Genomic DNA, 53,552 nt, shown 5'->3' on the forward strand with positions numbered 1-53,552 from the left:
AACCTTCGACACGCTCTCAAACGCCCTCGGGTCCATCTGCAACCTCTTCAACAGAACCGAGTGCTGGAACTATCTCAAGGCGGCAGGGTAGGCGTCTGATTAAACGTACGATGCTTTAAAGGAGCCGAACTCCACGCGCACCGCAATTGTCGGTTCTCAATGACCTTGCCATCCCCTATATGAAGGCTGGAAGCCCGGACGCCGGATCGGCAAAGGGCATGGATAAGGATGAACCACGTTCGCAGCATGACCTGGCGGGCGTATAATCTCCTGACAACTGGACCGGACCATGACGACGCTTGACCAGATCATCGACGACTTCGCCTTCCTCGAGGAGTGGGAGGATCGCTATCGCTATGTGATCGAACTCGGCAAGGCGCTGCCAGACATGCCCGAAGCCAAGCGCACCCAGGAAAACAAGGTTCAGGGCTGCGCCAGCCAGGTCTGGCTCGTCACCGATGCGGCCGGCAATCCCGAGGACCCTGTCCTCACCTTCGAAGGCGAGTCGGACGCCCATATCGTGCGCGGCCTCGTCGCCATCGTGCTGGCCATCTATTCCGGCAAACATGCCTCCGAAATTGCCAGGATTGACGCGATCGACACCTTCGGGCGGATCGGCCTGATCGAGCACCTGTCGACCCAGCGCGCCAACGGCCTGCGCTCGATGATCCGCCGCATCAAGACCGAAGCGGAGCTTCGCCTCGCGGCCTGAGAGTGGCGGCGTCTGCGGGCACTTTCCTTTCCAATAGCACCAAACACAAAGGCCGGACGCTCCGGCCCGGCCCTTGTGAATTGTTCACGCCCCTCAACGCGCGAGACCAGCTGGCTCCTGCGCGGGACGCGTCAGGCGCTTACTTGCCGCGACGCTTGCGGCGCTGACCAAGGCCCATTTCCTTGGCAAGGCGCGAGCGGGCCTCCGCATAGGCGGGCGCGACCATCGGGTAGTCGGTCGGCAGGTCCCACTTCTCGCGGTATTCCTCCGGCGAAAGATTGTGGTGGGTCATCAGGTGACGCTTCAGCGACTTGAAGGTGCCGCCGCATTCGAGGCAGGTGATCTGATCGTCCTGAACGGACTTGCGAACCGACACGGCCGGCTTCGGCTTTTCGACGGGAACAACGACCGGCGCCGGGGCTGCCGTGTTGTTGAGCGCCGAATGCACGTCTGCGATCAGCGTGGAAAGCTCGGCGACCGGAACCACATGATTGCTGACATAGGCGGCAACGATTTCCGCCGTCAGCTCAACCAGAAGTTCATGGCTCGCGCCAAGCGCTGTTTCAGTCATTTCTTTCTCCTATCGGACTTCAGCACAACCCGAAACGACGCTTCGGGGGAGGAACGCTTGCAATAGTCGTGAGGAAGCCTTCTCTGCCTTGGGATAGACCATCAAACGCGGCAAGGAGAAACACCGGCCGCGACATCAAGAGTTGGAATTTTGATTACGAACCTGCTGCCGAGTCACCGGTGACGACCGAACACTCAAAGCAACAACCAACACTCACAACTCAAGCTGGAATTTCAGATCAAAGTATTTTCCACGACGACACTTTACATTTACTCGATTAACATCGATGCGCAAAAAGTCCAAACATAAATTTATCGACGCTTAGCAACTTTATCTCCAAATTGCTAAAATGGCCACACTGCATCGCAAAGTTCTGAAATACAGAGTCAGAAATGCGGTCGATCAGCCACGACGTGGCTCTTCCTTTTGCGGAAGCTGATCTATGACAGATAGCTTTGCCAGTCTGTAACCTGCCTGATGAGCGGCTTTTGCCAAGAGATGAGCCGCGATTGGAGCAGTCAGAACGAAGAAGAAAAAGCCCGCAAGCGCCCGCATCAAAATCGCCGCGTCCAGGGAATGTACACCCGCCCCCAAAAGCAACAGGCCCGAACCAATCGTACCGGCCTTGGACGCTGCATGCATGCGCGTATAGAGATCGGGAAAACGCAGGATGCCGATCGCCGCCAGCAGCGAGAACATCGCGCCGACGACCAGCAGAACGGCGACCAGCACAGCGATGGCCAAATCGACTGCAGGGCTCATCGGCGGCCTCCCTTTCGCTTGCGATGCGCGGTGCTGGCCCGAGCTGCCGGCGCCCGCTTCGCCTGTGTCGCGCCGTCATCGGCGCTCGCCTTCTCCGGCGAAAGGCCGCGCGCGAGAATGAAGCGCGCAAAGGCAACCGTGGCCAGGAAGCCGACAAGACCGAGCGCAATGGCGATGTCGATGTAAAGGTTGAAACCCGTACGGATAGCGACGACGGCGATCAGACCGATGGCGATCGCCACCAGCATATCAAGGCCAAGCACCCGATCCGGCAGTGTCGGACCACGGATGATGCGCCAAACTGTTATCAGCAGCGCCGCGGAGAGCGCGACAAGCGCGAAACCTGTGGCAAGGGCTTCTATCTGATCAGGCAGGTTCATTCGAACGCCTCCTTGATCCGGCGTTCAAAGCCATTGGCGATGTCGCGCCTGAGGCCGCCCGGGTCGGCGCAGTCGAGCGCATGGACATAGAGCGTCCGGCGGTCATCGGACACGTCGACCGACAGGGTTCCCGGCGTCAGCGTGATGAGGTTTGCGAGCAGCGCGATCTCGAAATCGCTCTTGACCGTCAGGGGATAGGCAAAGATGCCAGGCTTCAGCGTCATCTTCGGTTTGATCACCATCAAGGCGACCTTGGTCGCCGAGATCGCCAGCTCCTTGAAGAACAGCGCCGTCAGCAGAAAGAGCCTGAGCGGGCGCACCGGGTAGGCGACCGGCTGAAGCTCGCGCCGGATCAGCCAGAGCGACAGCGCGCCGACGGCAAAACCAAGGACCAGGTTGGCTGGCGAAAAGCTGGCGCTGATTGCGCCCCAGATCGCCGTGAACACCAGGTTGATGGTCAGAAACTTGGTCACGGGGCACCTCCCGGAAAGACCGAGTTCAGGTAGGCCGAAGGCTCGCCAAGCCCGGCCGCTGCACTCTGAATGGTCGACAGCAGCAGCTCCGGATAAAGGCCGATCGCCAGGACCAGCATCGTCAGTGCCGTGAGTGGCAGCAGAGCGGCGGGCGAAATCGTCACGGAATGCGGCGTGTCCGTGGTGTCAGCCCGATCGCGCCAATAGGCAAGCAAAAAGAAACGCCCTGTGACCACAGTCGTCAGGAAGCCGGTCACAAGCAACGCCGCTGCCAGCCACCAGGCACCGATGTCGAGCGCGGCCTTGACGAGCATGACCTTCGGCCAGAATCCCGAAAATGGCGGCAGGCCCGAAACCGCAAAGCAGAGCATCAGCGTCAACGCCGCGAAGCCGGCGTGGCGACGATAGAGACCAGCGAGCGACGCGAGCGAAAAGCTGCCGCCGAGCTTGGCCGCAACGCCGGATGCGAAGTAGAGCGCGGTCATAACGAGCATCGAATGCAAAGCGTAGAAGATCGCGCCACCGATGCCGCCCGGCCCGCCAACGGCAACACCGGCGAGGATCGAGCCAATGCCGGAGACCACGAGATAGCCCAGCATGCGGCGGAAATCCGACTGCGCCAGAGCGCCGAAAGCGCCGACAAGCATGGTCAACGCGCCGGCCACGGCAATCACGAAGCTCAATTGCTCGCGTTCGAGCGGCAACAGCATGACGGTGATGCGGATCAAGGCGTAGATCCCGACCTTGGTCAGCAGCCCGGCAAAGAGCGCCGACACCACGACGCGCGGCGTGTGGTAGGACGCCGGCAACCAGAAATTCACCGGGAAGGCCGCCGCCTTCATGCCGAAGGCAAGCACGAAGAGCGCCGTCAGCGTCATCAACGGCGCTGTGCCTGAAAGCCCCTCCGCCTTGCGGGCGATATCAGCCATGTTCAGCGTGCCGAAGCTCGCATAGAGATAGCCGGTCGTGATCAGGAACAGGGTTGTGGCGACAAGGTTGAGGAAGCCGTACTTCACCGCGCCATCGATCTGCTCACGCTCGGAACCGAGTACGATCAGGCCGAAAGACGAGATCAACAGCACCTCGAACCAGACGTAAAGATTGAAGACGTCGCCCGTCAGGAACGCGCCGGAGACGCCCGCCATCAGCAACATCAGGAACGGATAGAAGCCGTAGCGCCGGCCGCTGTCATTGATGTCGGCGAGCGAATAGATAGCACCGGCAAGCGCCACCACCGAAGCGGTCAGCGCAAAGAGCGCGCCCGTCAGATCGACGGTGAAGGCGATGCCGAAGGGCGGCAGCCAGCGCCCCATGACCATTGTCACCGGACCGCTCGCAAGCACGTGCCGAAGCAGGAGAACGTCTATCAAGACGAGACCGGCAAGGCCAAGGACCGCAATGTAAGGGTGCCAGTCGATCTGTCGGCGCAGCATGACAAGCAGTGCGCCGATCGCCAGGCACCAGGCGACCGGCAGGATCACCAGCCAATCGGCAGAGGCGACCGGCTCGAGCACCAGTGCGGCGGAAAGATCTGCGGGGGAAGGAGTCGAAGCGGCCATGGGTCAGTCAGTATCCAAGCGGCGGGGCCGGCTCGTCTTTCGGCTCGGCGACGCGCATCTCGTCGGTATTGTCGGTTTGCAGGTCCTCGTAGGCTCGCCAGGCGAGAACCAGCAGGAAGGCGAAGAAGGAGAAGGAGATGACGATTGCCGTCAGGATCAGCGCTTGCGGCAGGGCATTGGCAGCCAGACCGGTGAGCGCGTCCTGGTGACCGGGAATGACGGGCGGCACGCCCCGGGTCAGCCGGCCACCGGTGAAGATCAAGAGATTGACCGCATTGCCGAGGATCGCCACGCCAAGCAGCACACGGATGATGTATTTCGACAGCAGCAGATAGATGGCGACCGTAAAGAAGATGCCGACGAGCAAGGCAAACCAGGCTTCCATCACTCGCCTCCCCGCTCTTCGAGCGACAGCGCAATCGAACTGATCGCGCCGACGACCACGAGATAGACGCCGCAATCGAACAGCGTCACCGTCGACAGCGGTATCTCTACGCCGAGAACTGACGGGTAGATCCAGAGGCCGGTCATGAAAGGGACGCGGGCCGCAATCGATATCAGCCCCGCAATCGTCGCTGCGAAAAGCCCCGCACCAGAGATCGCCATCGGGTGGATGTAGATGGCGCGGCGCACGGTCTCGACGCCGCAGGCGATGCCGTAAATCGCGAGCGCCGAAACCGCAATCAATCCGCCGATAAAGCCGCCGCCGGGTTCATTGTGGCCGCGCAGCAGGACGAAGATCGAAAACAGCACCATCAGGCTGGTGAGAAACGGCGCGACGGCACGGAAGATCACCGACGTCATGCGCGCTCCTCCGCATCCGGATCGTTATCGGCGATGCGGCGGAGCGAACCGGCCCGCAAGCGAACCAGCGACAGGATAGCGAGACCGGTGACCATCACCACGGCGATCTCGCCCAACGTGTCCGTGCCACGGAAGTCGACAATGATGACGTTCACCACGTTGGCGCCGTGGGCGATCGTCTTCGAATAGAGATTGAAGAAATCGGTGAGCGTCGCATCGAAGGGAACGCCTGTCACCTTCAGGAGCATCAGGCCGAAGCCGAGACCGCAGGCGAGCGCAATGGCTAGATCCGGGATTTTCTGGGCGAGCGGACGATGGTCGGAGGGCGAGAGCCTGAGGCGGGTCATCACCAGCGCCAGGACGACGACCGACAGCGTCTCGATCATGAACTGAGTAAAGGCGAGATCCGGCGCGCCATAGAGCAGGAAGATGACGGCGACGGCAAAGCCCTGGATGCCGAGCGAGACGATCGCTGTCAGCCGGTCGGCCGCGACCATCACGGCAACCAGACCGATGACGGCGATCGCCATGATCGCGAGTTCGTGCAGCGGCACATCGGCCGCAAAGTATGGCGCGCGCGGAAACTCACCATAGGAAAGCGGCACGATCAACAGCACGAAGGCAACCAGGACGAAGGTCGCTGTCATGTACACCTCAAGGCGGCCTGATTGCAGTCGGCGCGTCAAGGCGACGGAGAAACGGACGAGCCCGCGGATGAACTGATCAAAGCCGCGGTCCGGGCCCCAGCCGATGTCAGCAAGCACGGTGGCGATGAAGGCGCGAAGGCGGTCGAGCTTCAGATAGAAGACAACGCCGATCACCGCGGTCGCGACCGACATGGCCAGGGGAAGGCCGATATGCGGTACGACAGACATCGTGACCGCGCGGGGGGCGCCTGATATCGCCGAGGCCATCGGCGTCGACACCAGTTCGTGTGTCAGCCCCGAGAGCAACGCGGCGGAAAGCCCCTTGGCCGCCAGCAGTGCGGGGCCAAGCCAAAGCAGGACAGGCGCTTCGTGCGCCGCCTTCGGTGTATCGACATGCGGGCCGATGAAGGGCCGCAAGGCGACGGCGAAAGCCACGGCAAACATCAGCGCGTTGCCGAAAATGGTAAGCGCCGCAAAGACCATGGTGCGGCGGTCAAAACCGGACAGCGCATAGTAAATCTCCTCCTTGGCAATAAAGCCGAAGAAGGGAACCAGCCCGCCCATTGAGAATGCGGCAGTGAGCGCGATCACGAAAGTGAGCGGCATGGCGGAGCGCAAACCGCCAAGCCTGGTCACGTCGCGCGTGCCGGTCTCATGGTCGATGATGCCGGCGACCATGAACAAGGCGCCCTTAAACAGGGAGTGCGCAACGAGATAGACCGTCGCCGCTTCGATTGCATGTGGGACGCCAAGACCGGTGAGCATGACAAGCAGACCGAGCGACGCCATCGTCGTATAGGCGAGCATCAGCTTCAGATCGGTCTGGCGACAGGCAAGCACGGCGCCGATGACAAGCGTGGCACCGCCGAAGAGCGGCAGCAGGATCTGCCATTCGGGCGTGCCGCCGAACACCGGATTGAGCCGCATCAACAGATAGACGCCGGCCTTCACCATCGTTGCCGAATGCAGGTAGGCCGAGACCGGCGTGGGTGCCTCCATCGCGTTTGGCAGCCAGAAATGGAACGGAAACTGCGCCGACTTGGTGAAGGCACCACCGAGAACGAGAAGGAGTGCAGCGAGATAGAACGGGCTTTCGCGCATCTCCGGCCCGAACGCCGATAGCAGCGAGAGCTGGGTGACGCCGCTGACGTTCCAGATAATCAACAGTCCGGCGAGCAGGAACAACCCGCCGCCCCCGGTCACGACCAGCGCCTGAAGGGCGGCGCGTCTTGCGGCTTCACGCGAATGATCAAAGCCGATCAAGAGGAACGAGGTGATCGAGGTCAGTTCCCAGAAGACGAAGAGCATCAGGAAGCTGTCGGAAACGACGATCCCGAGCATCGACCCCATGAACATCAGGATGAACGAAAAAAACCGCCCCTGCTGCGGATGCCCTTTCAGGTAGCCGCCCGAGTAAAGCACGATCAACGTGCCAATACCGGCGATCAAGAGGACAAAGGTCAACGACAGGCCGTCGATCAACCAGGAGAAGCTGACGTTGAACGACGGAATCCAGGCATAGCCGCCGGTTACAACCTCACCTTTCTCGATTTCCGGCCAGAAGCGGGTGAAATGCAAGACGATCGCCGCGGGAAAGAGCGCCAGCACCCAAGCCGCATTGTGCCCGAGAACACGGGTGAGAAGCGGCGCGACCAATGCCGCGACGAAAGGGAGTGCGAGAGCCAGCAATGTCAGGGCCGCAACGTCCATCGTTCTGGCCTGCTCCTTTTTTTCAACGTACAATCGAACGAACACCCGACATAGAAGAAGGGTATTGGTGTCTCAAGCCTTATCCAGATAACATCGGCGTTATGTGCCCGTCAGATCAGCCAGACGAACCGAAGCGGCAGCCTCTGCATTACCAGATTCGCGGGCCCTATGTTGCGGCGACCCACAACAATTAAAAATGCTGTTAGTAAAATATTCATGCCGTCGCTGCGCATAGATCGAACGTCCTGGAAACGGCACAGCAAGGCGTGATAGTTGTATTTGCAGAGTTTCTCAATTCAGAATCAACAAGAACAGCCGCCGCTGGCGGCGGAAACGTGTAACAGCTCGAAAGCACCTGCCACGACGACATCGATGACTGCATGGCGCCGGTTGACCTGCCACCCTTCCTGCCGCAAGCAGCACAAAACTGAAGATCACCATCTCGAATGGGCGAGGCCTGATTGGAACGATCTCGGATAGTCGTCATCGCCAGTATCCTGGCTGCGTTCGGCGCTATCTTGCCGATGCTGGCAGCCTATTACCTATCCTGGTCGATTGCGGTACGCAGCGAACAGACGCGGCTGGCGCGCCTTGCAGACTACGCCATCATGCGCGCCGACGCGGCCCTCGAAGAGGCCGCCCGTGCACTTAAAACCGCGGACCGGTTCGATGTACCGCCCTGTATGACGGCGCACATCGCGGCGATGCGATCCCTCGTCGTCAACACGACCTCGATCGAGGATATCGGCTACTTCGAGAATGGGCTGCTCAGATGCACCTCGTGGGGCTATCCACCCCGTCGCCTCACCCGCTCCCAGCCCGCGGACTTTTTTGCGGACAACGGCATAGAAGTCATTCCGCGGATGTATCCCACCATCAGCACCGGCACCGCCATGACGGCGTTTCGCTACCGGTCCTACACCGTGCTGACGAACCCGGCTCGCTTTGTCGACGTGATTGCGGAGCCTGGCACCCGGCTCGCCGTGGCGACAAAAAATGGTGTCGTGGTCAGCACCTTGAACGACCCTGATACTTCGCTTACGGCACGGCTCGCCGAACTTCCCAGGACCGGAAGCGATGCCGCCGATCTGTTCGCGACCGCCCGGGGAACAAACTGGATCGCCGTTGCGAGTGCACCCGATATCGCCATGCTCAAGGACATGGACCGTGAACGCCTGCTGCTCCTGCCGGTTGGCGCCCTGGTGGCGGCACTCATGGTTGGTCTGGTCGTCTGGCTGTCCCGACGCCGGCTCTCGCCACTCGGCGAGCTTTCGATCGCCGTCCAACGGCACGAGTTCGTCGTGCACTATCAGCCACTCATCGAGCTGAAGACCGGTATCTGCGTGGGTGCGGAAGCGCTCGTGCGCTGGCGTCGGCCGGATGGGCAATTCGTCCGCCCTGATCTCTTCATCCCGCTGGCGGAGGAAAACGGCCTGATCGAGGAAATCACGGATCAGGTCATTCGTGCCGCAATCGCAGAGCTGAAAGCGGTACTCGTCGCCGACCGCTCGCTGCATATCGCCGTCAACCTCGCCGCCAACGATATCAAGTCGGGACGCATCCTGCCCGTCATCCAGGCCGCGCTCGAAAACACCGAGATACGCACCCAACAGATCTGGCTGGAGGCGACCGAGCGGGGATTCATGGATGTGAAATCGGCCAGGGCGACGATCGAGGAGGCGCGCCGACGCGGTCATTCGGTGGCGATCGACGATTTCGGCACCGGCTACTCGAGCCTGCAATACTTGCAGGAGCTACCGCTCGACGCGCTGAAGATCGACAAATCTTTCATTGATACTGTCGGCACGGATTCGGCCACCAGTTCGATCACGCCGCATATCATCGACATCGCCAAATCGCTCGATCTCTACATCGTCGCGGAAGGCATCGAACGCCAGGAGCAGGCCGACTATCTCCTCGAGCGCGGTGTGCACTACGGCCAGGGCTGGCTGTTTTCCAAGCCGTTGCCGGCGGCGGAGTTCATCGCCTTCTACAACGACAGCAAACGCAGGCGTGGCGCCGGACCCAAGGTTATCCGCCGCGAGATTGCGTGACAGACCTGGGACAGGCTTTGTTCAGGTCAGAAGACTGTCGAGATAGGTCGATGCCTCGTTGTTGGCTATGCGCACTGGTCGCTGTCTCCTTGGCAGGCACTTCCGCATCGAGCTGGGCGCGAAGCCGTTTGAGGTTGTCCACGACACGCCCGCGCCGGTCGAGTTCCCGAAACGACAGCCCAGAAGCACATGGACAGGCTGCGCCCACTGGTTTGCGCCGACCCGACCGCATCCCTATATAATCGCCGTAGCGGCAGGAGACTTCAATGACGACCGTCAAGACGCCCAAGGTGGTGAAGACCGATGCGGAGTGGCGCGCGCAACTCTCACCGGAGCAATACCGCATCACCCGACGACAGGGCACCGAGCGTCCGTTCACCGGCCCCTTCCTCAACAACAAGCAGACCGGCACTTATGAATGCGTCTGTTGCGGCCGGGCCCTGTTTCGCTCCGACACGAAGTTCGATTCCGGTTGCGGCTGGCCGAGCTACTTCGCGGCGATCGACGACCAGGCGATCCGGGAGATCGAGGACCGCTCGTATTTCATGGTCCGCACCGAAATCCGGTGCGCCGATTGCGATGCTCATCTCGGCCATGTCTTTCCCGATGGCCCGCCGCCGACGGGCATGCGCTATTGCCTCAACGGCCATGCAATGACGTTTACCGAGGATTGACACTGGCGCGCGGAAGGAGTGGCATAGGGTTTGCTGTTCCATTGGGAACAGGCCCTGTGCCGGTAGTCGCGTTATCGAAAGAATAAAGGGTAGAGCGAGCCGAGAGGAGGTCCGCATGCTACGCATCCTGACTGCACTCGTGCTTTGCTTCCCGTCCGCCATCATCGCGATGGCCGCCGAAGACTGGCAGCCCTATTCCAATGCGCGGTTCGGCTATGTGCTCGACATTCCGCCCGGCTTCGAATTGCAAAGCGAAGGCGACAACGCTGACGGTGCGAGCTTCCACGCCAACGACAATGGCGCGACGCTCTCGGTCTTCGGCAGCACACTGCTCGATGGCGACTTTGAGACCGACGTCAACGACCGCATCGGTTTCGAGCGCGAGGGCGAATGGCGAATCGTCTATTCCCGCGTGACGGCAGCCTGGGCAAGCTTTTCTGGCTCGCGCGGCGAGGAAGTGTTCTATACCCGTGCCGTCGCGCTCTGCGACGGCAGCGCCGCCTATTTCCGCCTGCAATACCGCAAGAGCCGGCTCACCAGTTTCGACGGCGTGATTTCGCGCATGGCGGAAGCGTTGAGGCCATCAGAAGGCTGTCAGCACGCCCCCGTCGCGGCTGCGGCGGGCGAAGCTCCGAACTGACCACGCGATCGCCGTCTCTCGTCGCGCTCGGCTCATGACGCCGTCGCGTTGCTGAAGCAGGTCAGAACCGCCGAATAGTGCACCGCTGCACCGGTGACCACGAAGCCGTGCCAGATCGCATTCTGAAAGCGCAACTTTTCCCACACGTGAAAGATCACACCCGCGGAATAGATGATCCCGCCCACCAGGATCAGCACCAGCGTCGTTGCCGTCAGGGCCGACAGAAGCGGGCCAACGGCAAGCACACCGCTCCATCCCATGGCGAGGTAGAGTAGGATCGCCAGCCGGTCGAAGCGGCCGGGAAAAAGGCACTTGATCGCAACCCCGAGCGCGGCGATCGCCCAGATGCCGATCAGCATCACAAACAGGAACGGGTCATCCAGGCCGCGCTGCAGGAACGGCGTGTAGGTGGCGGCGATCAGAACGAAGATCGAGGAATGGTCAAAGCGGCGCAGAAACCACTTGGTCCGCGAGACCGGATAGAGATTGTAAAGGAACGAGATCGACAGCGTCGCCAGCAACCCTGCGCCATAGACGGCGGCAGCCGCGAGCTGGCCGGTTGTGCTCCAGAGCGTCGCGTAGAAGATCAGCGCGGTGACGCCGACCAGCGCGGCGGCCAGGCCGATGCCATGCACGATGCCGTCGGCAATCAGCTCCGAGCGGTCATAGTTCCACTTGACGCCAGCAAACTCCACGCGATCCCTCTCCCCGCTCCTGTCTTTTCCGTGGCGCGCTCTTGCGTGTCGCACCATCGCATCAAAAGTATCCTGCCACAGCGCCACGTTATGGCAAAGACACATTGGCGCGGCAAAAGCATCAACTTTTGCAACGCATTACAATAATCGCATGAGATGATTGCGAAGTCCGGCTTGGCTTGTCCGCGGGTTCGGCAGTGACCAAATGAGGGGACTACGAGACGACGATTGGGAGGACAACCATGACAATCCTGCGTGCCCCTCACCCGCAACAGGCGGCCGCACTCAGCGATCTCTGCTTGCGATCGAAAGCCGTGTGGGGATACGACGCCGCCTTCCTTGAGGCGTGCCGTCCGGCCCTGACACTAACGGATGAGGACTGGGCGGATTCGGATCTGCAGATTGCCGTCGATGGCGACCGGATCCTTGGCATGGCGCAGGTCCGCACGAACGAGCGGATTGCCGAGCTCGACAAGCTCTTCATTGAGCCCGCAGCACGGGCGGGCGGCCTCGGCAGGAAGCTCTTCGGCTGGTGCGTACAGGCCGCCCGCGCTCGTGGCGCCACGGTCATGACGATCGATGCGGATCCCTGGGCGGCCGATTTCTATCGCCGTATGGGCGCAGTCGATGACGGCATGATCGTCTCTACTGTGATCCCGGGCCGCTTTCTGCCCAGATTGAAGCTGGAACTGAATGGCGGTTCGATGGCAAACCGCTGACCAAAGTGCTGCCGTAGGCGGGCAGTCACCGGCCGCCTCGAGCAACCTCAGCTGCGCATTCCTGGCAGAGTGGCGCATGGGGTACCGCGTGCAGGCGCGCAGACGAAATCGGCATACCACAGCGAACACAGGTGCCAAAACTGCCTGCCCCGATCCGGTCGAGGGCGGCGTCGATCGCACGGATCTCCTCCTGCCCGGCAAGACCGAGGCCTTCCAGGACCTCGTCACCTTCCCGCTCGGTCACGCGATCCGGCACGTCCGCGTTCATAGGCTCATCGAGATCGTGCTCGATCTTGACCAGGCGCCCCTGAAGCTCCTCCTTGCGGCGGGTGAGGCGATCGCGAAAGTCGTCAAGCGCATGTTTGTCCATCTGAACACTCCTTGGCGGTGGCGGCGCGAAAGTTGCGCGCCGCAGGCGCTCTTTTTGTTGGTGGCTTACCGGTCGACGAGAACGGCGCAAGCGCAATGGCTGACGACCCGGCTTGCGGTTGATCCGATGAAGTAATCGATCAGACCCGGCCGGTGCGAAGCGATGATCACCAGATCGGCATTCTCTTCACTGGCGAAGGCGTTGATGGTGCCGGCGGCGCCGCCGGTGCGGATTTCGACGCGACCATTGATCCCGTGTTTGCTCTTCAGCGCGTCGAGCGTTTTTTGGGCCTGCTTGCGCGATTCCTCGACCATTTCCAGCGGGAAATCGACGATCATGTAGCCCTGTGCATAGGCATTCAGATCCTCGACGACGTTGAGCAGGATAATCTCGCCCCCTTCATCGATCAGCTTCTCGGCGATGCCCAGGACGGATTCGCCGTGCTCGAGCTGATCCATCGCGATCGGGACGATGATCTTCTTGTACATGCTGCACTCCTTCTGTTGCCCCACGGATCGCCGGCGCCCGATGCGACAGACCAATCCCTCGCCTGGAGATTGCATGCGGCCCGCCAGATCGTCATTGACTGAAATCAAATCGAAAGCGCTGCGCTCGCGTGGCCTCACTCAAAATGAGGTAGGGCGACGACAATCACTGTCAACGCTCATCGAACACAACATCAAGTGACTGACGGTCTTCCGTGAACGGACGAGGCGGCCCATATTCCCGCTAACAGTTTCAGCGAAACTGGACCGCGCAAGCCGGTCGCAGCTTCGATGCCTAGGAGCCAGACATGACGCTATACCAGACGTCCGATATCCCAACCGACCACGCGCTTGCCATGCCTGCCCATGTCGATCGCGCACACCTGGTCGTCCAGGATCTGCCGGTCGTTTCCGCCTGGTATCAGAAGATCATGGGCCTCAAGCCGCTTGAGACCAGCACGAGCGGCGAGACGCTCGGCGCCGGTGGCCGGCCGCTCCTGACCCTGACGACCCAAGGCAACGCGGCGCGCGCGCCACGCAATGCGCCAGGTCTCTTCCACAACGCCTTTCTCGTGCCGAACCGCGAGGAGCTCGGGCGCTGGCTGGCGCATGCGGCACACCACAACATCAGACTGCAGGGCGCTTCCGATCACCTGGTGAGCGAAGCGATCTACCTCGCCGACCCGGAAGGCAACGGCATCGAAGTCTATCGCGACCGGCCGCGCGCCGAGTGGACGTTCATGGCGGATGGGTCCGTCGGCATGGACACCTTGCCGCTCAATCTCCAGGCGCTGTACGACGAAGCCCCCAAGGACAATTGGGACGGCATGGCGGATGGCACCGCTATCGGCCACATCCATCTGCAGGTCTCCAACATCCCCGAGGCCGATGCCTTCTTCCGCGATGTGCTGGGGCTAGGGCTGATGGCGCGCTATCCCGGCGCCAGTTTCTTTGGCTCCGGCAAGTACCATCACCACGTCGCCGCCAATATCTGGAACTCGCGGGGGGCGCCAAAGCGCGAAAGCCGCATGACCGGGCTTTCGGACTATACGATCCACTTCAGGGAACCGGCGGAACTCGACGCGGCACTCGCCAAGCTCGACGCTCTGGAAATTCCGGTCAATCGCGACGGCAATGCCCACAGCCTGATCGACCCCTGGGGCATCGGCCTCAAGCTGGTCGCCTGAGCCTTCTCCCGACTGCAGAGCATCTGCAGATACTTACCGGCCGCAGCTGCCTCAGGCGCTGCGGTCGTATTTTTGCTGCGCCTTAAGGACGGCCTCGATGTTTTCCTCCGCCCAGCGGGTCAGGGCCGTGACGGTCAACGCCAGGGTGCGACCGAGCGGCGTGATGGCATATTCGACGGTCACCGGCACCGTGGCGAAAACGCTGCGGCTGACGAGGCCATCGCGCTCGAGCTTCTTTAGAACCTGCGACAACACCTTCTGTGAAATGCCGTCGATCTCGCGCTTCAGCTGATTGAAGCGCACCGGCTTGTCATCAAGTTTGCCGAGCACCAGAACCGCCCACTTGTCGGCGAGCCGATCAAGCACCAGGCGGGTCGGGCAGGTCTGGACATAGACGTCGTATTCCATCAGCCGCAGGCTCCAAACGTGGTTTCCATGGGGAAACCATGTGACCAAAAACTGCCTGCTTTACAGCATTTTTCGTCGGCTATATCCAGTACCCATAGGAAATATGGTATCCAATGGAAACTTAGGAGACGCGCTATGTCGGGAAAGGTATTGGTTCTGGCGGCGAATGGAACCGTCGGCAGCAAGGTGGTCCGCGCCCTGATCGAAAAAGGTGAAGCGGTCAAGGCTGCAACACGCAAGGCGACGCCTGTCGATGGCGCCGAAGTCGTCGCCTTCGATTTTCAGGACGCATCAACCTTCGGCCCCGCCCTTGATGGCGCCGATCGCCTGTTCGTCCTTGCGCCGTCAGGGCACCTCGACCCGGTCGGACTGCTGTCGCCAATCATCACTGCTGCGGCCGCACGCGGTCTCAAGATCGTGCTGATGAGCGTCATCGGCGTCGACGCCGACGATAGTATCCCCTACCGCCAGGTCGAACTGCTGCTCGAAAGGACCGGTGCGCGCTTCGTCATTCTCCGACCGAACTGGTTCTCCGACAATTTCCAGACCTACTGGATCGAGGGCATCCGCCATGGCGCGATCGCCGTACCGGCCGCCGAGGGCAAGACGAGCTTCATCGATGCCCGCGACATCGCCGAATGCGCGGCGGCCGCGCTGACGAGCGATGCGTTCAACGGCCGCGCCTACAATCTGACCGGCCCGGAAGCGCTAGGCTATGACGAGGCCGCCGCCATCCTGTCACGCGTCACCGGCAGGCCGATCGCTTATGCGCCGGTCGACGACGAGACCTTCGTCGGCATTCTGACAGGCGCCGGCGTGCCTTCGGACCACGCACGCTTCCTCGCCTCGATCTTCTATCCGGTGCGCCAGGGCTGGGTGGCGAAACCGACCGGCGACGTGAAGACGCTGACGGGCCATGAGCCGCGCAGCGTGGAGGTCTATGCGAGGGACAACATCGACGCACTCAAAGCTTGAAGCCGCCTTCCTAAAGTTGCAGGCAATCGCCGCCACCCGCCTGCGTCAACACGCCGCTGGATAGTCACCATTTTGTCGATCAATAAACTTGAGTATGATACTCACATATCTTAACCGCATGCCCAAGCGGCCTCGCCCAAGGCTGCATACATGCGGAGTTAATGATATGAAAAATAAGAACATTTTCTTGGCTTCCCTGGCAAGCAGCACCTTGCTATCGAGCGCCGCGCTGGCGGTCGATCTTCGTGCACAGGCGGAAATCGAGGGCGGTTTCTTCAGCGGCGGCTCGGATGTGAGCGGCGGTTTCTTCCTGCCTTTCGTGCTCGATTCGGGCAATGCGATTTTCATCGATACACACGGCACGATTGCCAATGGCTCCGTGCGCCAGGGCTCAATCGGTGCCGGCTATCGCTTCCGCGCCAATGAGCAATGGGTCGTCGGTGCCTATGGCTACTACGACTATCTGAAGAGCGACTACGGCAACTCCTTCAGCCAACTGTCCTTCGGTGTCGAGGCGCTGAACGGCGACCTCGAAATGCGCAGCAACTTCTACCTGCCGCTGACCGGCGCCAAGGCACTCAGCGCCTTCAACGCCGCCTATGTGCGCGATCATGTGCTCGTCTTCCAGGAAGGCAAGGAACGTGCCCGGCGCGGCCTTGACGCTGAAATCGGCGGCCGCCTTCCTGTCTTCGATGAAGGCTCCAACGTACAGCTCAAGGTCTTCGGCGGCAGCTACTGGTATGGCGGGCGCAACCTCGGTGACATGTTCGGCGCCAAACTGCGCGCGGAACTGACGTTTGCCGATCTGCCCGGTCTGTCGGAGGGTTCAACAGTTTCGCTCGGCGTCACCGGAACCTATGACAACCAGGACAAACTGAAGGGCGCCGTCATGGCGCGACTGCGCATCCCGTTCGGCGCGACCGGCTCGACCAGCGACGCGTTCGACCCGATGACCCAGCGCGTCGAACGTGCGACCAGGATCCGCACCCAGGCTGGCACAACCGGAGACATCGAGGCGGCACAGCTCGCCGCCAGCGGCCGTGACGCCGGGCGGGTCGTCACCGTTTCGTCCGCTTCCGGCAACGCGTCTGATATCAACGCCTTGATCGGCTCGGCCGGCGCCGACGCGCTGATCCTTGCCGACGGAGACCTCGGCCTCGACCGCACGCTCGCACTCGGAAACGGCCAGACGTTTCTCGGCGGCGGCGGCGTTATCGCGGTGCGCGGCGCAAGAAGCGGCGCGACCGCGAGCTTCGTCAACCAGGGCGCCGCCACGACGATCACCGGCTACAACCCTGCCCAGGACGTGATCGCCATGGCGTCGGCAAGCACTGTCTCGTCGCTCTCGATCCGTGGGGGCCTCGCCGGCATTTCGGCCACCAATGCCGCAAATGTCATCGTCGATAACGTCGACATTTCTGCCACCAACCACGACGGCATCCGCTTCACCCGGGTCAATGGCGCGCTGGTTCAAAACAGCCGCATCCACGACCTCTTCATCTGCGAAAACAACACGAGTTGCGAGTTCTCGATCTCCAATCCGAACAAGGCGCCCTATGCGGCCATCAGCTCGGTCGGTGGCCGCAACATCACGGTTCGAGACACGACGATCGACAGGGTTACCTACGGTGTGTTCGCCAGCGGCGAGTTCAGGAAGATCAGCCGGACCGAACATGAACTCGTCAGCAGCACGGAGAATGTGACGCTCGACAATGTCAACGTCGGCAACTCGCGGCGCGAAGGCGTGCTGCTGGTCGCCGGCAACGGCGTCAGGCTCGACCGGGTGACAGTCGACAATTCCAAGCAGGATCGCGACATGGACTTGGTCGTGCTCCAGGGCACCTCGAATGTCGCCATCAATGACATGCGGCTATCAGGCGGCATCAACGGACTGATGCTGGTTGCAAGCCCCAATCTCAACGTGCAGACCACGAACGTTAACGTAAAGCGCCTAGAGGTCGACCGCACGCTCAAGGCCGGCATCTTCTTCAACCCGGTCTCCGGCATTTCGCTGGAGGACGTTACGGTCACCAATGCCGGTACCTATGGAGCCCACATCTATGGCGATCCTTATGGATTCCTGGGCGGGCCGGTAAGCAACGTCGTGCTGAAGAACATGTCAGTCGACAAGGCCGGCATCGCGGGCCTGCACTTCTCGGGCCCGGCTGAAGACATCAATGGTAGTGTCACCGTCACCAACACGCCCACGGATTGCGTGCTCGATACCGGTTGGTCGCCCGGGACAATCACCCAGTCGGCGGGTTCGGTGTTGACCGTCAACGGCACCCCGCTTGACCAGGGCAACGCCGCAGCCCGTTGCCGCTAAAGGCTCTCAGCCACGCCCGGGTAACCGGGCGTGGCGCTCTTACGCGAGCGCGTCGAACGTTGTTCTGGGCGGCGGCACTCGAAGGTGACGGCGTGATCGCCATCGCGCGGCGTACGGCCACAGGCATAGTTACCGGACACGACAAGATCGGTGAAACCGGCCGCTACCAGGGTCAGCGCCATTTCCTGAACGCCCCACCAGCATGGTGAAGAATTCCAGTTCGCTCGACGCCAGCCGTCCCTCATCGGCTCAAATGGGCTGCATCTCAGAAGCGCGCCGGGCGGATAAACTTGCCGTAGACCCAGCCTTCCTGCCAGTTACCGCTACGTTGCGGGTCGTGCCAGATCTGACACCAGGTCGCGCGCACCGCCCGGCTCTGCGCCAAGGCTGACCAGCGGGCGATGCGCCTGAGGTCGACGCCATTCATGCAGCGGCCGGTCATCTGCAGCCGCGTACCATTGGGATAGCCGGCGCGAACGGCCGAGGACGAGGATGGCCAGGCCCGCGCATTGAGCACATCGTTCCACTCCACTCCCGCGACTTCCCAAGCGACGAAGGTGCTTGCGCTCGCGGGCATCGCCGCGGTGAGAGCCGAGGCCAGAACGGCGGCCGATACCAGTTTTTTCAGCATGCCCATCGCGAAACCCCTTGCTTGGAGCCGCCGATCATCGACGGCAAGGAAGAAGATGCGACTGCAAGGCTGAATTGCAAGTGAACGTGCCGAGAGCGTCCCATCGCGATCGTTGAAAGGCACGCGTCAGGCTGCCCGTCCCGGACGTCCGGGACGGTGCTTTCTCAGCCAGGCAGGCGGCAAACGGTGCCGACGAGCTTGGCGACGAAGGGGCGAACAAGGAGTACGCAGACAAAGGCGACGGGCATGGCGAGCCCGTAGGCACTGAGCACGCGCAAGGGATAGCCGCCGTTGATGCCGGTATTGGCGCCGACGATGACGCAGCACATCAGGAACGCCATGATCGCCGACATGAAGAAGGCAAAGGCTATGGGTGCGGCGCGCGGTGGCAGCTTGCGGCTGCGGGCGAGCCGCGGAGCGGATAACGTGTCTTCCATGAGCAAATCTCCAGCAAATGACCGAGGGGAAAATCCCCTCGCTTCGGATTGCACTATACGGATCACGCACACGCGAAGTAGACCCTTGCAGCCTCCTTCAGAAGTAGGCAAAACTATCGAATAGACACAAGCATTCGATGGATGACATTATGGACACCCTGCGCGGAGTCGAGAGTTTCGTAAGGAGTGTCGAAGAGGGCAGCATTGCCGCGGCGGCACGAAAGCTGGGCATCACGCCGGCCTCTGCGAGCCAGAACATTGCACGGCTCGAACGCACGCTCGGCAGCCGGCTCCTCAGCCGGACAACGCGCCAGCTTGGCCTCACCGAGAGCGGCCGGATCTATTACGAACGGGTGCGTGGTGTCGTGCATGAACTGGAACTCGCGGCCGCGGCCGTCTCAGCGCTTAGCGCCGAGCCGCGCGGGCCGCTCAAGATCGCCTCATCCGTCGCCTTCGGCCGCCATGTCGTGGCGCCGCTCGTGCCGTCGTTTGCGGCCAGGTACCCTGATGTCTCGATCGAACTCGTCGTCACCGACCGCGAGATCGACCATATCGGCGAAGGCATCGACATCAGCGTGCGCTTCGGCCTGCAGCTCGAGCCGGGATTGATCGCGCGCAAGCTCGCTTCGGTGCCGATGATCATCTGCGCCGCCCCGTCCTATCTGGAGCGCCGCGGCCGCCCGCAACGGCCCGAGGATCTCGTCCACCACGATTGCCTCGTCTATCGTTACGCCGGGCACGGCCGCATCTTCCGCTGGGCCTTTACCCGCGACGGCCTGCGCTTCGAGCCGGAACTGAAGGCGACGATCGTCAGCAACGACATCGACACGCTCGCGGAAATGGCGATCGCCGGCGCCGGCATCACCCGGCTCGGCGCCTTCATCGCGGCACCGCTGATCGAACGGGGACTGGTGGTGCCGCTGTTCGGCGGACTGCCGCGCGAGGGGGTCGCCAGTACCGACCACGAGCCCTTCGACTTCTATGCCTGCTTTGCCGACCGCCAGGCGGAAACGCCGAAGGTCCGGGCTTTCATCGAACACGCCGTGCAGACACTGAAGGGGCGCTGGTAAGCCTCACCCGTCGCCGGCCACGGCATCAACGGCAGCCTTTTCGCTGCGCACGACCTCGACGCCTCGCCTCTGCTTCAGCCGATAGCCCACCTCGACGATGGCGTGTATGGCCGGGATGAATTCCTCGCCGAGATCGCTCAGACTATACTCGACTGAAGGCGGCGACGTCGGCATGATCCGCCGTTCGATCGCTCCCTTTTCCTCAAGCTCCTTGAGCCGCGTGCTCAGCACCTTGGCCGAGATGCCGGGAACATCGATCCTGAGTTCGCTGAAGCGGCGCGGGCCTGCGCTCAAGGACCAGAGAATGTTCGGTGTCCAGGCGCCGCCGAGCAGCACCATGCATTCGCCGACCGGGCACGTGGGCGGCAAGGCAGCCGCCCGATTTTTTCGGATTTTCAAGCTCATCGGCAGAATTTTCCAGTTACCGTCGGGAAACTGCAATAGGAAGTAACATATGGTTATCTGATATACAAAGGTTATCGCTTCCGCTTAGGTTCCGCCGTCCCCGACAAGGGACAGTCATTTCAGAAGGAGCCTGATCATGAAGCTTTATTACGCCCCCGGCGCCTGCTCGCTTTCCCCCCATATCAGCCTGCATGAGGCCGGCGCCGATTTCGAGATCGTCCGGGTCGATACGCAGACGCATCGCACCGAGGACGGCGCCGATTTCAAGGCGATCAATCCCAAGGGCTATGTGCCGGCGCTGATGCTGGAAAGCGGCGACGTCGTCACCGAAGGTGCAGCCGTGGTGCAGTATATCGCCGACCGCTTTCCGGTGGCGAAGCTCGCGCCGGCAAACGGCACGCTCGCGCGCACCCGCCTGCAGGAACAGTTGAACTTCATTTCATCCGAACTGCACAAGGCCTTCTCGCCGCTGTTCAACAAGACGGCGAGCGCAGAGGCGAAGGAAGCGGCCGCAGCTCAAGTGGCGAAACGCTTCGGCAACGTAGAAAGTCTGCTTGCGGACGGACGCCCCTATCTGCTCGGAGAGGCGTTCTCGGTCGCCGACGCCTATCTCTTCACGGTCGTCAACTGGAGCGGCGTCACCGGCGTCTCGCTCGCCCCCTGGCCGCACCTGACCGCCTATATGCAACGGATCGGCGCACGACCCGCCGTCCGCGCCGCGATGCAGGCCGAAGGGCTGATCGCAGCATGAGCGCGTCAACGAGCGATCCGCGCTTCGCTGCCGTCATCGAGGTGCTGCAGCTCTATTTCGACGGGCTCCATCGGAGCGATACCAGCATCCTCAGGCAAGTCTTCCACCCGAAGGCACTTTACGCCACCGCAACGGACGGTACCCTGCTTGAACTCGACATGGAGCGATACTTCCCGATCGTCGACAAGCGCCCCTCGCCTGCAAGCCGCGGCGAGGGACTTGCCGAGAAGATCGTCTCCATCGAGTTCGCGGGGCCGGTGACGGCGCTCGCGAAGGTTCAATGCGCCATCGGCGAGAAGGCCTTTACCGACCTGCTGTCGCTCGTCTTCGTCGACGGGCGCTGGCAGGTGATCGCCAAGGTCTTCCACTACGACATCCAACCTTCGAACTGAGGAGCGACGTATGCCCTATGTGAACATCAAGATCACCCGGGAGGGAGCAACCGCCGAACAGAAGGCCGCGTTGATCAAAGGCGTCACCGATCTGCTTGTCACCGTGCTCGACAAGAACCCGGCCACCACCGTTGTCGTCATCGACGAAGTGGCGCTCGAGGACTGGGGCGTCGGCGGACTGCCGGTCGACGAATATCGACGGAAGGCCAGGGAGAAATCCTAGCGGCACGAAGCCCCTTCCCCACCATGGAGGAAGGGGCAACTCGGCCGCCCGAATGCGAACCCCACCCGTCGGGCGGCTCCTTTGCGCTTGATCCCCATCACCAGGCTCTCTATCTCATGGTCTCCCACCGCATCGATCCCGGAGACGCATCTTGTCCGTATTCAAAAACCTTCCCGAAGCTCCCGTTGCCGCAAGGAAGCCGGTGAGCGACACGCGCCACGGCATCACCCGCACCGACGAGTACGCCTGGCTGCGCGCGGACAATTGGCAGGCCATGTTCCGTGATCCCTCGATCCTCGACCCGGGTATCCGCCTGCATCTGGAAGCCGAAAACGCTTACATGAACGCGGCGATGGATGACACGAAGGCGCTGCAGAAGACGCTGTTTTCCGAGATGCGCGGCCGGATCAAGGAGGACGACAGCTCGATCCCGGTCAAGGACGGTCGCTTCGCCTATGGCCATGCCTATGTCACCGGTGGCGAGCAGCCGCGCTATTTCCGAATCCCGCGCGATGGCGACCACAAGGACGAGACGATCCGGCAACTGCTGCTCGATGGCGACAGGGAAGCGGAAGGCAAAGCCTACTTCCGCCTCGCCGGCCTCGACCATTCGACCGACCATGGCCTTGGCATCTGGGGCTACGACGACAAGGGTTCGGAGTACTTCACGCTCAGGGTCCGCGACCTCGCCACCGGGGAGGACCTGGCCGACGTGATCGAGAACACCGGCGGCGGCGGTGCCTGGGCGCCCGACGGCAAGAGTTTCTTCTATACCGTGCTCGACGACAATCATCGCCCGTCGAAGATCTTCCATCATGTCCTCGGCACGGCACAGGCGGACGACAGGCTGGTGTTCGAGGAGACGGATCCGGGCTTCTTCATGTCGGTCGGCGGTTCACTGCTCGACGACTTCATCTATATCGACATCCACGATCACGAGACGAGCGAATACCGGCTGCTCTCGACCAAGGACCTGATGGCAGAACCGCAGCTCGTCGCCGAGCGCGTGACCGGGCTGGAGTACTCGATGACGGAAGGCGGCGACGTCTTCTACATTCTGACCAACGCCGATGGCGCCAAGGATTTCAAGATCGTCGAAGCACCCGTTGATGCGCCAGCCAAGGAAAACTGGCGTGAGGTGGTGCCGCACAAGCCGGGCACGCTGATCCTCAGCCATATGGCCTATGCCCGTCATCTCATTTGGCTGCAGCGACGCGAGGGTTTGCCGGAGATCGTCATCCGTGACCGCAAGACCGGCGAGGAACATGCGATCGCCTTTGCCGAGGAAGCCTATTCGCTCGGCCTTTCCGGCGCTGCCGAATACGATACCGACGTCATCCGCTTCTCCTATTCATCGATGACGACGCCGTCGCAGCTTTTCGACTACAATATGGCCACGCGCGAACGCACGCTGCTGAAGACCCAGGAAGTGCCCTCCGGCCACAATCCCGATGACTACGTCACCCGACGTGTTTTCGCCCCCTCCTGGGATGGCACCGAAATTCCCGTGACCCTGCTTTATCGCAAGGACACGCCGCTCGACGGTTCGGCGCCGTGCCTGCTCTATGGCTATGGCGCCTACGGCATTACCATTCCCGCCGGCTTCAACACCAATTGCCTGTCGCTCGCCGACCGGGGCTTCGTCTATGCCATCGCCCATATCCGCGGCGGCAAGGATCGCGGTTTTGCCTGGTACGAAGACGGCAAGATGGCCAAGAAGACCAATACCTTCAAGGATTTCATCGCTGCCGCTGACTATCTGAATCAACAGAAGTTCACGTCCTACGCAAAGATCGTCGCCGAGGGCGGCTCGGCCGGTGGCATGCTGATGGGCGCAATTGCCAACATGGCCCCGGAAAAATTCGCAGGCATCATCGCAGCCGTTCCCTTCGTCGACGTGCTGAACACCATGCTCGACGACACGCTGCCGCTGACCCCGCCGGAATGGCCGGAATGGGGCAATCCGATCGAGAGCCGCGAATTCTACGACATCATCGCCGGCTACTCGCCCTATGACAATGTCGGCGCAAAGCCTTACCCGGCGATCCTGGCGCTTGGCGGCCTGACCGATCCGCGCGTCACCTACTGGGAACCGGCAAAATGGGTCGCAAGGCTGCGTGAAAAGACCACCGGCAGCGAACCGATCCTGATGAAGACCAACATGGATGCCGGCCATGGCGGCGCTTCCGGGCGCTTCCAGCGGCTCGAAGAGATCGCCTTCGAATATGCCTTCGCGATCAAGGTCGCCGGCAAGATGTAATCAGAGCGGGATGAGGAAACGTGTATGCGGCTTTCCGCCCGCATCCCGCTCCAGCTTTTTAGAATCGATCACGCTCGTGATTTTGGGTCGACCCGACCCAAGATCATCGTGATCTGGGAGGTCTCGTGATGCCCGTCCATGTCGCCCTGCTCCGCGCTGTCAATGTCGGCGGGACGACGCCGCTCGCCATGGCCGACCTCAAGGCGATCTGCGAGGGGCTCGGCTTTGCCGACGTCAAGACCTACATCCAGAGCGGCAATGTGCTGTTCCGGTCGGATCTGCCCTCGGCGGAAGTAGCAGCGATGCTGGACGGCGCCCTTGAGAAGAAAATCGGGAAGGCGCCGGGCGTGATGATCCGGACCGGCGCCGAACTTCAGGCGATCGCCGATCGCGCGCCCTTCCCCGAAGCCAAGCCCAACCTCCTGCATGTCGTCTTCCTGAGCGCGCCCGCGCCGGCCGATGCGCTCGAAAAGCTCGTGGCGCCTGACGGGGAAGAAGTGCAACTGGCCGGGAGCGAGATCTACATCCACTTCCCGAGCGGCTCCGGCCGGTCGAAGTTCAAGCTACCGGCGGCGAAGCCGGGCACCGCCCGCAATCTCAACACGGTGCGCAAGCTCGCCAGTTTAGCGCTTGAAATGGAAGGCTGACGCAACTGCGGACGGGAAAACCGCTTCGCCCTTTTCCTGGAATTGCACTAGGCAGCTGCCGGCTGAAACAGCAGGCGGACGAAGGACCGGAGCACCAGCAGTTGCTGCGGCAGGCTTTCCGGCTGCTTCAGCGCCTTCGACAGGATGATGCCACCTTCGAGCACCGTCGAAACCATATCGGCGAGTTGGTCGATGTCGAGCGGCTCACGCGGCCGATAGACACGCATGATCTCCGCAAACATCGCTCCGAAACGCCGGCGCCACATCAGTGCCGCCTGCCGGTTGATCTCCTGGATCTCGCGATCAAACGCGCGCTCCTGGGTGCACATGACAGCAACCAGACAGCCGGGGTGGCCGTTCGGCAGGTCGCCCAGAACTTCCGACAGCAGCTTGAGGCCGAGCAAGAAGGCCTGCAGCGGGTCATCGGCCAATTGATGCGCACGGCCGAAGATCTCGTCGTAGATGCGCTCGTCGTTCTCGATGTAGCGTTCAAGCAAGGCCCGCGCGAGCTCGTTCTTGTCCCTAAAATGGTAGAAGAATCCGCTCTTGGTAATACCGGTCTCGGCGATCAGCTCATCGATCGAGGTCGCACCGAAACCCTTCGCCAACACCGCCGCCTCCGCAGCGTCGAGGATCCTCGCTCGCGTTTCCTCACCCTTTCGCATTAGCCGCTTCCCTACCATTGGTGCGGTTTCCAGGAGCAACGTGACAGTCAGCCTGCAGCGCCGTGACGGAAGCCAAACAGTAAGTCACTGATTTTACGGCAGTAATTTGGTGTATTAGCAATAGTATACCGCAAGTCGCCTAGTTTAGAAGATGTTAATAAGGCAGAAATTTACTTGGTTCTGCGGGAAAGGAGGCGTCCCCGGGCCCCATCAGCAAGACTGAACCGGGTGGAGACCGATATGGCCAAATACAGACGCAACCTGCCGCTCTTGAAGGGTGGACTGTTCCTGAGTGACGGTGGCATCGAAACGACGCTGATTTTTCATGAGGGCATCGCTCTTCCGCATTTCGCCGCCTTCGTGTTGCTTGCGACGGCGGACGGACGGCGGCGCTTGCTCGACTACTACAGGCGCTACCTGGCGATCGCGCAGCAACACGCCACCGGCTTCGTGCTCGACACGCCCACTTGGCGCGCCAGCGCCGACTGGGGCGTGAAGCTCGGCTATGATAGTGCCGCCCTCACCGAGGCCAACCAGAACGCCATCTACATGCTCGCGGAACTGCGCGCCGAATACGAACGTCCGCAAGCGCCGATCATCCTCAGTGGCGCCATCGGACCGCGCGGCGACGGCTACCGCCTGGGCCGCATGAGTGCCGAGGAGGCCGAGGATTATCATGCGCCGCAGATTTCCTCCTTTGCCGCCAGCGACGCCGATATCGTCGGCGCCTACACACTGACCAGCATCGACGAGGCGACCGGGATTGTCCGGGCGGCCCAGAGCCATGGCATGCCCTGCTCGATTGCCTTCACGGTGGAAACCAACGGCCGGCTCCCAGACGGCCGGACACTTCAGGTCGCGATCGAGACTGTCGATGCGGCGACCGGCGGCTATCCGCACTACTACATGATCAACTGCGCCCATCCTGATCATTTCGAGACGAGCCTGGACGCCGGCAGCGCCTGGGCCCAACGCATCGCCGGTATCCGGGCCAATGCCTCGAGGATGAGCCATGCCGAGCTTGATGACAGCGAAACGCTCGACGCCGGTGATCCCGCCGACCTCGGGCAGCGCTATCGAACCCTGACGACGCATTTGCCACGATTGCGCATCCTTGGCGGCTGCTGCGGCACCGACCATCGGCATATCGCGGCAATCTGCGAGGCCTGCCTTCCACCGACGGCGCTAAGCGCCTGAGGCACGCGGCCTCGCCCTCCCGGCCCTCTCGCGAGCAATCGCGGGAGGGCGCCGCACGTCTTGACGCCCTCGCGAAAGCTGCCGCGCTCGTGTAGACTTGGGCCGAAAGGACGGCCGCCGGATCATCCAGGCAAAGGCCGTTGACCGCTCTGCCATGAACTACGTCCCCCCCTCATCGACCGGAAATGTCGAGGTCTTCAGCTTCGACAACAGTTATGCACGACTGCCGCAGCAGTTCTTCGCGCGCGTCGCGCCGACCCCGGTCGCCGAACCCTGGCTGATCAAGCTCAACGGGCCATTGGCCGAGGAACTCGGGCTCGACCTCGCCGCGCTCGAGCGCGAGGGCGCGCAGATCTTCTCCGGGAACCGCGTTCCTGAAGGCGCCGATCCACTCGCCATGGCCTATGCCGGCCACCAGTTCGGCACCTTCGTGCCACAGCTCGGCGACGGCCGGGCGATCCTGCTTGGCGAAGTCGTCGATCGCAACGGGCGGCGTCGAGACATACAGTTGAAGGGGCCCGGCCAGACGCCATTCTCGCGGCGCGGCGACGGGCGTGCAGCGCTGGGGCCGGTGCTGCGCGAGTACATCGTCAGTGAGGCGATGTTCGCGCTCGGCATCCCAACGACGCGGGCGCTTGCAGCCGTCGTCACCGGCCAACCCGTCTACCGCGAGCAGATCCTGCCCGGCGCCATCGTTACCCGCGTTGCGGCAAGCCATATCCGTGTCGGCACCTTCCAGTTCTTCGCCGCGCGCGGTGACATGGCCTCGGTGAAGGTGCTCGCCGACTATGCGATCGACCGTCACTACCCGGAGATCAAGGGCGATGAACGACCTTATCTCGCCTTCTACAAGGCGGTGACGGCGCGCCAGGCGGAACTGATTGCACGCTGGCTCCATGTCGGCTTCATCCATGGCGTGATGAACACCGACAACATGACAATCTCTGGCGAGACGATCGACTTCGGACCTTGCGCCTTCATGGACGCCTATGATCCCAGGAAGGTCTTTTCCTCGATCGACCAGGTCGGCCGCTACGCCTATGCAAGCCAGCCGGCCATCGGCCAATGGAACCTTGCGCGCCTGGCAGAAACGCTGGTGCCGCTGTTCGACGACGATGAGGGCACCGCGGTCGAACTCGCAAACGATGCACTCGGCGAGTATGGCGCGATTTTCCAACGCCATTGGCTCGACGGCATGCGGGCCAAGATCGGACTTTCGACAAGCGAGGACGGCGATCTCGATCTGGTGCAAGCGCTGTTGACGGCGATGCACAAAGGCGAAGCCGACTTCACCCTCACCTTCCGTCGGCTGTGCGACAGTGCGCGTGATCCGGCCGAGGATGCCGTGTTCAGCTCGTCGTTTACCGGGTCCGAGGCGATCGGGCCATGGCTTCACGACTGGCGCCAACGGCTCGCCCGCGAAAAGAGGGATCCCGAAGAGCGGGCGACGGCCATGAAGGCCGTCAATCCCGCCTATATCCCACGCAACCACCGGATCGAACAGGCCATCGCCGCTGCGACCGATGACGCGGATTTCTCGCTGTTTGAGGCGTTGCTCGACGTCACGGCAAAACCCTTTGACGACCAGCTCCAGTTTTCCGCTTACCAAGCCCCACCAAAACCGCAAGAAGAAGTCCAGCGAACCTTCTGCGGAACGTGAAGAGCCCAGCATGTTGCCGTCAGGCGCATGCGGAATTCTGTTGCCAGGCAGATTCACCGGATCGCTCCATCTCTTTGTTTTTGCGTGTCTGGGCGCAGGGTTCGCCCTGCCCGGATATCTCGGGCGCGGCCCGCGCAAGAGCGCGAAGCAAGTTTCCCGCCACCGCTTGAGCACAAACTCATTGCGGCCTTCTAAAATTTCCGCATTGCGGAATTGTGGCTATTGAAAGGCAGGCGCCGCGCGTTAGGTGCAAGCAGGACAGGCGCTATGCGCCTCCCTGACCGGGTAGCCGCGGCACGGCTCGCGACCACCAAACCAGAATTCCACCTGTCTCACGCGGCCCTGGCCCAAGGGCCGCCGCAATGAAAAAACCGTGCCGCGGCACCGTTCTTGCGGGAGTTTCCAGCATGCTCATTCTGACGGCTATCGCCTTTGCTCTCATCGGCCTGGTGCTTGGCGGCGGTGGCGCCAAGCTCGTGATGCTTGGTGGCAGCCCCTACTATCTGGTCACCGGCATCGGCTTCCTGCTGACGGCCGCACTTCTGTTCATGCGGAAATCGGTCGCGATCTGGCTCTATGTGCTGATCATTGTCGGCTCGCTTGGCTGGGCGATCTCGGAGGTCGGGTTCGACTGGTGGCAACTCGGCCCGCGCGGCGGCATCATCGTGCTGCTGGGGCTCTGGCTGCTGTTGCCGGCCGTCCGCCGGCCGCTCGGCTTCGAAAGCCCGACGGGCGAGCGCTATGCTGCGAGCGCCTGGCCGCTGGCGTTTGCAGTTCTGGTTTCGGTCGGCGTCGCCGGCTACGCGATGACGCAGGATCCGCACGATATCCGCGGCGACCTGCCAAACGGTATCGTTGCCGCCAAGCCTCCCCTTGGCGGCTCGGTACCACCAGGTGAATGGCACCAATACGGGCGCACGCCCTTTGGTCAGCGCTATTCGCCCCTCGACCAGATCACTCCTGACAACGTCGCCAATCTGAGGGTTGCCTGGCAGTATCAGACCGGCGACGTCAAGCGGCCGGACGACGTTGGCGAAACGACCTACCAGGTAACGCCGCTCAAGATCAAAGACACGCTCTATGCCTGCACGCCGCACAACTGGGCGATCGCGCTGGATGCGGCGACCGGCGAGGAGAAATGGAAGTATGATTCCAATTCGGGCATGAACCCCGACCGGCAGCACCAGACCTGCCGGGGCGTTACCTATTGGGCCGACCCGGCAGCCGCTGCGGGCAGCCCCTGCGCCGAGCGGGTTTACCTGCCGACATCGGATGCGCGGCTGATCGCGCTGGATGCGGCAACAGGCTCCGTCTGCACCGGCTTTGCCGACAACGGCGTGCTGCATCTCGAAGCGGGTATGAAGTACAACCCGGCCGGCTACTACTATTCGACATCACCGCCGGTGGCCGCCGCCGGCAAGCTCATCATCGGCGGTGCGGTCAACGACAACTACTCCACCCAGGAACAGTCGGGCGTCATCCGCGCCTTCGACGTCAATAGCGGCGCGCTGATCTGGAACTGGGACAGCGGCAATCCTGACGTGACGACGCCGCTCCCCCAGGGCCAGACCTACACCACCAACTCGCCGAACAGCTGGTCGGTGTTCAGCTATGACGAGGGCCTTGGCCTCGTCTACATACCCATGGGCAACCAGGTTCCCGACCAGCTGGGCATGGGCCGCAGCGAACACGTCGAGAAGTATTCGTCCTCGATCGTCGCGCTCGACATCAACTCAGGCGCGGTGCGCTGGGTCCAGCAGACCGTGCACCACGATCTCTGGGACATGGACGTGCCGGCACAGCCCGCACTTCTCGACATCACCAGGGAGGACGGCACTGTCGTGCCAGCGCTCGTCGGGCCGACGAAGCAGGGCGACATCTATGTGCTTGATCGGCGCAGTGGCGAACCACTCATCCCGATCGAGGAAGTCAAGGCGCCGGGTGGAGCGATCCCGGAGGATTTCACCGCGCCGACGCAACCGGTTTCGGACCTTACCTTCATGCCTGCACCGCTGCAGGAGAAGAACATGTGGGGCATCACGCTTTTTGACCAGCTTGCCTGCCGCATCGCCTTTCGCTCGCTGAAGTACGAGGGCCGCTATACGCCGCCGTCGCTCGAAGGCACGCTCGTCTATCCCGGCAATTTCGGCACGTTCAACTGGGGCTCGGTCGCGATCGATCCGGAAAGGCAGGTCATGTTCGGCATGCCGACCTACCTTGCCTTCACCTCGCGTCTCGTACCTCGCGACCAGATCCCGCCGAAGGGGCAGGACGAAAAAGGCTCCGAGCAGGGTCTCAACCGCAATGACGGTGCGCCCTATGGTGTCTTTATGGGTCCCTTCCTCGGACCACTCGGCATCCCTTGCCAGGCGCCGCCCTGGGGTTACGTTGCCGGCGCCGATCTTCGAACCGGCAAGATCGCGTACAAGCACAAGAATGGAACGGTCGAGGACATGACGCCGCTGCCGCTGCCATTCAAGGTAGGCGTACCTGGGATCGGTGGGCCGATGATCACAAAGGGAGGCGTCGCCTTCCTTGGAGCCGCGGTCGACGATTATCTGCGCGCCTATGATCTGACGACCGGCCGCCAACTCTGGGAAGCACGCCTGCCCGCCGGCGGTCAGTCGACCCCGATGAGCTACGCGGTCGGCGACAAGCAACATGTGCTGATCGTCGCCGGCGGCCACGGCTCGGTCGGAACCAGACCCGGCGACTACATCATCGCCTACACCCTGCCCTGAAGCGCGAGAGGCATCCCTAATTCTCGCTAGAAGGTTGCAAAAGCAAGCTCCACGCAAGCCCACGAAAGCAGCCTCCCCCGGACGAAAGATTCCGGGGGATTCCCATGAAGATCGACAACAGCATCTCGAGCTACTATTTCTCGCAGCGCCGCGCCCAGGCCGGGACGGTTGCCCCGATCGAGGAAAGCGGCAGCGACGCGCGCCCACGCCTTGCTCCCACCATCGCACCACCTTCAACGTCCAATGCACTCTCCAACGCCTTGTGGGCCACGGCGACCCGTGAAGAAACAGGCACCGCCTCGATCACCGACAAGGAGGGAGCGGCCCCATCCGGCAATTCGGTCAGTGACGAGTTCCTGAAACGCGCGAAGATGAGCCTGGCGGAGCAGATCCGAGCCCAGATCCTCGAATCGCTCGGCCTCAGCGAAGAGGACCTGAAGGCGATGGATCCCGAACAGCGGAAGGCCGTCGAGGAGGAAATCCGCAAGGCGATCGAGCGGGCGATGGGCGTTGAGAAGCAGCGCGATGATGCCGCCGCCGACATCGCCAATAGCGACAGCGATATCGCCTGATATCGCGCGGATTTCGCGGATCTAACTGTGAGTATCTTCGACAAGAGCGTACACACGCCGCAACTGGAGGAAAGTGACCTCTTCGGCGAGGTGCTGCTTTCCTTTCCAGGCCCCGTCGATGGGCGCGCGTAGAAAAAGCAGGAATTGAAGCGGAGCGTCATTCGCGTGCACTTGGGAAAGGCGATCGGGCCTTCCCCTCTTCGCCACCATTGACACCCGGCAGCAAGCCATTACCTATTGCTCCAGAAGCTATAGGTTTGAGGCATACATGTATTCCATCGGTGATCTCTCCCGCCGCACCGGCGTGAAAATACCGACGATCCGCTACTACGAGCAGATGGGGCTGATCGCAGCGCCCGAGCGCTCTGAAGGCAATCAGCGGCGATACGAGAAACGCGAACTTGAGCGGCTGACTTTCATCCGCCATGCACGCGACCTCGGCCTGTCGATCGAATCGATCCGCGACCTGCTCGCGCTCAGCCAGCATCCGGAGCGCCCCTGCGGCGAGGCGGACCGGATTGCCAGTGAGCATCTGACGACCGTGCGCGAGAAGATTGCCAGGCTGAGGAAACTGGAACAGGAACTCGAACGGATCGTTGCCTGCGACGGCAATCACACCGTCGGCGACTGTTATGTCATCCGGGCGCTGGCCGATCACTCGATGTGCGACAGCGAGCACTGAGGCGGCCGGCTTCGACCACGCGCGCAAAATTCCCCGTTGACAAAATGGCGAAAACGAACAATCTAGCGCCCATGATCAAGAACGCACCCATTTGCCGCGCGTATTTTTGGCTGTTCCGATAGGAGCGGCCTGCTGATCGTATTCAACAAGGCCGCCATCAGGCGGCTTTTGTTTTTCCGGCTCCTGATGGCGAGAAAACCCGAGGAGCCCAGACATGCTACAGACCGCCATCCCGACCCTTCATTCGACACCGGCAACCCGACCGCCGATGGTCACCATCCGCTGCGCCAAACCGCGTGACCTGCCGGAACTGCGCGACATGATCGCCGAGCTGTCCGCTCATCACGGCGACGCCGCAGCGATCACGCCGGAACAGCTTGAGCGCGACCTCTTCGGCCGCACGCCCTGGATCACCGCGCTCGTCGCCGAGGCCGGAAACCGGCTGATCGGCTACGCGATCCTGGTACCGATCTACAGGGCTGCCGAAGGTGCGCGCGGCATGGAACTGCATCATCTCTTCGTGCGTACGGAGAGCCGCGGCACCGGCATTGGCCGCCATCTCGTCGCCAAGGCGCGCGAGCAGGCGAAGATGGCCGGCTGCGACTATCTTTCCGTGAGTGCCGCCACGGGCAACTTCCAGGCGCATCATTTCTACGAATCCGAGCGCTTCGTACCTCGTCCGGTCACCGGCATGCGCTATATGCAGAAACTTGGGTGAGGATGAAACGATGCGCCTTGCGATCGTGCTTTACGAAGGTTTCGCCGATTGGGAATGCGCGCTGTTGATGGCGGCGGCGCGCACCCATCTCGGCGTCGAGATCGACGTCGCGACCGCCGATGGCGCACGGGTGACGTCGATGGGCGGCCTCGACGTTTCGGCGCATCTGTCGATCGACGCGCTCGATCCTGCGGGTTTCGACGGGCTGGTGATCTCAGGCGGCTCGATCTGGGAGACGGATGAGGCTCCCGATCTCTCCGCCACGATCCGCGCCTTCGACCGCGACAGGCGGCTCGTTGCAGCCATTTGCGGCGGGGTCAGTGCGCTGGCCGCAAGCGGTGTTCTCGATCGCATCGACCACACCGGCAATGGCGCCGACAGCCTTGCGCCGCTCCGCGGCTATCGTGGGCAAACTCACTATTGCAACCAACCGCAGGCGCTGCGCAGCGGCCATGTCGTGACGGCCGCCGGCACTGCGCCGATCAGTTTCGCCGGCGAGATCCTGCGCGGCCTTGGCCTCGGCTCACCGGAACTCGACGGCTTTCTCGCCCTCTACGGACGAGAGCATGAAGCCGCGGCGAGCGCCGGATAAGAAGGCCCGCCGAACTGCCGGCTGGCGATCCTCTCACATTTCCCGAAACGGCTTCAGAGCCAGCTCGAAATCTGATCGAGCGGCTTCTTGACCTTGCCCGCCACAGGCACAGTCGCATCCGGCGCAGGATAACCAACCACCAGGATCAGGAACGGCTTTTCGCTATCAGGCCGGCCGCAGATCTCGTTGAGGAAGTTCATCGGTGCTGGCGTATGGGTAAGCGTCGCAAGCCCGGCGTGATGCAGCGCGGTGATCAGGATACCGGTGGCGATGCCGACGCTTTCGTTGATGTAGTAGTTCTTCTTCAGGTCGCCCGGATTGGGGCCACCGCGCTTTTGCGAGAAGACGACGATGAGATAGGGCGCGGTCTCAAGGAAGGGCTTGTCCTCGTCGGTGCCGAGCGGCGCCAGCGCATCGAGCCACTCCTGCGGTGCCTTCTCCCGGTAGAAGACGCGCTCTTCTTCCTCCGCCGCGCGCCGCACCTCGGCCTTGATCTGAGCGCTCTCGATGACGGCGAAATGCCAAGGCTGATGGTTGGCCCCGCTGGGTGCGGTTCCAGCCGCCATCAGGCATGCCTCGATCACTTCACGCGGCACTGCCCGGTCGCTGAAATAGCGCGTTGTACGACGTCGGTTGACCTCTTCATAAAACGCGTTGGCGCGCGCAGCCATCTCCTCGGGGCTGCGTTCGATCCACTGGTCATAGGGTGCGGTTTGATGTGGGCGCATTCAGTCTCCTCCTCGTTGCGGGAGCGAGTTTGACCGCGCCTTGCAGCGAAGATCAAGCGTCAGAGCGCCGGGATCGCCTTCAGATAGGCGGCGATCGCCTCGCGGTCGGCGGGCGTCAGTTTCGCCATGTTTTTCTGCACTTCGACCATGGAGCCGCCGACGGAATCAAATTCCGGCGTGAAGCCGGTTTCCAGATAAGAAGCGATATCAGACGCGCTCCAACCGCTGATGCTCTTGGAGCCAGGGGTAATATCAGGGATGCGGCCCTCGCCCTCCGGGTTCGGCGCGCCGGCAAGCCATTGATCCGGTTCGAAGCCGCCGATCGCATTTCTGGGCGTGTGGCATTCGCCGCAGTGCCCTGGTCCCTCGACGAGATACTGACCGCGCGCAAGCTTCGGATCGTTGACGTCCACGGCAACACGAGGCTTGTCCGTGAGAAACAGCAGTTTCCAGCCGCCGAGCGCCATGCGGATGTTGTAGGGGAACGGCAGTTCATGCGGGGGCGCCACGTCGGCGCTCTTCGGCAGGGTCTTCATGTAACCCCAGAGATCGTTGACGTCCTTCGCGGTCAGCCGGGAATAGGAACCGTAGGGAAAGGACGGATAGAGGTGTTCGCCATTGCGCCCCACGCCGCGGGTCATCGCGTTGCCGAACTCGGCAAGCGTCCAGCCGCCAATACCAGCGGTCTCGTCAGGTGAGATGTTCGGAGCATGGAAGGTGCCGAAGGGGCTCTTCAGCGGTGCGCCGCCGGATAGCACGAGGCGAGCATCGCCTTCGGCGCCCTTCTTCGAATGACAGCTGACGCAGCCACCGGCCCAGAACACCTGTTCACCGTTGGCAAGGTCGGGCGCCCCGAGCCCTTCCCAGTGCGACGCACTCCAGGGCGCCGGCTTCGTCAGCCACCAGAACGCCGCGCCACCGACGACACCCAGCACCAGAAGACCCGAAATGAACTTTCTCGTCCGACGACCCATTGTTTCCCCTGCCGCGTCTTGGCCTTCAATGCGGATAGGGCACGCGGCTGACGTCGCGTGCCCCCTCAATTCATCAGGAAGCGCTATCCCCGCCCGTCAATTTTTCTTCAGGCGATAGCTCTCATGACAGCTACCGCAATCCTTGCCGATGCCACCAAGCGCAGCGCCGACAGCGGCCTGGTCAGCGGGAAGCTGCGCGAGGACCGTCGCGGCATCGGTGCCAAGCTTGGCCGCCTTGGCCTTGAAGTCGTCCATGTTCTCCCAGATCTTCGGGCTCGCTTCGGTCTCATGTCCCGTTTCCGAGCCGGTCGGGAAGTGGTCGGGGAAGGTCTTCATCGCATCGCTGATCGTGGTCAGTGATGCTTTGACCACCTCTGCGTCATAGGGTTTCTCGCCCTTGGCGATACCGGCGAGAGCGCCAGTCGCTCCACCCACCTTCTTCATCGTCTGCTGGCGAACCACCTGCGGCTCGTCGGCTGCCGTCACGGCAGTAACACCCAGGCCCGCAAGAGCGGCAGCCAACATGAGTGCGCGTATTTTCATCAGGATCTCCCGGTCAATGAAATCTATTTGGCGAATCCGCCTGGCTGGCCTTCATGTCCAATGCGCCGGCATGATGTCATCTTGAGTATTCGACGGAAGTAACATTTTTTTGATGTGCTTGTTACGACAGAGGAATTTCCGTTGATCGCCGCAATTCCTGGATTTCAGCTGATCGACTTAATAATATGACTATTTAACTCATGTTTATACTTTAAACAACTGCCCGGCGGCATCACGTCATTGCCCAGCCCTGCCAAACTGTGAAGGCCGCGACGAGAACGAGCACGACCCCGGCGGCGCGACCGATCCACACCGTCGCCCCGGGACTGCCCACCAGAAAATCACGACCGCGGCCGGCGGCAAGTGCCAGGCCGCCATAGACGGCGAGTTGCGTCGTCGCGATCATCGCAGCCATGACCAGCGCCTGGGACCAGATCGGCCCGAACTGCGGCTTGAGGAACTGCGGATAGACCGCCAGCATGAAGAGATAGGCCTTGGGATTCATCAGGCTCGTCAGCGCCCCTTGCCGGAAGCTTGCCCAGCGCGAGAGCCGCCCTGAGCCTTCGATGCCGCCAATGGTGATGGAGCTCCTGACGAGCGAAAAGCCGATCCAGGCGATATAGGCGGCACCGGCGACGAGCAGCACATTGAAGAGACCAGGCACCAGATGCAGGATGACACTGACGCCGAGCGCGGCGTAGAGCGTGTGCAGCACACCGCCCGCCATGATGCCGGCCGTCGCCGACAGACCGGAGGCGCGACCGCCGGTCAGCGAGTTCGCCAGGACGAATACCATATCCATGCCGGGCACGATGATGATGCCGAAAAGCAGCGTGAAGAAGAGCCAGAGATTTTCCGTATAGGTCATGTCAGTTGTCCGTCGTTCGATTTCATGGGTTCCTGGACGAATTGCTGTTTTTTCAATTCGTTGGCTGATGGTATAAATCCGCGCAACTGACAAGGTATTGTCAGGAGCGTTGGCGACAGGTGGAGTTTTCGATGCGCAAGGCGTCGCGACTTTTCGAGATCATCCAGATCCTCAGGCTTGCCAGGAAGCCGGTGACAGCGGCCCAAATGGGCGAGACGCTGGAGGTAACCGTGCGCTCGATCTACCGCGATATCGCAGCACTTCAGGCGATGCGGGTGCCGATCGAGGGCGGCCGCGGCATCGGCTATATCCTCAGGCCCGGTTTCGACCTGCCGCCGCTGATGTTTTCGATCGAAGAGACGGAGGCGATCGCCGTGGCGCTGGCGCTGCTGTCGCGCACCGGCGACGAGGAGCTGAAGGCGGCAGCCGGCCGCGTCAACAAGAAGATCACTGCCGCGGTGCCCGAGCCGCTCAGGCTCGCCTTTCGTTCCCAGGCGCTGCATGTCTGGGGCACTGTTGCCCCCTCGCCCGCCGGCATCGACCTTGCACTGGTGCGCCGTGCCATCCGAGACGAACAGAAACTTGCGCTCGACTATCGCGACGAACTTGGCCGGGCGACGGAAAGGATGATCCGGCCGGTGGCGCTGATCTACTATTCGGAAACCGCCAACATCGTCGCCTGGTGCGAATTGCGCCAGGCGATCCGCAACTTCCGCGCCGATCGCGTCGAACATTGCGAAGCGGCCGACGCGTACTTCCCGGGCGAAGGGAACCGCCTCCGCGAACTCTGGGTCAGTGGCTGGCAGACGCCGCCGACGCCCACCTGACGCGCCACGCAAAGACCGACGAACGAAAAGACCCGGCGCAAGCGCCGGGTCTGATAACGTGCACTGTCGAAGGCGACTTACTTGGAAGCCGCTTCGTACATTTCGAGCACGTAGTCCCAGTTGATCAGGCTGTCGACGAAGGCCTCGAGGTACTTCGGGCGGGCATTGCGGTAGTCGATGTAATAGGAGTGTTCCCACACATCGACGCCGAGGATCGGCGAAGCACCGTGAACGAGCGGGTTTTCGCCGTTCGGGGTCTTGGAGATTTCAAGCTTGCCGTTCTTGACCGAGAGCCAGGCCCAACCCGAGCCGAACTGGCCGGTGCCGGCGGCGATGAAGTCGGCGCGGAACTTGTCGTAGCCGCCGAGATCGGACTTGATGGCCGCGTCAAGCTTGGCCGGCAGGCTGGTGCCGCCGCCGCCCTTCTTCATCCACTTCCAGAAGTGGATGTGGTTGTAGTGCTGGCCGGCATTGTTGAACAGCGGCTGGTTGGTGCCGTAGGACTTCTTGACGACTTCTTCGAGCGACAGGTCGGAGAGGCCGGCTTCTTCGGCAAGCTTGTTGCCGTTGGTCACGTAAGCCAGGTGATGCTTGTCGTGGTGGTATTCGAGCGTCTCGCGCGACATGTAGGGCGCCAGTGCATCGTAGTCATAGGGAAGGTTCGGCAATTCGAAAGCCATGTGGGCATCTCCTCTTGGCATGGAATTTCGTCAGGAAATCCGTGAGCGGGAACATAGGCACCGGCCCCCATGGAGGCAACCGATGCAATGCCAATTTTTCCTCAACCCACGGAATATACTTTCAACATCATTTTGAAAGCATGACACTTTCGAGCACATTCATGCCGCGGTTTGCTTGCAGCCTGCCGACCGCTGCAACCATGCATAAAGGACTGTCCATGCCATCGCGCCTGATCCCCGCCTTAGCCCTCTCCGCCGCAGCCGCGCTCGCTGCCTCCAGTGCCGCCGCCTCCTCCGGCGACGCATGGGAGAGCTTCCGGGCGGAGGTTTCGCAAAAGTGCCTTGCGGCGGCCACCTCGCTCGAAAAGGCAAGCGCCGTCGTCGATCCATTCGGCTCCGAAAGCTTCGGCCTCGCGCTCGTGACTGGCACCCCCAAGGGAGCCGACACCGCCGTTACCCAGATCTGCGTCTTCGACAAGCAGAAGAAGACCGTCGAGCTCGGCGGCGAATTGACCGTGGAGACGGTGACCGTCACGGCGCCAGCAAAGGCCAAGTGAGCAAGGCTCAGGGGGCGGACACGCTGCGTGGGTTTTGGCTTGCACGCGAGCCACTAGGATGCCGCCAGTCGCTTGAGCTTCAACCGACCAGTTGGTAGAGAAAGCTCATGGTGAGCGATACCTACGAAAAGATCCTGGACGCGGCCGAACGCCTCATGGTGTCGCGGGGCTATAACGCCTTCAGCTATGCCGACATCGCGCCCGAAGTGGGTGTCGGCAAGGCGACGATCCATCACCACTTCCCGACCAAGGCGGACCTGGCGGCCGCGGTGCTTGCCCGTTACCGCAAGAACAATCGCCGCCACGTCGAGGGTCTGTTTACGGCTGTTATCGATCCGGTTGCCCGGCTCGAAGCCTATATCGGCTTTTGGGAGGACTGCATCCGCCGGCAGGACATGCCGTTCTGTATCGGTGCCCTGCTCGCTTCGGAGATACCCTCCCTACCCGACGCCGTCGTCCAGCAGGTACGCGGCCATTTCGCCGACCTTTCGAGCTGGCTTGGCGCGGTCATTGAAGATGGCGTCGCCAAGGGCCGGCTCAAAGCCGAGCAAGGGACAGCGGTAACGGCCGAGTGCTTGATGGCGTCCGTCCACGGCGCCATGCTGGCCGCACGCGTTGCCGGCTCCGATCCAGCAGTGTTTTCGGCTATCGCCCGCCGAGCAGTGGATCAATTGCTGACCGCCGCGACCGGCGACCAAAGCCCGGCAGAATCGCAGGCTGTTCCCACGGTAACGGCAGGCGGCGCGCGCGGGCCATAAAACTGATCATCGACAAACACGATGCGCCGGCAGAAACCAGCGCATCTCTTTTTTGAACCGGAGTCGACCAACTAGTCGGTCGATACAATTGAAAGGACAAGACAATGGCAAATCCGCTTTCCACGCTCGGTATCATTCATACGGCCGTCAGCCTGGCGCCTGTTGTTGCGGGTCTCTATGGCTTTGCCCGCTACGGCGCGATCGCTCCGGCGACGCGTTCCGGCAAGATCTATCTCGCCACTCTCGTCCTCGCCGTCTTGACATCCGCGGGGCTGTCGAGCACCGGCGGCTTCAACGAAGGGCACGCGCTTGGCATCGTCACGCTGCTGGTGATTGCCGGAAGCCTGGCCGCTACGCGGCTCAACGTCTTCGGTCGCCTCAAACCCTATCTGACGACGCTTGGCTTTTCCTTCACCTATTTCCTGCTGATGGTACCGGGGATCAACGAAACCCTGAGCCGGCTTCCGGTCTCGCAGCCGCTCGCAAGCGGTCCGGAATCGCCGATCGTGCAGACGACACTGCTCGTCTGGTTGGTGATCTTCCTGTCGGGTGTCTCGGTCCAGACCTATCTGATCCACAAGCGCGCAGCCGCCAGGGCGCGCGCTCCCCTTCCCCGCTGATTGCGGAAAAGCAACTGGCGCGCGACCTCAACGCAATTGCCGGAGACCCCGAGCGTAGGATACCTGCGCTCGGTGTTTTCGCTTGAGGGGCGTTTCAGATATCGCGCGCCGCGTGCGCCCAGTCCATGTAGAGATCGCGCGCCTTGGCGGCGACCGGGCCTGCCTGCAGGTCGCGGCTTTCGAGCCGGGTGACCGGCAGCACCTTGGAATAGTTGCCCGTGGTGAAAATCTCGTCGGCAGCCTCGAACTCGGCCATCGTGAGCGTCGCCTCCACCACTTCGAAACCGGCTTCGCGCAGCAGCGACATCACGCGGAAGCGGGTGATGCCGGCGAGGAAAGTGCGGTTGGCGGCCGGTGTGTAGACGACGCCGTCCTTCACCAGGAAGACGTTGGAAGAGCCGGTCTCGGCAATGTTGCCGAGCATGTCGCGCACCAGCGCATTGTCGAAACCGCGCGAGCGGGCCTCAGTCAGGATGCGCGCGTTGTTCGGGTAGAGGCAACCGGCCTTGGCATCGGTCGGCATTGATTCCAGCGTCGGCCGGCGGAAAGGCGAGAGCGTCAGCGACGAGCCGCCATGGCCGTTGCCCATCGGCGCCTCGAACAGGCACAGCGCAAAGCGTGTCGATTCCGGATCGATGGCGACGACGCCGGCAGCACCATGCTCGGCCCAATACATCGGCTTCACATAGAGCGCGGTCTTGCCGTCAAACTTCTTGGCGCCTTCCCAGGTCAGCGTTTCGATCTCTTCGGCCGTCATCGTCGGCTTCAGGCCGAGCGCCATCGCCGAGCGATTGACGCGCTGGCAATGAAGATCGAGATCGGGTGCAACGCCGTCGAAGACACGGGCGCCGTCAAACACCGTCGAACCTAGCCACATCGCGTGCGAAGTCGGGCCGATCAGTGGCGGGTTGCCTGAGAGCCATTCGCCATCGACATAGGTCCAGGTCACTGAGCGGGGGGATGTATCGACGGCCATCGGCGTCTCCTTCAGGTTTTTTGTTCTCAGCATTCGGCATAACCCGAAAAAACAGCATCGTGGTGAATGGGTATATCAAAAAATGTCATGGCGGCCATTCTGGCACCGGCGCTGTCTCTCGCTTAGTCTCGCGCAGACAGAAAGGGAGCAGCCGTGCGTATCAAACATCTCGATCCTGATGACGTCGACATCTTCCGCAGCATCAGGCTGGAGGCGCTCAACCGTGAGCCGCAGGCCTTTGCTTCGACGGCGGCCGACTGGGAGCGGCTTTCGCCGGAGGAGTGGCGTGCGAGATTGACCGCCAATGCCGTTTTTGTCGCGTTCGAAGGCGACCAGCCACTGGGGATCATGGGACTGATGCGCGAGCGCGCCAGCCGGCTGGCGCATCGCGCCACGATCATCATGGTCTATGTACGCGACGAGGCACGCGGGTCCGGCGTGGCGCGCCAGCTTCTCACCCACCTGACGGATCACGCCCGATCGACCGGCACCCGACTGCTCGAACTTGTCGTCCGTGCCGACAACGACGCGGCTATCCGCTTTTATGAGCGTGAAGGTTTCTACAAAATCGGCCACGTCCCGGGCGGCCTGCTCGATGGCGACGAAGAGGTCGATGAATTTCTCATGGCGCGGCACATCGACGGTCGCGCCCCGCCTGCATCTCAAGGAGCACCCCGATGAGAGCGATGTATTACGACGCCTTCGAGAAGACACCGGAAATCCGCACGCTTGCCGATCCGACCCCGACGGAAAACGGCGTGGTCATCAAGGTCGAGGCGACGGGGCTTTGCCGGTCCGACTGGCATGGCTGGATGGGCCATGACGCCGATATCCGCCTGCCGCATGTGCCGGGCCACGAACTCGCTGGCGTGATTACCGCCACTGGCCGCGGCGTCATGCGCTACAAGGTCGGCGACCGGGTGACCGTGCCCTTCGTTTCCGGCTGCGGCCGCTGCGGCGAGTGCCGCTCGGGCAACCAGCAGGTCTGCGAGGCGCAATTCCAGCCGGGTTTTACCCATTGGGGCTCGTTTGCCGAATATGTGGCGCTCGACTTTGCCGACCAGAACCTCGTGCATTTGCCCGAAAGCATGGACTTCACCACAGCCGCAAGCCTCGGCTGCCGCTTCGCCACCTCGTTCCGGGCCGTCGCCGACCAGGCGAAGGTGAAGGGCGGCGAATGGGTGGCGGTGCACGGCTGCGGCGGCGTCGGGCTTTCGGCGATCATGATCGCGGCCGCACTCGGCGCCCAGCCGATCGCGATCGACATCGCTGAGGACAAGCTTGCATTTGCTCGGAAACTCGGCGCGGTCGCGGCGATCAACGGCCGAAAGGTTGATGATGTGGCCGCGGCCGTCAAGGACATTACCGGCGGCGGTGCCCATGTCTCGATCGACGCGCTCGGCAATCCGGTGACCTGCTTCAACTCCATCAAGAACCTCAGGCGGCGCGGCCGCCACGTTCAGGTCGGGCTGATGCTCGGCGACCAGGCGACACCACAGATCCCGATGGCGCAGGTGATCGGCCACGAGCTCGAAATCTACGGCAGCCACGGCATGCAGGCCTGGCGCTATGACGCCATGCTGACGATGATCACCGACGGCAAGCTGAAGCCACAGGAGCTGATCGGGCGGGAGATCTCGCTTGCCGAGGCAATCCCTGCATTGACCTCCATGGACCGTGCGACCGACCTCGGCATCAGCGTCATCACGCGCTTCTGAAGCGCCGCGATGGAGCGGCACGCATGGTTGACGGAGGACGCCGTCATTGCCCGTTCCGACTCACCGGCCCCATGCGTTAGCCTTGCTCCAGATCGAGGGCCAGGCATATGACGATTGGACGACGACGAAAACTGATCAGGCGTCAGCGCACGGGAACGGCGCTGGCGGTTGCCGCGACGATCTCCTTTCTCGCCGGCATGACTGACGCCATCGGGCTGCTCAGCATCGGCGATTTCGTCTCCTTCATGAGCGGCAATACGACCCGAGCAGCGATTGCGCTCGGCGACGGCAATTTTGCCGGCGCGCTGATATTGCTCGGGGCACTGGTGGCCTTCATCGTCGGCAATGCACTCGGCGTAATCGTGGCTGCGCGCCGTGGCGTCGTCGGCGTCCTCACGACTGTCAGTCTCGTGCTGATGACCTGCGCCGGCTTTGGCGCCTGGATGCCGCCGCCCTGCTACTTTTACGGCATCGTGCTTTCAATGGGCCTGGTCAACGCGGCTGTCGAGCATATCGAGGGCCTGCCGATCGGGCTCACCTATGTCACTGGCGCGCTTTCGCGCTTCGGCCGCGGCCTCGGCCGCTGGTTGCTTGGAAACAGGAACCGCCAATGGCTGGTGCAGATCGTGCCCTGGCTCGGCATGTTTTCGGGCGCGGTCGCCGGCGCGGTGCTGCAGCGCCACTTCGGCGCGGCATCGCTCTGGGCGTCCTTCGCGCTCAGTGCCGGGCTCGCGCTTGCCACCATTCTCGTGCCGTCCCGCTGGTCGAAGCGCTACATCAATCCGGGCTGAGCCAGCAGCACCGGCGGCAGCTTTTCGCTTTTCCCAAGATTTTGCCCTTAAGCCCGGCCAGGTTTCAGGGCAAAATCCGCAAAGAAGAATCACGAGCGAGGTCCTGTCATGGCGCTTGCGGCAGCCGTCACCGCGGATGAACTCTACCATCCCGTTCTCAATGCCAATCCGGTGCATCCATCCGGCTGGCCGATCCGGGCAATCGTCAGCTCGCAGACAGAAGCGCGGCACAACCGGGCGCTCTGGGCGCCGACGCATCTGATCTCGATCCGCGCGCCCGGCAGCCGGCTCTTGTCGATGATCGAGCTGCCGCCGGAACGGCATCTGGAACTCTATTTCGGCGACACAACCGATCCGGACGAGCCGGATGCGGCGCGCCCGGATACGATCGATGCGGTCTTCGCCTTTGTCGATCGCTTGCCGGAAGACGCGCATCTCCTTGTGCACTGCCTAAGGGGCATCGGCCGCGCGACGGCGCTCACTCTCGGCGTCCTTGCGCGCTACATGCCGCCGGAAGAGGCGGCCGCAGCACTCCATGCATTGCGCCCCGAGGCCAAGCCGAACCGTCATGTGGTCAACCTTTGTGACACGGCCCTTGGCCTCAAGGGCAAACTCTCAAAGCAGGCGCTGCGCTTCCCGGCCAAGGTTTGGAAACCGGCCAAAAGTTGAGGCAAGTACATGCGACGGTGCCGCCACCCGTTGTGCATTGCACAAAGATTTGACATGATCTCAGGAAAGAACGGAGACAGTTCGATGCTCGAGCGGGCATGATGCTGTAAGCCTTTGTTTTCGGGTGGCCTTTGACGGGATGATGTTGACGTCTCCGACGGCGCCGAGGACAAAAGACGGGAGGAAAAGATGTCCCACGCGGCCTATGTGTTTGACGCCTATGGCACGCTCTTTGACGTGCACGCAGCCGTCAGGCGCCACGCGCAGGAGATCGGCCCGGACGGGCAAGCCTTTTCCGAACTCTGGCGCGCCAAGCAGCTCGAATATTCCTGGGTGCGCTCGCTGATGGGCAGCTATCAGGATTTCTGGCAGTTGACCGAACAGTCGCTCGACTATGCGTTCGCGCGTTTTCCGTCGGCCGACCCAAAGCTTCGCAAGCGCTTGCTCGACGCCTATTGGACGCTCGATTGCTACCCTGAAGTACCGGCGGTCCTGAAGGGGCTCAAAGAGCGTGGCGCGCGGATCGCCATCCTCTCCAATGGCTCCCCAGCCATGCTGGCCTCGGCGGTCCGCAATGCCGCGCTCGACATCGTCATCGACGACGTCTTCTCGGTCGACGCAGTCAAGGCCTTCAAGGCGGCACCTGCAGTCTACGACCTCGTCACCACCAGCTACCGGCTTTATCCGCATGCCGTCTCGTTCCAGTCGTCGAACCGCTGGGATATCGCCGGAGCGACGAAGTTCGGTTTCCGCACAGTCTGGATCAACCGGGCCGACATGCCCGACGAGTATCGCGATCACGGACCGGCCCTGATCCTGCCCTCTCTCGAAAGCCTGCAATTCGGTATCTGAAGGATTTCCCCATGGTCTGGTCGCCAGCGCAATATCTCAAATTCGAAGATGAACGCACACGACCCGCCCGAGACCTCCTCGCCCAAGTCCCCGAGCTCCCCGAAGGCATTGCATTCGACCTCGGTTGCGGCCCGGGAAATTCCACCGAACTCATCCGCGACCGGTTTCCCTGGGCCACGCTTTCCGGTCTGGACAGCGATGAAAACATGCTCGTCGCCGCGGCCAAGCGGCTGCCAGGCATCACGTTCGAAAGGGCCGATCTCGCAAACTGGAGCCCACCCAATGGCGCTTCGCTGTTTTACGCGAACGCCGTATTCCAGTGGCTTCCCAATCATCTCGCCATCTTCGAACGGTTGATGACTGCCCTTGCCGCAGGCGGCACGCTCGCCGTCCAGATGCCCGACAACCCCGACGAGCCAACGCATCTTCTGATGGAGGACGTCGCGCGCAGTCCGGCCTTCGCCGATGCTTTTGCCGGCAAGACCATTCGCCGCGCTCCTCTGACGGCGCCGGCGACCTACGTCGAATGCCTCGCTCCGCAGGCCGCAAACATCGAGGTCTGGCATACGATCTACTATCACAGGCTTGCCAATGCCGAGGCGATCGTCGAATGGGTGAAGGGGACGGGTTTGCGTCCTTATCTCGACGCCTTGCCGGAAGCGCGACGGGATGCCTATCTCGCAGCCTATACCGACCGGATCCGTTCCGCCTATCCGGCCATGGGCGATGGCAAGGTACTGCTGCGCTTCCCGAGATTCTTCCTCGTGGCGGTGAAGGCGTAACGCCTCTGCCGGCTACATACGCTCGGCCAGGAAATCGATGAAGGCGCGGATGCGGGCGGCGAGATGTTCGTGGCCGGCATAGACGGCGTAGACGGTCTCGATCTCGCCCGAGCGATAGTCCTCCAACAGCGGCACAAGTGTGCCGGCGTCGAAGTCCGGCTCGACGTGGAACCGTCCGATACGACCAATGCCGACGCCGGCCAGGCAAAGCTGGCGGACGATCGAGCCGCTCGATACCTGCATGTTGCCGAACACGGAACGGAGTTCCGAAGACTGGTCCGGCATACGGAACGCCCATTCGTCGACGCTGCGGCGGAAGTTGAAGCGGATGCAGTTATGGCCGTCGAGATCGTCGGGCGTCTGGGGGACGCCATGCTTTTCAAGATAGGCGGGCGAAGCGATCACCACCGGACGGCTCTCCATCAGCTTGCGCGCCTTCAAAGATGAATCCCGCAACGGTCCGGTGCGGATCGCCACGTCGGCGCGCTCGCCGACGACATCGATCATGCTGTCGGTAAGCGTCAGATCGAGCCGCACCTCCGGATAGCGTGCCAGGAACTCCGGTGCGAGCGGCATGATGTAGCGCTCGCCGAAGCCGACCGCGGCGTTCACCCGCAAGAGCCCGCGCGGCACCGTGCGGCCGCCGGCGGCCACCAGTTGTTCCGTTTCGACGATTTCGGCAAGGATCCGCTGAGCCCGCTGGAGATAGACCTCCCCCTCCGGTGTCAATTGCAACGTCCGGGTCGAGCGCACGACGAGCCGCGTGCCGAGCCGATCCTCGATGCGGGTGACCAGCTTGCTGACCGCCGATGGCGACAGCTTCAACCGCCGCGCAGCGGCGGAGAAGCTGCGGGTCTCCGAAACGGCAACGAAGACCTCCATTTCACCCGCCCGATTGTCCATGCGGCACCATCCTTTGAATTCAATTCATGATCCTTTGTCCGATTATGCGTATTCTCCTATAGAGTGCCAAGCCTCATATTCCGCTCGACTTCCTCAACCACCAACGCGCCCGGTTCCTCCCAGCCGGGCGGGAAAGGTATTGCCGTGCCCATTGCACTCCTTGCCCTGACGATCGCCGCCTATGCGATCGGAACGACGGAATTCGTGATCGTCGGCCTCTTGCCGACGGTCGCCACCGACCTCAACATCACCCTGCCACTGGCCGGTCTGATCGTCAGCGTCTACGCGCTTGGCGTCACCTTTGGCGCACCGGTGCTGACCGCGCTCACCGGCGGGATCGCGCGCAAACCGCTCCTGATCGGCCTGATGGCGCTGTTCATCGCCGGCAACGCCGCTGCAGCACTGTCGCCGAGTTATGAACCGCTGCTCGTCGCGCGCGTCATTTCCGCCTTTGCCCATGGCGTGTTCTTCTCGGTCGGTTCCACCATTGCCGCCGATCTCGTTCCGGAGGATCGCCGTGCGTCCGCCATCGCCATGATGTTCATGGGGCTCACGGTCGCAATCGTCACCGGCGTGCCGCTCGGCACCTGGATCGGTCAGACCTTCGGCTGGCGTGCCACATTCTGGGCGGTCACCGGCCTCGGCGTCATCGCCCTTCTTGCCATCGCCGCGCTGCTGCCGAACACGCTGAAGAAGGCGGCGCCGGCCAGGCTCATCGACCAGGTGCGGGTGCTCGGTTCCGGCCGCCTGCTGATCGTCTTTGCCATGACCGCGCTCGGTTATGGTGGCACCTTCGTCGCCTTCACCTTCCTGGCTCCGATCCTGCAACAGATCACTGGCTTTTCCGAGAGTGCCGTCAGCCTGATCCTCGTGCTCTATGGGCTCGCCATCGCGATCGGTAACATCGCCGGCGGCAAGATTGCCAACCGCGATCCGGTCAAGGCGCTCGTCGGCCTGTTCATCGCCCAGGCGGCCGTGCTCGTGCTCTTTACCTTCACGGCTCCCTCGCCGGTGCTGACGCTGGTGACGCTTGCTGCGCTTGGTTTCCTGTCCTTCGCCAATGTTCCGGGCCTGCAGCTCTATGTCGTGCAGCTCGCCAAACAGTACCGGCCGGGCGCCGTCGATGTTGCCTCTGCGCTCAACATCGCCGCCTTCAACCTCGGTATCGCCGTCGGCGCCTGGCTTGGTGGCGTGATCGTCGCTTCGCCGCTCGGCCTTGGCATGACGCCTGTCATCGGCGCCCTGCTCGTCGCCGCCGCCCTGCTGCTCACGCTCTTAAGCGGCGCCCTTGATCGTCGGGCCGGCGCCGCCTACCAACCGGCTTGAACAGTCGCCCCGGAAGACCACCTATAACATCGTTCCCTTCCCGCCCGGCCATCGGCCGGGCGCACGCCAGAACAACGTGCCAAGCACAAGGAGTTACCCACCATGCATTCCGTCAATTCCAACGGCGCCAATATTCCGGCGCTCGGCTTCGGCACCTTCCGCATGCCCGGCGCCGACGTGCTTCGCGTCCTGCCGGAGGCCTTGAAACTCGGCTTCCACCACGTGGACACGGCGCAGATCTATGGCAACGAGGCTGAGGTCGGACAGGCCATCCATGCATCCGGCGTGTCGCGAGCCGATATTTTCCTCACCACCAAGGTCTGGGTCGACAAATATGCGCACCGCGACTTCCTCGCCTCCGTTGACGAGAGCCTGAAGAAGCTGAAGACCGACCATGTCGATCTGCTTCTCCTGCACTGGCCGGGCGGCAGCGACGTACCGATGGCCGAGCGCATTGGCGCCCTCAATGAGGTGCAGAAGGCCGGCAAGGTCCGCCACATCGGCGTCAGCAACTTCAACACGGCGCAGATGGAAGAGGCCGTGAAGCTCAGCGACGCGCCGATCGCCACCAATCAGGTCGAATACCATCCCTATCTCGACCAGACCAAGGTGCTCCAGACCGCCCACAGGCACGGCATGTCGATCACCGCCTATTATGCGATGGCGAACGGCAAGGTGCCTGCTGATCCGCGGCTGAAGGACATCGGCGCGCGTCATGGCAAGACGGCCGCGCAAGTGGCGCTGCGCTGGCTGGTGCAGCAGAAGGACGTGATCACGCTCTCCAAGACCGCGACGATCGAGCGCCTGAAGGAGAACTTCGCGATCTTCGACTTTGCGCTCGGCGACGGTGAGATGGCCGAAATCCATGCGCTTGCCCGTGCCGATGGCCGGATCGTCAATCCGGAAGGCCTCGCGCCTGTCTGGGACAAGGCTGCCTAGTCCGACAGCCATCATTTCGCCGCCGGTCCATTTCCAGCCGGCGGCGGATCGGCTATGGACATCGCCTTGAGGACACCGAACAGAGGGAGGGGGCGATGTCGTTGCATGGCGCGAAGGCGAACGATTTTGCTCCAGACTGGCCGGCGATCGTTGCCGTGGTGCTTGGCGTTACCGCCTTCTCGGTGGCTCAAGGCCTTACCTATCCGCTGATCTCGCTTTCGCTCGAGGGCCGCGGTGTCTCTGCCGGCATGATCGGCCTCAACGCCATGGGCTTTGCCGCCGGCCTTGGTGCCGCAACGCTGCTGCTCGGCCGGTTGACCCGGCTCGCCTCCGCCGACAGGCTGATCATCGCCAGCCTCTGCGGCTGCTCGATCTGCCTTGCGACCCTTGCCGCAACGTCTGAGCTTGCCATCTGGTTCGTCGCCCGCTTCGCGCTCGGCTTCTTCGTCAGCATGGTCTTCATGCTCGGCGAAGCCTGGCTCAACACTGCCTGCCCGGATCGGCTGCGCGGCCGTGTCTCCGGCCTTTATGGCGCCGGCATGTGCGGCGGCTTTGCCGCCGGTCCGCTGGCGATCCCGCTGCTCGGCACCGCCGGCGGGCTCGGCTTTGCGCTCCTGGCGATCTATATCGCGCTCGTCGCCTTCCTCACCGGGCTCCTGACCATGGGCGCCCGCACCCGCCCCGAGCCTTCATCGACACGCGACCCCTTCGCCTTCCTCGCGAAGGCGCCAATCCTGATTCTCATGGTGCTGATGTTCGGCTTTGCCGATATCGCGGCGATCTCGGCCATGCCCGTCTATTTCGTCAAGACGGGACACAGCCAGGCCTTCGCCGCGCTCAGCGTCACGGCGCTTGCGATCCCGACGGCGCTCGCCCAGCCCTTCATCGGCGTGCTTCTCGACCGGCTACCACGCCGTCAGGTGGCGATTTCGGCCGCCGCCGTTGCCGCGACCGGCTATCTTCTCGTGCCGTTCCTGTCTTCCGATATCGCGCTGCTTGTGACATTCGCCTTCATCGGTGCCGCCAGCTTTGCGCTCTATACGGCCGCCTTGACGATGCTTGGCGAAGAATACCGCGGCAGCATGCTGGTTGCCGGCAGTGCCGCCTTCTCACTCGCCTATGCCGCCGGCAGTGCGGCGGGCTCGGGCGCCACTGGCGCCCTGATGAACTTCATCACCCCAGTCGCAGGCCCGATCGGCGTCGGTTCCGTCCTCGTCATCTTCACGCTGGTATTCGCGGTGGCAGGGCGACGCTAGCTGTTGAAATGACGCAATGTCGGACGGGAAACCGTTTCACACTGCACCACTGCATGTTTCCTTTAATCGTAGCCGATCAAAGGACAAAAACATGCAGCAAATCAAAGTGCTACAGCGACCTATGCGCGTCTGGTAAGACGCGCGGCGCTGTAGCTCCCCGCGCAGAGCCGGGCAAGCGCCTCCCCAAAGACGCGGGCGGCGGGCCCGAGCGGCTCGTCTATCCGATGAGCGAGATAGCACTCGGCACCGACCTGGCTGTTGCGGCCAAGGGCTGCCGTCGGCATGCGCACGAGCCGGCCCTCGTCGAGATCGCGCTCCACCTGCCAGAGCGGCAGCCGGCCCCAGCCAAGCCCCGCCCGGATCATCGCATATTTGGCATCCTGACTGTTGACCCGACAGGTCTGCGGCGAAAGCACCCCGAAGTCCCGGCCCACTGTCCGCTGCGACGGATCGGACTGAACGATCTGCAGGTGATCGGCAAGTTCGGCGTTTTCGAGCGCGCCGCCGCCGGCACTGCGCCCAAGGGGGTGGTGCGCAGCGACGACCGCAACGATCTGAACCGTCGAGAGCGCCTGTCGAGCAATTGCCGGGTCGCGGAAATCTTCGCCAACCATGATACCGAGAGTGAACCGGCGTTCGACGAGACCATCCAGCGGTCCGCCCAGCGGCGAAACCGAGAGCCTGATGGAAACATTGGGGTAGATCGTTCGCATCTCGTTCAGCGCCAACCCGATCGTCTCGATCGGGAAGAGCGTGTCGACGATCAGCGAAAGCTCCAGCTCGATGCCTTCGCCGAGCCCGCGTGCCCGGGCTCGCATCGCGTCCACCCGCAGCAGGATGTCGCGTGCGTTCGCCAGCAGCGCCTGCCCTTCCGACGTCAGTACCGGCCGGTGGCCGGAGCGGTCAAACAGGAGGACGCCGAGTTCGGCCTCCAGGTTGGCGATGGCGTGACTGACGGCGGATTGCACGCGTGAAAGCTTGCCGGCGCCGGCGCGGAAGCTCCCGCTTTCGGCGACGGTCACGAATGTCCGCATCTGGTCGAGCGTCAGGGCATCCAGCATGATCGATTCCATAGATCAACTTGATGAAAATTATATCACTCCAAGAGATCAAGGAAAGTACCCATCTTTTCGGTGAACAGCTCATCAGAAAAGGGAATGCAAATGACCAAGGTGCTCGTCCTCTACTACTCCTCCTACGGCCATATCGAGACCATGGCGGAGGCGGTCGCCGAGGGAGCACGCGCCGCCGGCGCCACCGTCACGCTCAAGCGTGTCCCGGAAATCGTCCCCGAGGCCGTTGCCATCAGGGCAGGTTACAAGCGTAACCAGGACGCGCCGGTCGCGAGCGCTGCGGAGTTGCCCGACTACGACGCGATCATCATCGGCACGCCGACACGCTTCGGCAACATGGCAGCTCAGATGAAGAACTTTCTCGATCAGGCCGGCGGCATCTGGGCGCGCGATGCGCTGGTCGGGCGCATCGGCAGCGTCTTTACCTCGACCGGAAGCCAGCACGGCGGCCAGGAAACGACGATTATCGCCACCCACACGGTGCTGCTCCACCTTGGCATGGTGATCGCCGGCCTGCCCTACAGCTTCAAGGGGCAGATGCGCATGGACGAAATCACCGGCGGATCCCCTTATGGTGCCTCGACACTTGCCGACGACGGCAATGGCGGCGACCGTCAGCCAAGCGCCAACGAACTGGACGGTGCACGTTTCCAGGGCCGCCACGTCGCAGAACTGGCAACAGCACTTGTTGCCGGGCGCGCGCGGGTGATGGAGACCGCGTGATGCCCGCCGCTGCGACCTTCATTCGGGAGAGAACCGATTGGGCCGGCGTGGCCGCTGTCGTTGCCGCCGGTATCGTTGCAGCGATGCAGGTCGGCAAAGGGCTGATCGCGGGGCCGATGCTGCAGTCCGACCTCGGGCTCGATCTGGCGGCACTCGGCTGGGTCACGTCCGTCTTCGCCGTCGTCGGCGTCGTCGGCGGCATGCCGGCCGGCGCGATCGTTCCGGCGGCAGGAGATCGCCGCCTTTTCGGGATTGGGATGGCAATGCTTGCGGCCGGCACGCTCGCCGGCGCGGCAAGCCAGACCTTCACCCTGCTTCTCCTGTCGCGCATCGTCGAAGGCTTCGGCTTCCTGCTCGTCGTCGTCGCCGGGCCGGCCATCCTGACGCGCCTGGTGACCTCCGACCGCCGCGATTTCGTCTTTTCGCTGTGGAGCTGCTTCATGCCCGCAGGCATGGCTATCGCCATGCTGACCGGCCCGTTCTTCGGCCGTTGGCAGGCGATCTGGTGGAGCAATGGCCTGATCACGCTGGCAAGTCTCCTCTCAGTCTTTCTCGTGGTGTCGCCGTCGCGTGAGGGTCAGCTGAGGGTCAGCGCTTTCCGCGACGATGTGAAAGAGACGCTTGCGAGTGGTGGCCCCGTCCTGCTCTTCGTGATGTTTTCTCTCTACAGCCTGACAAGTTTCACGCTTTCCAGTTTCCTGCCGATCCTGCTTGTCGAGCGGCTGAAGGTTTCGCTCGGCACCGTCGGCCTCTTCAGCGCTGTCATCACGCTTGCAAACGTCGGCGGCAACCTCGCCGCCGGCCACATGCTGTCTCGCGGTTTCTCCCGCGCCCGGCTCATCGCCGCCGCCGCCATGCTGATCGGCTTGTCCGGCATCTGGATCTTTCTCGGCCGATCCGGCGACGCTCTCACGCTTTGGCTCTGCTTCCTGTTTTCCGCAATCGGCGGCATCATCCCGGCAACGCTGATATCAACGGTACCGCTCCTTTCGCCTCGCCCGGCCCTTGTGCCGATGGCGATGGGCTTGCTGATGCAGGGTAGCAATCTCGGACAGCTCGTCGGCCCCGTCGCAGTCGGCACGGCGATCGAGTTTTATGGCTGGGGCTCAGGGGCGGCCTTCATCGGCGTCGGCGCCGTGCTCTCGATCGTCCTGGCACTGACGCTCGATCGAACCCTGCGCGCCAAATCACAAGC

Annotated in this window: 61 protein-coding genes (1 of these 61 running past the window's edge); 36 read left to right on the forward strand and 25 right to left on the reverse strand. The window is 62.5% G+C overall.

What is annotated here, in order from left to right:
• Nucleotides 1–289 precede the first annotated feature (289 nt).
• On the forward strand, nt 290–712 hold the full coding sequence (locus BBX50_RS14600) for a SufE family protein (protein ID WP_065776055.1): 423 nt from the start codon (nt 290–292) through the stop codon (nt 710–712).
• Between the two features lie 139 nt (nt 713–851).
• Here the strand turns inward: BBX50_RS14600 and mucR are convergent, their stop codons facing one another.
• From mucR to BBX50_RS14640, 8 genes are all read right to left on the reverse strand, one after another.
• On the reverse strand, nt 852–1,283 hold the full coding sequence (gene mucR / locus BBX50_RS14605; protein ID WP_065776056.1) for an exopolysaccharide biosynthesis transcriptional regulator MucR: 432 nt from the start codon (nt 1,281–1,283) through the stop codon (nt 852–854).
• Between the two features lie 402 nt (nt 1,284–1,685).
• Nucleotides 1,686–2,045 (reverse strand): monovalent cation/H(+) antiporter subunit G, encoded by a 360-nt coding sequence (gene mnhG / locus BBX50_RS14610; RefSeq protein ID WP_065776057.1) that lies wholly within the window; start codon nt 2,043–2,045, stop codon nt 1,686–1,688.
• A complete protein-coding gene (locus BBX50_RS14615) occupies nt 2,042–2,425 on the reverse strand; it encodes a cation:proton antiporter (RefSeq protein WP_065776058.1) in 384 nt (127 codons plus the stop codon). Before BBX50_RS14615 ends, mnhG begins: the two co-directional genes overlap by 4 nt.
• Entirely contained in the window at nt 2,422–2,898 is a 477-nt protein-coding gene (locus BBX50_RS14620; protein ID WP_065776059.1) for a Na+/H+ antiporter subunit E, read from the reverse strand. The genes BBX50_RS14615 and BBX50_RS14620 overlap by 4 nt, the downstream gene beginning before the upstream one ends.
• Nucleotides 2,895–4,457 (reverse strand): Na+/H+ antiporter subunit D, encoded by a 1,563-nt coding sequence (locus BBX50_RS14625; RefSeq protein ID WP_065776060.1) that lies wholly within the window; start codon nt 4,455–4,457, stop codon nt 2,895–2,897. The genes BBX50_RS14620 and BBX50_RS14625 overlap by 4 nt, the downstream gene beginning before the upstream one ends.
• Nucleotides 4,458–4,464: 7 nt before the next feature.
• Nucleotides 4,465–4,842, reverse strand: coding sequence for a Na+/H+ antiporter subunit C (locus BBX50_RS14630; RefSeq protein WP_065776061.1), 378 nt, complete (start codon nt 4,840–4,842; stop codon nt 4,465–4,467).
• Nucleotides 4,842–5,261 (reverse strand): Na(+)/H(+) antiporter subunit B, encoded by a 420-nt coding sequence (locus BBX50_RS14635; protein ID WP_065776062.1) that lies wholly within the window; start codon nt 5,259–5,261, stop codon nt 4,842–4,844. Before BBX50_RS14635 ends, BBX50_RS14630 begins: the two co-directional genes overlap by 1 nt.
• The gene (locus tag BBX50_RS14640) at nt 5,258–7,618 is read right to left on the reverse strand and encodes a putative monovalent cation/H+ antiporter subunit A (RefSeq protein ID WP_065776063.1); all 2,361 of its coding nucleotides are present in this window, start codon (nt 7,616–7,618) and stop codon (nt 5,258–5,260) included. Before BBX50_RS14640 ends, BBX50_RS14635 begins: the two co-directional genes overlap by 4 nt.
• A 461-nt stretch (nt 7,619–8,079) precedes the next feature.
• On the opposite strand from BBX50_RS14640, the gene BBX50_RS14645 reads away from it, so the two are divergent.
• The 3 genes from BBX50_RS14645 to BBX50_RS14655 all read left to right on the forward strand — a co-directional run bounded on the left by BBX50_RS14645 (nt 8,080) and on the right by BBX50_RS14655 (nt 10,986).
• Nucleotides 8,080–9,672, forward strand: coding sequence for an EAL domain-containing protein (locus tag BBX50_RS14645; protein ID WP_065776064.1), 1,593 nt, complete (start codon nt 8,080–8,082; stop codon nt 9,670–9,672).
• Nucleotides 9,673–9,938: 266 nt separating this feature from the next.
• Nucleotides 9,939–10,346: a peptide-methionine (R)-S-oxide reductase MsrB gene (gene msrB, locus BBX50_RS14650; protein ID WP_065776065.1), complete on the forward strand. Its 408-nt coding sequence runs from the start codon at nt 9,939–9,941 to the stop codon at nt 10,344–10,346.
• 115 nt (nt 10,347–10,461) lie between these two features.
• A complete protein-coding gene (locus BBX50_RS14655; protein ID WP_065776066.1) occupies nt 10,462–10,986 on the forward strand; it encodes a hypothetical protein in 525 nt (174 codons plus the stop codon).
• A gap of 32 nt (nt 10,987–11,018) precedes the next feature.
• Here the strand turns inward: BBX50_RS14655 and BBX50_RS14660 are convergent, their stop codons facing one another.
• On the reverse strand, nt 11,019–11,681 hold the full coding sequence (locus BBX50_RS14660; RefSeq protein WP_065776067.1) for a hemolysin III family protein: 663 nt from the start codon (nt 11,679–11,681) through the stop codon (nt 11,019–11,021).
• 242 nt (nt 11,682–11,923) lie between these two features.
• Between BBX50_RS14660 and BBX50_RS14665 the strand changes: the two genes are divergently transcribed.
• Nucleotides 11,924–12,400 carry a GNAT family N-acetyltransferase gene (locus BBX50_RS14665; protein WP_065776068.1) on the forward strand — a complete coding sequence of 159 codons (477 nt, stop codon included), beginning with the start codon at nt 11,924–11,926 and terminating at the stop codon, nt 12,398–12,400.
• A gap of 25 nt (nt 12,401–12,425) precedes the next feature.
• Here the strand turns inward: BBX50_RS14665 and BBX50_RS14670 are convergent, their stop codons facing one another.
• Both BBX50_RS14670 and BBX50_RS14675 read right to left on the reverse strand, forming a co-directional pair.
• Entirely contained in the window at nt 12,426–12,770 is a 345-nt protein-coding gene (locus tag BBX50_RS14670; protein WP_065776069.1) for a TraR/DksA C4-type zinc finger protein, read from the reverse strand.
• A 65-nt stretch (nt 12,771–12,835) separates the two neighbouring features.
• The gene (locus BBX50_RS14675) at nt 12,836–13,258 is read right to left on the reverse strand and encodes a universal stress protein (RefSeq protein WP_065776070.1); all 423 of its coding nucleotides are present in this window, start codon (nt 13,256–13,258) and stop codon (nt 12,836–12,838) included.
• A 305-nt stretch (nt 13,259–13,563) separates the two neighbouring features.
• Here BBX50_RS14675 and BBX50_RS14680 point away from each other — a divergent pair, with 305 nt between their 5' ends.
• The gene (locus tag BBX50_RS14680) at nt 13,564–14,442 is read left to right on the forward strand and encodes a VOC family protein (protein ID WP_065776071.1); all 879 of its coding nucleotides are present in this window, start codon (nt 13,564–13,566) and stop codon (nt 14,440–14,442) included.
• A 51-nt stretch (nt 14,443–14,493) separates the two neighbouring features.
• On the opposite strand, the gene BBX50_RS14685 is transcribed toward BBX50_RS14680, so the two are convergent.
• Nucleotides 14,494–14,850 (reverse strand): helix-turn-helix domain-containing protein, encoded by a 357-nt coding sequence (locus BBX50_RS14685; protein WP_065776072.1) that lies wholly within the window; start codon nt 14,848–14,850, stop codon nt 14,494–14,496.
• A 135-nt stretch (nt 14,851–14,985) separates the two neighbouring features.
• Between BBX50_RS14685 and BBX50_RS14690 the strand changes: the two genes are divergently transcribed.
• On the forward strand, nt 14,986–15,825 hold the full coding sequence (locus BBX50_RS14690; protein ID WP_065776073.1) for an SDR family oxidoreductase: 840 nt from the start codon (nt 14,986–14,988) through the stop codon (nt 15,823–15,825).
• 166 nt (nt 15,826–15,991) lie between these two features.
• The gene (locus BBX50_RS14695; protein ID WP_065776074.1) at nt 15,992–18,151 is read left to right on the forward strand and encodes an inverse autotransporter beta domain-containing protein; all 2,160 of its coding nucleotides are present in this window, start codon (nt 15,992–15,994) and stop codon (nt 18,149–18,151) included.
• Here BBX50_RS14695 and BBX50_RS30650 read toward each other — a convergent pair.
• The 3 genes from BBX50_RS30650 to BBX50_RS14710 all read right to left on the reverse strand — a co-directional run bounded on the left by BBX50_RS30650 (nt 18,148) and on the right by BBX50_RS14710 (nt 19,219).
• Nucleotides 18,148–18,333 carry a hypothetical protein gene (locus BBX50_RS30650; RefSeq protein ID WP_065776075.1) on the reverse strand — a complete coding sequence of 62 codons (186 nt, stop codon included), beginning with the start codon at nt 18,331–18,333 and terminating at the stop codon, nt 18,148–18,150. The genes BBX50_RS14695 and BBX50_RS30650 overlap by 4 nt on opposite strands.
• Nucleotides 18,334–18,416: 83 nt before the next feature.
• Nucleotides 18,417–18,788: a hypothetical protein gene (locus BBX50_RS14705; protein ID WP_065776155.1), complete on the reverse strand. Its 372-nt coding sequence runs from the start codon at nt 18,786–18,788 to the stop codon at nt 18,417–18,419.
• A gap of 158 nt (nt 18,789–18,946) precedes the next feature.
• Complete coding sequence (locus BBX50_RS14710) at nt 18,947–19,219, reverse strand: DUF2798 domain-containing protein (RefSeq protein WP_065776076.1); 273 nt, start codon at nt 19,217–19,219, stop codon at nt 18,947–18,949.
• Nucleotides 19,220–19,368: 149 nt separating this feature from the next.
• Between BBX50_RS14710 and BBX50_RS14715 the strand changes: the two genes are divergently transcribed.
• Complete coding sequence (locus BBX50_RS14715; protein WP_065776077.1) at nt 19,369–20,289, forward strand: LysR family transcriptional regulator; 921 nt, start codon at nt 19,369–19,371, stop codon at nt 20,287–20,289.
• Between the two features lie 3 nt (nt 20,290–20,292).
• On the opposite strand, the gene BBX50_RS14720 is transcribed toward BBX50_RS14715, so the two are convergent.
• Nucleotides 20,293–20,694 carry a helix-turn-helix domain-containing protein gene (locus tag BBX50_RS14720; protein WP_065776078.1) on the reverse strand — a complete coding sequence of 134 codons (402 nt, stop codon included), beginning with the start codon at nt 20,692–20,694 and terminating at the stop codon, nt 20,293–20,295.
• 136 nt (nt 20,695–20,830) lie between these two features.
• Here BBX50_RS14720 and gstA point away from each other — a divergent pair, with 136 nt between their 5' ends.
• The 5 genes from gstA to BBX50_RS14745 all read left to right on the forward strand — a co-directional run bounded on the left by gstA (nt 20,831) and on the right by BBX50_RS14745 (nt 24,967).
• Complete coding sequence (gene gstA, locus BBX50_RS14725) at nt 20,831–21,445, forward strand: glutathione transferase GstA (RefSeq protein ID WP_065776079.1); 615 nt, start codon at nt 20,831–20,833, stop codon at nt 21,443–21,445.
• The gene (locus BBX50_RS14730) at nt 21,442–21,837 is read left to right on the forward strand and encodes a nuclear transport factor 2 family protein (protein WP_065776080.1); all 396 of its coding nucleotides are present in this window, start codon (nt 21,442–21,444) and stop codon (nt 21,835–21,837) included. Before gstA ends, BBX50_RS14730 begins: the two co-directional genes overlap by 4 nt.
• 10 nt (nt 21,838–21,847) lie before the next feature.
• Nucleotides 21,848–22,060 carry a 4-oxalocrotonate tautomerase family protein gene (locus BBX50_RS14735; RefSeq protein ID WP_065776081.1) on the forward strand — a complete coding sequence of 71 codons (213 nt, stop codon included), beginning with the start codon at nt 21,848–21,850 and terminating at the stop codon, nt 22,058–22,060.
• A 151-nt stretch (nt 22,061–22,211) separates the two neighbouring features.
• Entirely contained in the window at nt 22,212–24,320 is a 2,109-nt protein-coding gene (locus BBX50_RS14740) for a S9 family peptidase (RefSeq protein ID WP_065776082.1), read from the forward strand.
• Between the two features lie 128 nt (nt 24,321–24,448).
• Nucleotides 24,449–24,967: a DUF1697 domain-containing protein gene (locus BBX50_RS14745; RefSeq protein WP_065776083.1), complete on the forward strand. Its 519-nt coding sequence runs from the start codon at nt 24,449–24,451 to the stop codon at nt 24,965–24,967.
• Nucleotides 24,968–25,014: 47 nt separating this feature from the next.
• On the opposite strand, the gene BBX50_RS14750 is transcribed toward BBX50_RS14745, so the two are convergent.
• Nucleotides 25,015–25,632 carry a TetR/AcrR family transcriptional regulator gene (locus BBX50_RS14750; RefSeq protein WP_065776084.1) on the reverse strand — a complete coding sequence of 206 codons (618 nt, stop codon included), beginning with the start codon at nt 25,630–25,632 and terminating at the stop codon, nt 25,015–25,017.
• A 240-nt stretch (nt 25,633–25,872) separates the two neighbouring features.
• Between BBX50_RS14750 and BBX50_RS14755 the strand changes: the two genes are divergently transcribed.
• From BBX50_RS14755 to BBX50_RS14790, 7 genes are all read left to right on the forward strand, one after another.
• The gene (locus BBX50_RS14755) at nt 25,873–26,829 is read left to right on the forward strand and encodes a homocysteine S-methyltransferase family protein (protein WP_065776085.1); all 957 of its coding nucleotides are present in this window, start codon (nt 25,873–25,875) and stop codon (nt 26,827–26,829) included.
• 154 nt (nt 26,830–26,983) lie between these two features.
• Nucleotides 26,984–28,489, forward strand: coding sequence for a protein adenylyltransferase SelO (locus tag BBX50_RS14760; RefSeq protein ID WP_065776156.1), 1,506 nt, complete (start codon nt 26,984–26,986; stop codon nt 28,487–28,489).
• Nucleotides 28,490–28,896: 407 nt separating this feature from the next.
• A complete protein-coding gene (locus BBX50_RS14765; RefSeq protein WP_065776086.1) occupies nt 28,897–31,230 on the forward strand; it encodes a glucose/quinate/shikimate family membrane-bound PQQ-dependent dehydrogenase in 2,334 nt (777 codons plus the stop codon).
• A gap of 104 nt (nt 31,231–31,334) precedes the next feature.
• The gene (locus tag BBX50_RS14770; protein WP_065776087.1) at nt 31,335–31,802 is read left to right on the forward strand and encodes a hypothetical protein; all 468 of its coding nucleotides are present in this window, start codon (nt 31,335–31,337) and stop codon (nt 31,800–31,802) included.
• Between the two features lie 268 nt (nt 31,803–32,070).
• Nucleotides 32,071–32,484 carry a helix-turn-helix domain-containing protein gene (locus BBX50_RS14780; protein WP_065776089.1) on the forward strand — a complete coding sequence of 138 codons (414 nt, stop codon included), beginning with the start codon at nt 32,071–32,073 and terminating at the stop codon, nt 32,482–32,484.
• Nucleotides 32,485–32,698: 214 nt separating this feature from the next.
• A complete protein-coding gene (locus tag BBX50_RS14785) occupies nt 32,699–33,202 on the forward strand; it encodes a GNAT family N-acetyltransferase (RefSeq protein WP_065776090.1) in 504 nt (167 codons plus the stop codon).
• 10 nt (nt 33,203–33,212) lie between these two features.
• Nucleotides 33,213–33,794, forward strand: a complete 582-nt coding sequence (locus BBX50_RS14790; protein WP_065776091.1) for a DJ-1/PfpI family protein — start codon at nt 33,213–33,215, stop codon at nt 33,792–33,794.
• Nucleotides 33,795–33,847: 53 nt separating this feature from the next.
• On the opposite strand, the gene BBX50_RS14795 is transcribed toward BBX50_RS14790, so the two are convergent.
• The 4 genes from BBX50_RS14795 to BBX50_RS14810 all read right to left on the reverse strand — a co-directional run bounded on the left by BBX50_RS14795 (nt 33,848) and on the right by BBX50_RS14810 (nt 36,907).
• Nucleotides 33,848–34,522, reverse strand: coding sequence for a nitroreductase family protein (locus tag BBX50_RS14795; protein ID WP_065776092.1), 675 nt, complete (start codon nt 34,520–34,522; stop codon nt 33,848–33,850).
• Nucleotides 34,523–34,581: 59 nt separating this feature from the next.
• Nucleotides 34,582–35,496: a cytochrome c gene (locus tag BBX50_RS14800; protein WP_065776093.1), complete on the reverse strand. Its 915-nt coding sequence runs from the start codon at nt 35,494–35,496 to the stop codon at nt 34,582–34,584.
• A 96-nt stretch (nt 35,497–35,592) separates the two neighbouring features.
• Nucleotides 35,593–36,039, reverse strand: a complete 447-nt coding sequence (locus tag BBX50_RS14805) for a cytochrome c (protein WP_065776094.1) — start codon at nt 36,037–36,039, stop codon at nt 35,593–35,595.
• 232 nt (nt 36,040–36,271) lie between these two features.
• Nucleotides 36,272–36,907, reverse strand: a complete 636-nt coding sequence (locus tag BBX50_RS14810; RefSeq protein ID WP_065776095.1) for a LysE family translocator — start codon at nt 36,905–36,907, stop codon at nt 36,272–36,274.
• Nucleotides 36,908–37,038: 131 nt separating this feature from the next.
• Between BBX50_RS14810 and BBX50_RS14815 the strand changes: the two genes are divergently transcribed.
• Nucleotides 37,039–37,734 (forward strand): YafY family protein, encoded by a 696-nt coding sequence (locus tag BBX50_RS14815; RefSeq protein WP_065776157.1) that lies wholly within the window; start codon nt 37,039–37,041, stop codon nt 37,732–37,734.
• A 77-nt stretch (nt 37,735–37,811) separates the two neighbouring features.
• Here the strand turns inward: BBX50_RS14815 and BBX50_RS14820 are convergent, their stop codons facing one another.
• A complete protein-coding gene (locus tag BBX50_RS14820; RefSeq protein ID WP_060516240.1) occupies nt 37,812–38,414 on the reverse strand; it encodes a superoxide dismutase in 603 nt (200 codons plus the stop codon).
• A 218-nt stretch (nt 38,415–38,632) separates the two neighbouring features.
• Here BBX50_RS14820 and BBX50_RS14825 point away from each other — a divergent pair, with 218 nt between their 5' ends.
• The 3 genes from BBX50_RS14825 to BBX50_RS14835 all read left to right on the forward strand — a co-directional run bounded on the left by BBX50_RS14825 (nt 38,633) and on the right by BBX50_RS14835 (nt 40,349).
• A complete protein-coding gene (locus BBX50_RS14825) occupies nt 38,633–38,971 on the forward strand; it encodes a hypothetical protein (RefSeq protein WP_065776158.1) in 339 nt (112 codons plus the stop codon).
• 107 nt (nt 38,972–39,078) lie between these two features.
• Nucleotides 39,079–39,729 carry a TetR/AcrR family transcriptional regulator gene (locus BBX50_RS14830; protein ID WP_065776096.1) on the forward strand — a complete coding sequence of 217 codons (651 nt, stop codon included), beginning with the start codon at nt 39,079–39,081 and terminating at the stop codon, nt 39,727–39,729.
• 104 nt (nt 39,730–39,833) lie between these two features.
• Complete coding sequence (locus BBX50_RS14835) at nt 39,834–40,349, forward strand: hypothetical protein (protein ID WP_065776097.1); 516 nt, start codon at nt 39,834–39,836, stop codon at nt 40,347–40,349.
• 94 nt (nt 40,350–40,443) lie between these two features.
• Here BBX50_RS14835 and BBX50_RS14840 read toward each other — a convergent pair whose 3' ends face one another.
• Entirely contained in the window at nt 40,444–41,325 is an 882-nt protein-coding gene (locus BBX50_RS14840; protein ID WP_065776098.1) for a branched-chain amino acid aminotransferase, read from the reverse strand.
• Nucleotides 41,326–41,478: 153 nt separating this feature from the next.
• Here BBX50_RS14840 and BBX50_RS14845 point away from each other — a divergent pair, with 153 nt between their 5' ends.
• The 6 genes from BBX50_RS14845 (at nt 41,479) to tam (ending at nt 46,137) form a co-directional block, all read left to right on the forward strand.
• A complete protein-coding gene (locus BBX50_RS14845; protein ID WP_065776099.1) occupies nt 41,479–42,006 on the forward strand; it encodes a GNAT family N-acetyltransferase in 528 nt (175 codons plus the stop codon).
• Entirely contained in the window at nt 42,003–43,043 is a 1,041-nt protein-coding gene (locus BBX50_RS14850; RefSeq protein WP_065776100.1) for a zinc-dependent alcohol dehydrogenase family protein, read from the forward strand. Before BBX50_RS14845 ends, BBX50_RS14850 begins: the two co-directional genes overlap by 4 nt.
• Before the next feature lie 107 nt (nt 43,044–43,150).
• Entirely contained in the window at nt 43,151–43,834 is a 684-nt protein-coding gene (locus BBX50_RS14855) for a YoaK family protein (RefSeq protein WP_065776101.1), read from the forward strand.
• A 108-nt stretch (nt 43,835–43,942) separates the two neighbouring features.
• Complete coding sequence (locus BBX50_RS14860; protein WP_065776102.1) at nt 43,943–44,503, forward strand: phosphatase; 561 nt, start codon at nt 43,943–43,945, stop codon at nt 44,501–44,503.
• Between the two features lie 189 nt (nt 44,504–44,692).
• On the forward strand, nt 44,693–45,355 hold the full coding sequence (locus tag BBX50_RS14865) for a haloacid dehalogenase type II (protein ID WP_065776103.1): 663 nt from the start codon (nt 44,693–44,695) through the stop codon (nt 45,353–45,355).
• A gap of 11 nt (nt 45,356–45,366) precedes the next feature.
• Nucleotides 45,367–46,137, forward strand: coding sequence for a trans-aconitate 2-methyltransferase (gene tam / locus BBX50_RS14870; RefSeq protein ID WP_065776104.1), 771 nt, complete (start codon nt 45,367–45,369; stop codon nt 46,135–46,137).
• A 12-nt stretch (nt 46,138–46,149) separates the two neighbouring features.
• Here tam and BBX50_RS14875 read toward each other — a convergent pair whose 3' ends face one another.
• The gene (locus tag BBX50_RS14875; protein ID WP_065776105.1) at nt 46,150–47,040 is read right to left on the reverse strand and encodes a LysR family transcriptional regulator; all 891 of its coding nucleotides are present in this window, start codon (nt 47,038–47,040) and stop codon (nt 46,150–46,152) included.
• Nucleotides 47,041–47,184: 144 nt separating this feature from the next.
• Between BBX50_RS14875 and BBX50_RS14880 the strand changes: the two genes are divergently transcribed.
• The 3 genes from BBX50_RS14880 to BBX50_RS14890 all read left to right on the forward strand — a co-directional run bounded on the left by BBX50_RS14880 (nt 47,185) and on the right by BBX50_RS14890 (nt 50,561).
• Nucleotides 47,185–48,366, forward strand: coding sequence for an MFS transporter (locus BBX50_RS14880; RefSeq protein ID WP_065776106.1), 1,182 nt, complete (start codon nt 47,185–47,187; stop codon nt 48,364–48,366).
• 102 nt (nt 48,367–48,468) lie between these two features.
• On the forward strand, nt 48,469–49,305 hold the full coding sequence (locus BBX50_RS14885; protein ID WP_065776107.1) for an aldo/keto reductase: 837 nt from the start codon (nt 48,469–48,471) through the stop codon (nt 49,303–49,305).
• 95 nt (nt 49,306–49,400) lie between these two features.
• The gene (locus BBX50_RS14890; RefSeq protein ID WP_065776108.1) at nt 49,401–50,561 is read left to right on the forward strand and encodes an MFS transporter; all 1,161 of its coding nucleotides are present in this window, start codon (nt 49,401–49,403) and stop codon (nt 50,559–50,561) included.
• A 119-nt stretch (nt 50,562–50,680) separates the two neighbouring features.
• On the opposite strand, the gene BBX50_RS14895 is transcribed toward BBX50_RS14890, so the two are convergent.
• Nucleotides 50,681–51,622, reverse strand: a complete 942-nt coding sequence (locus tag BBX50_RS14895) for a LysR family transcriptional regulator (RefSeq protein WP_065776159.1) — start codon at nt 51,620–51,622, stop codon at nt 50,681–50,683.
• A 102-nt stretch (nt 51,623–51,724) separates the two neighbouring features.
• On the opposite strand from BBX50_RS14895, the gene wrbA reads away from it, so the two are divergent.
• Together wrbA and BBX50_RS14905 are read left to right on the forward strand one after the other, a co-directional pair.
• A complete protein-coding gene (gene wrbA / locus BBX50_RS14900) occupies nt 51,725–52,357 on the forward strand; it encodes an NAD(P)H:quinone oxidoreductase (protein WP_065776109.1) in 633 nt (210 codons plus the stop codon).
• Nucleotides 52,357–53,552, forward strand: the 5' portion of a protein-coding gene (locus BBX50_RS14905; RefSeq protein WP_065776110.1) for an MFS transporter. 7 nt of this gene lie beyond the right edge of the window; 1,196 of the gene's 1,203 nt are visible here — the first part of the coding sequence; the start codon lies at nt 52,357–52,359; its stop codon lies off the right edge, out of view. Before wrbA ends, BBX50_RS14905 begins: the two co-directional genes overlap by 1 nt.

This window comes from Ensifer sp. LC11 (assembly GCF_001695835.1).
Taxonomy (GTDB): domain Bacteria; phylum Pseudomonadota; class Alphaproteobacteria; order Rhizobiales; family Rhizobiaceae; genus Ensifer.

Bases quoted from the DNA above. Each gene is read 5' to 3' on its own strand.
- BBX50_RS14600 (WP_065776055.1), top strand. From the start codon at position 290: ATGACGACGCTTGACCAGATCATCGACGACTTCGCCTTCCTCGAGGAG.
- mucR (WP_065776056.1), bottom strand. From the start codon at position 1,283: ATGACTGAAACAGCGCTTGGCGCGAGCCATGAACTTCTGGTTGAGCTG.
- mnhG (WP_065776057.1), bottom strand. From the start codon at position 2,045: ATGAGCCCTGCAGTCGATTTGGCCATCGCTGTGCTGGTCGCCGTTCTG.
- BBX50_RS14615 (WP_065776058.1), bottom strand. From the start codon at position 2,425: ATGAACCTGCCTGATCAGATAGAAGCCCTTGCCACAGGTTTCGCGCTT.
- BBX50_RS14625 (WP_065776060.1), bottom strand. From the start codon at position 4,457: ATGGCCGCTTCGACTCCTTCCCCCGCAGATCTTTCCGCCGCACTGGTG.
- BBX50_RS14630 (WP_065776061.1), bottom strand. From the start codon at position 4,842: ATGGAAGCCTGGTTTGCCTTGCTCGTCGGCATCTTCTTTACGGTCGCC.
- BBX50_RS14635 (WP_065776062.1), bottom strand. From the start codon at position 5,261: ATGACGTCGGTGATCTTCCGTGCCGTCGCGCCGTTTCTCACCAGCCTG.
- BBX50_RS14640 (WP_065776063.1), bottom strand. From the start codon at position 7,618: ATGGACGTTGCGGCCCTGACATTGCTGGCTCTCGCACTCCCTTTCGTC.
- msrB (WP_065776065.1), top strand. From the start codon at position 9,939: ATGACGACCGTCAAGACGCCCAAGGTGGTGAAGACCGATGCGGAGTGG.
- BBX50_RS14655 (WP_065776066.1), top strand. From the start codon at position 10,462: ATGCTACGCATCCTGACTGCACTCGTGCTTTGCTTCCCGTCCGCCATC.
- BBX50_RS14665 (WP_065776068.1), top strand. From the start codon at position 11,924: ATGACAATCCTGCGTGCCCCTCACCCGCAACAGGCGGCCGCACTCAGC.
- BBX50_RS14670 (WP_065776069.1), bottom strand. From the start codon at position 12,770: ATGGACAAACATGCGCTTGACGACTTTCGCGATCGCCTCACCCGCCGC.
- BBX50_RS14675 (WP_065776070.1), bottom strand. From the start codon at position 13,258: ATGTACAAGAAGATCATCGTCCCGATCGCGATGGATCAGCTCGAGCAC.
- BBX50_RS14680 (WP_065776071.1), top strand. From the start codon at position 13,564: ATGACGCTATACCAGACGTCCGATATCCCAACCGACCACGCGCTTGCC.
- BBX50_RS14685 (WP_065776072.1), bottom strand. From the start codon at position 14,850: ATGGAATACGACGTCTATGTCCAGACCTGCCCGACCCGCCTGGTGCTT.
- BBX50_RS14690 (WP_065776073.1), top strand. From the start codon at position 14,986: ATGTCGGGAAAGGTATTGGTTCTGGCGGCGAATGGAACCGTCGGCAGC.
- BBX50_RS14695 (WP_065776074.1), top strand. From the start codon at position 15,992: ATGAAAAATAAGAACATTTTCTTGGCTTCCCTGGCAAGCAGCACCTTG.
- BBX50_RS30650 (WP_065776075.1), bottom strand. From the start codon at position 18,333: ATGGCGCTGACCCTGGTAGCGGCCGGTTTCACCGATCTTGTCGTGTCC.
- BBX50_RS14705 (WP_065776155.1), bottom strand. From the start codon at position 18,788: ATGGGCATGCTGAAAAAACTGGTATCGGCCGCCGTTCTGGCCTCGGCT.
- BBX50_RS14710 (WP_065776076.1), bottom strand. From the start codon at position 19,219: ATGGAAGACACGTTATCCGCTCCGCGGCTCGCCCGCAGCCGCAAGCTG.
- BBX50_RS14715 (WP_065776077.1), top strand. From the start codon at position 19,369: ATGGACACCCTGCGCGGAGTCGAGAGTTTCGTAAGGAGTGTCGAAGAG.
- BBX50_RS14720 (WP_065776078.1), bottom strand. From the start codon at position 20,694: ATGAGCTTGAAAATCCGAAAAAATCGGGCGGCTGCCTTGCCGCCCACG.
- gstA (WP_065776079.1), top strand. From the start codon at position 20,831: ATGAAGCTTTATTACGCCCCCGGCGCCTGCTCGCTTTCCCCCCATATC.
- BBX50_RS14730 (WP_065776080.1), top strand. From the start codon at position 21,442: ATGAGCGCGTCAACGAGCGATCCGCGCTTCGCTGCCGTCATCGAGGTG.
- BBX50_RS14735 (WP_065776081.1), top strand. From the start codon at position 21,848: ATGCCCTATGTGAACATCAAGATCACCCGGGAGGGAGCAACCGCCGAA.
- BBX50_RS14745 (WP_065776083.1), top strand. From the start codon at position 24,449: ATGCCCGTCCATGTCGCCCTGCTCCGCGCTGTCAATGTCGGCGGGACG.
- BBX50_RS14750 (WP_065776084.1), bottom strand. From the start codon at position 25,632: ATGCGAAAGGGTGAGGAAACGCGAGCGAGGATCCTCGACGCTGCGGAG.
- BBX50_RS14755 (WP_065776085.1), top strand. From the start codon at position 25,873: ATGGCCAAATACAGACGCAACCTGCCGCTCTTGAAGGGTGGACTGTTC.
- BBX50_RS14760 (WP_065776156.1), top strand. From the start codon at position 26,984: ATGAACTACGTCCCCCCCTCATCGACCGGAAATGTCGAGGTCTTCAGC.
- BBX50_RS14765 (WP_065776086.1), top strand. From the start codon at position 28,897: ATGCTCATTCTGACGGCTATCGCCTTTGCTCTCATCGGCCTGGTGCTT.
- BBX50_RS14770 (WP_065776087.1), top strand. From the start codon at position 31,335: ATGAAGATCGACAACAGCATCTCGAGCTACTATTTCTCGCAGCGCCGC.
- BBX50_RS14780 (WP_065776089.1), top strand. From the start codon at position 32,071: ATGTATTCCATCGGTGATCTCTCCCGCCGCACCGGCGTGAAAATACCG.
- BBX50_RS14785 (WP_065776090.1), top strand. From the start codon at position 32,699: ATGCTACAGACCGCCATCCCGACCCTTCATTCGACACCGGCAACCCGA.
- BBX50_RS14790 (WP_065776091.1), top strand. From the start codon at position 33,213: ATGCGCCTTGCGATCGTGCTTTACGAAGGTTTCGCCGATTGGGAATGC.
- BBX50_RS14795 (WP_065776092.1), bottom strand. From the start codon at position 34,522: ATGCGCCCACATCAAACCGCACCCTATGACCAGTGGATCGAACGCAGC.
- BBX50_RS14800 (WP_065776093.1), bottom strand. From the start codon at position 35,496: ATGGGTCGTCGGACGAGAAAGTTCATTTCGGGTCTTCTGGTGCTGGGT.
- BBX50_RS14805 (WP_065776094.1), bottom strand. From the start codon at position 36,039: ATGAAAATACGCGCACTCATGTTGGCTGCCGCTCTTGCGGGCCTGGGT.
- BBX50_RS14810 (WP_065776095.1), bottom strand. From the start codon at position 36,907: ATGACCTATACGGAAAATCTCTGGCTCTTCTTCACGCTGCTTTTCGGC.
- BBX50_RS14815 (WP_065776157.1), top strand. From the start codon at position 37,039: ATGCGCAAGGCGTCGCGACTTTTCGAGATCATCCAGATCCTCAGGCTT.
- BBX50_RS14820 (WP_060516240.1), bottom strand. From the start codon at position 38,414: ATGGCTTTCGAATTGCCGAACCTTCCCTATGACTACGATGCACTGGCG.
- BBX50_RS14825 (WP_065776158.1), top strand. From the start codon at position 38,633: ATGCCATCGCGCCTGATCCCCGCCTTAGCCCTCTCCGCCGCAGCCGCG.
- BBX50_RS14830 (WP_065776096.1), top strand. From the start codon at position 39,079: ATGGTGAGCGATACCTACGAAAAGATCCTGGACGCGGCCGAACGCCTC.
- BBX50_RS14835 (WP_065776097.1), top strand. From the start codon at position 39,834: ATGGCAAATCCGCTTTCCACGCTCGGTATCATTCATACGGCCGTCAGC.
- BBX50_RS14840 (WP_065776098.1), bottom strand. From the start codon at position 41,325: ATGGCCGTCGATACATCCCCCCGCTCAGTGACCTGGACCTATGTCGAT.
- BBX50_RS14850 (WP_065776100.1), top strand. From the start codon at position 42,003: ATGAGAGCGATGTATTACGACGCCTTCGAGAAGACACCGGAAATCCGC.
- BBX50_RS14855 (WP_065776101.1), top strand. From the start codon at position 43,151: ATGACGATTGGACGACGACGAAAACTGATCAGGCGTCAGCGCACGGGA.
- BBX50_RS14860 (WP_065776102.1), top strand. From the start codon at position 43,943: ATGGCGCTTGCGGCAGCCGTCACCGCGGATGAACTCTACCATCCCGTT.
- BBX50_RS14865 (WP_065776103.1), top strand. From the start codon at position 44,693: ATGTCCCACGCGGCCTATGTGTTTGACGCCTATGGCACGCTCTTTGAC.
- tam (WP_065776104.1), top strand. From the start codon at position 45,367: ATGGTCTGGTCGCCAGCGCAATATCTCAAATTCGAAGATGAACGCACA.
- BBX50_RS14875 (WP_065776105.1), bottom strand. From the start codon at position 47,040: ATGGACAATCGGGCGGGTGAAATGGAGGTCTTCGTTGCCGTTTCGGAG.
- BBX50_RS14885 (WP_065776107.1), top strand. From the start codon at position 48,469: ATGCATTCCGTCAATTCCAACGGCGCCAATATTCCGGCGCTCGGCTTC.
- BBX50_RS14890 (WP_065776108.1), top strand. From the start codon at position 49,401: ATGTCGTTGCATGGCGCGAAGGCGAACGATTTTGCTCCAGACTGGCCG.
- BBX50_RS14895 (WP_065776159.1), bottom strand. From the start codon at position 51,622: ATGCTGGATGCCCTGACGCTCGACCAGATGCGGACATTCGTGACCGTC.
- wrbA (WP_065776109.1), top strand. From the start codon at position 51,725: ATGACCAAGGTGCTCGTCCTCTACTACTCCTCCTACGGCCATATCGAG.